Raw genomic sequence first — 56,593 nt, 5'->3', positions numbered from 1 at the left:
TTCCGAAAACCGGCATCCGCTTTTCGGCATCATTGTCCGCCCGCGGCCGCTGGGATTCTTCAGCCACCGAAAGCTCGGCGTTTGCCGCGTCGATAGGCGATGAACAGGGGAACGCCGACAAGCAGCGACAACAAAAGCATGCTGGCGACGGTCTGTCGCTGCTCCTTTGCCGGATCGCTGAGCTGCACATCGGCAGGCGGCTCTTCATAGGTAAAATCGTACTGCCACCGAATTTCGTCTGCGACGTCATCGACGGTTTTCAGATAGTCGGCAATCGCCTTGGCCGGCACTTCGGTTGCCAGCGTCTGAAAGTTCCATTCAACTTGAAATTCGGTGGGCGTGTTGGACCAGGACGCCTTGAGAGACAGATAGGGCGTCACGACGTTTTTCATCGACTCGCCGGAAAACCTCGCCTTGAGGTTGCGCACGGTCACCTTGTGACGCCGGTAGAACTGGGGGCCGAGGGAGACGGGCCCGGTTCGGTCGACGATTGTCGGGGTTGGAAGAGAGTTGTTGCCGAGATCGGCCGCGCGGATCGGGAAATTCTTTGCCAGATCGTTGGCCGCCAGCGCCTCCGCCGGCAAGCGATAACTTTCCTTCACGCTCACTATGTTGCCGTCGCGGCGATCCACGATTTCCGGCTTGGCGCCGGTTTGGATGCCCGGATATTGCTTGTTGTAATATTTCAGGTAGGCGTCCGACACCTCGCTCAGCGACCGGCTGGCCAAGTTGCCGCGCATCCAATCGGCATCGGCGTCCTCATATGTCGAGAAGACCGTCAGCACGAGGGGATCGCCCGGTTTCCGCGGAAAGTCGAAGTCCTCGACGATCTGGATCGATGGGCTGGTAAGCACAGGACTCGGCATCTTCTCCAACCCCCCGGTGCTGGAAAGCGGCAGCGCGAAGCCGTAGTCCGGCTGTGCGAGATTGTGCGCCTTGCCGCCCTGAAGATAGTTCGTGGCGTCCAGCCAATATGTCTTTGCTCCGATCCTTGCCTTGACGATGGCATGGTCGAAATCGCGAAGCGCCGGCAGATGCTGGTCCAGGGCCCGTCCCTCGTCGAGATCGGCCAAGGCGACCTCTGCAGCAATGCCAAGCCGCACAAGCGACGAAACCAGCAGCAGTGCCTTGTCCTTGCAGTCACCAAACCCGCTCAGGATGACCGTCGCGGGATCACGCGGAACGTAGGAACCGGCACCCATCGACAGGCTTACATAGCGGATCTGGTCCTGCACCAACCGCATTGCCTCGACCATCCGGTCTTCGGGCACCGGATGCCGCAGAGCGATGTCGTCGAGCTTTGCGGCAAAAGCCGAGGGAAAAACGGTCGCTGGCTTGTAATAGGGCGCAACGGCCTCGACCACACTTTGCCAATTCGCGGTAGACGCGACATCGATGGAGCCCCAGCCTGGATAGGTCACGGGCAGGTTATCCTCGACATTGACCGGTTTCGGGTTTGGAATTTCCCACAGATAGGTGGTGTCCGGCCCAGTCGGGGAGATCGAGGGCCTGAGTCGGGTTCCCCTGGTCTTGATCTCGAGCGGCTGGCCCGAAGGCCAAATGATGCTTGTGCGGATAAGCGCTACCGGCTCTTCCCATTCGGTGGAGAAATTCTTGAAGAAGAGATCCTTGCCGACCAGCGGTGTTATTTCATAGGTCGACCCGTAATCGACGATGTCGCCGGTACGCACATCATCGATGTTGACATGTGCTGTCAGCCAGCCGTCGAAGACGCCTTTCTCGGCATCTCTTTCCCTGCGGAAGATGTCGAATTCGACGCCTTCCAGCCGGTCCAAAACGGCGCCATCGCGGATGATGTGAAGATGGTTGAGCGTGACCTTGTGCCGGGACGGATCGAACTGCAGATCGATACTCGCGCCACGATCCAGGCCGGGACGGTCGACGATCTTATAGACGGTGCGCGAGTACTCGACATAGCCGCCGGCGCGATGCTTGATCTGGTCGTCCGAGAGCAGCCATGAAACGCCATTCTTGATTTGATCCGATCGGGTGGGATCGGCAGCCGGAATATCAAGCTGCTTTACCCAGCTTTCTGCCGGACCCTTGAGAACCATGTCGTCGGACATGGCGGGAGAACTCAGGCCGATCAATAAGATGAAAAGTACCAAGCGGGGCCAGAAGGACTTCATCCCATGAAAACTGTAACAGGCAGACATCTACGCTCGCCCAACTTGGAAGAACTCCTTTTTCAGAGGCTTTCCCACCAAAGTAAAGGCCAGTCTCGCGGATTTCTGCGGTCACTGCGGCAAAGACCAGAAATAGATGAAGCGCCTCAGTTCCCGTACCGCTTCTTCAGATGGTCGGTGAAATGCACGGCATTGAGCTTTTCGCCGGTGGCGCGTTCGAGCAGTTCAGGCGTCGACCAGCGCGAGCCTTGCGACCAGATCCTTTTGCGGCGCCAGTCGTTGATCGCGGCGAAATCTCCCTTGGCGAGGTCTTCGTCGGCTGACGGATGATCCCTGGTCAGCGCCGCCCATTGCTGCGCCGCCATCATGGCGCCGAGCGTGTAGGAGGGGAAATAGCCGAAGGCGGCACCCGGCCAGTGGACGTCCTGCATCGGACCATCAGCCGGATTGTCTGATGTCGACAGGCCGAGATAATCGCGCATCTTGGCATCCCAGGCTTCGGGCAGGTCGGCTGCCTCAAGCCGTCCCGAGACAAGCTCCTGCTCCAACTCGTAGCGCAGGATGACATGCAGCGGATAGGTGACCTCGTCGGCATCGACGCGGATCAGGCCACGCTCGACCCGGTGCACATGCGGCAGGATGTCGTCGATCGTCCAGCTCTCGCCGAGGTGCCTTTCGACCACCGGCAGCGCCCAGCGCCAGAATTCTGGATTGCGGCCGATCTGCTTTTCGACGAACAGGCTCTGGCTTTCATGCACCGCCATGCCGCGCGCTTTGCCGAGCGGCCAGTGCGCCCACGCCTTCGGCAGGTTCTGCTCGTACAGCGCATGGCCGGTCTCGTGCAGCACGCCCATCAGCGCCGACAGGAAATCCGAGGTCTTGTAGCGGGTGGTGATGCGCACGTCGCTCGGCACGCCGCCGCAGAACGGATGGTGCGAAACCGACAGCGAGCCGTGGGTGAGGTCGAAGCCGACTGCCGCCATCATGGCGAGGCCAAGCTCGCGCTGCTTGTCCAAGGGGTAGCTGCCGGAAAGCGGCTTCAGCGGATGTTTCGCCAGCCGCTCTTCCTGCACGGCCAGTGCCTCCGGCACGAAGCCTTTCAGGAAGGCCTTCAACTCGTCAAACACAGGCGTGATGTCGGCGGTGCGATTACCCGGGTCATATTGCTCCATCAGCGCGTCGTAAGGCTCGAGCCCGAGCACCTCGGCGCGAAGTGCCGCCTCCTCGCGGACCAGCGCCACGACGCCTTCCAGCGCCGGCAGGAAGCCGGCCCAGTCGTTCTTGGCGCGCAGGTCGCGCCAGAGCTGCTCGGAGCGCATGCGCGCGGTCGTCTGACGCTCGACGAACTCGACCGGCAGGCAGGTCAGGTTGGTGTATTGCCGGCGGGATTCCCTGACCGCGGCCTGCTGCTCTTCGTTCAGCGTTTCCTGCTCGGCCGCCGCGATCCAGTCGGCAATCTCCGGCGCAGTCGCCCGGGCATGGTGCATGCCGGCAAGCGCCGACATTGCCTCCGCGCGCTTCTCGCCGCCGCCGACCGCCATATGGGTCGCCTCGTCGGCGCCGAGGATGGCGAGCGCATGTTCCAGCGCTTCGAGCTTGTGGCCGAGGTCGTCGAGTTTTTGAAAGGACATTGTGGGTTCCGCTGATTTGACGGCGGGAAAAGATACCAATGCAAAACTGTTGGCAACCCCTGAAGCCCTCCGCGACCGATGCATTGACTGCCGGCCGCAACGGCCGAAAGGCATCTTGCGGAAGCGGTGGCGTGCGCCGGTTTCTAGTTCAAAGTCTTCTTCCTGATCTGCGTCGCCGGCCCGGCCCATTCGGGCGGGGCTACGGCGGACCGTAAAATCCTGTTCATCCAGACAGTGCCGGCAGTGCTGGCGCTGATTGCGCTGGCGTTGGGCTAGCGCATGATCCCTGAACCGAAAGCTGGAAAAGGATCATGCGCAAAATCAATTGCTACAGCGCCGGGCGCTGCGGCCGATTTCAGCCGCCCGGATAGTTTGGGCCGTAGCCGTTGGGATAGTATCCGCCATCGCCGCCGTTGCCGATGAGGAAGGCACTGCCGGTAGCAGCGCGCAGCTTTTGGCTGACATCGTCGAGCTGCGCCAGCAACCCCTGATATTGCGTGCTCGGCATCGTTCCATCGCGCGCGGCCCTCTGGGCGGCCCGATCGAGTTGAGCGACCTGCGTGCGCAAGTCACGTGCCTCGCCCGGCTCGAGCTTGTTCGCCCGGATGGCGCCCTGGATACCCGTCTCCACGCTCTGGATCTGATTGATCAAGGCCGTCTCACGCGGGCCGGCGTAAGCGCCAGCAAACGGAACGGCGAGGAGAAGTGTGGCGAGCGTAGCAGTCCTGAGATTCCTGGGAGCGAAGAAGCGCATGGTTGCGTCTCCTTTACTGGGGAAGGCGGTGGTTGGGAGGGCCCTGCCTTCCGGCCGCGGGCCGTCAGGTTCCGTCGCGTCGCGATGAGGGAGGCATCGCCGGCGGTTCCCGGCCCCTTGCCAACAGCTAGTGACGCGTCGCGGCAAATTGTAATCAAAAAAAGGTAATTTCTTCGGGCCTTGCCGGCGCCGCGCCGGTGCCCTAGATGGCCCCGCCGCTCCGGCCGGCCCCGATCCGGAGCATGGCGCAAGCCAAAGGCTTGCGGATCACCGCTCGGTCAGCTTCAACTCGATGCGGCGGTTCTTGTTGCGCGCCTCTTCGGTATCGGCGGGGTCGAGCGGCTGGAATTCGCCGAAGCCGGCCGCGACCAGCCGGTTGGCCGGCACGCCGTTCTCGATCAGGAACTTGACCACCGATGTCGAGCGCGCCGTCGACAATTCCCAATTGTCGCGGTAGCGGCCGGTGCCGGAGAGCGGCTTGTTGTCGGTGTGGCCGTCGACGCGCAGCACCCAGTTGATCTCCGGCGGGATCTCCTTTTGCAATTCGATGATGGCATCGGCGAGCTTCTTCATCTCGACCTTGCCGGCATCGTTGATCACTTCGGAGCCGGTCGGGAAAAGCACTTCCGACTGGAAGACGAAGCGGTCGCCGACGATGCGGATGTTCTCGCGGTCGGCGAGAATTTCACGCAAGCGGCCGAAGAAATCGGAGCGGTAACGGTTCAGCTCCTGCACGCGTTGCGCCAGTGCGACGTTGAGGCGGCGGCCGAGATCGGCGATCTTGGTGTTGGATTCGCGGTCGCGCGTTTCGGACACGTCGAGCGCTTGTTCGAGCGCTGCGATCTGCTTGCGCAGCGCCGAAATCTGCTGGTTGAGGATCTCGACCTGGCTCAGCGCCTGCTGGCTGATCTGGCGCTGGCTGTCGAGCTCGCCGGAAAGGGCCGTTGCGCGCTGGTTGGCGGCATCGCCGGCACCGGCGCCTTGCGCCAGCAATTGCTCGAGCCGGCTCTTTTCCGCCTCCGACGCAGACAGCGATGCCTGCAAATTGGCAAGGGTGTCTTCCTTGTCCTGCGTCGTCGAGCGCTCCAGCGCCAGAAGCTGGGTCAACTCGTTGATCTGCGAGTTGAGGCGGTTGAGCACCGTGTCCTTGCCGGAGATCTCGCGGCCGAGCAGGAACTGCGCCAGCACGAAAACCGTGAGCAGGAACATGATCGACAACAGCAGCGTCGACAGCGCATCGACGAAGCCCGGCCAGTAATCGATGCGGCGGTCGGAGCGCCGGCCTCGTGCCAACGCCACGTCAATGCACTCCAGTCTTCTTCAAGGCGTCGGCGATCTTCTCCAAGGTGTTGCGCATCGCCCTCTGCTCGTCGGACTGGGCCTCGACCCAGTCGCGCATGATCTGCTGTTCCGAGCGCATGTTCTTGACCAGGCCGGAAATGCCGTCGGCGAGATTGGCCATGGCGGTGGCGACGCGCGGATTGGAGCCGCCGCCATTCTCCTGCAGGGTGCGCAGCTTTTCCGACAACAGCCGGATTTCCTCGGAGGGTTCGGTCTTGGCCGCGTCGGCAACGACGATGTCGGAGGACAGGTCGGTGACCGAGGACAGCCAGTTTTCGAGTTCGGTATAGAAGCGCGTCTGGGCGCGGCCGGCCTGCAGGTCGAGGAAGCCGAGCACCAGCGAGCCGGACAGGCCGAACAGCGAGGACGAGAAGGCGGTGCCCATGCCGGCCAACGGAGCGGAAAGCCCCTGCTTCAGGGATTCGAGCACGGCGGCGGCATCGCCGGTGCCGGGATCGAGCGACTCGATGGTTTCGCGGATCGAGCCGATCGTGTTGAGCAGGCCCCAGAAGGTGCCGAGCAGGCCCAGGAACACCAGCAGTCCGACAAGGTAGCGCGACGTGTCGCGGCTTTCGTCGAGGCGGGTGGCGATCGAATCCAGCATCGTGCGCATCGAACTGGTCGAGAAGGCAATCGTCGACGAGCGACCGATCATCGCCTTCATCGGCGCCAGCAGCACCGGTTCGGTGGTTTCGGAACCGGCGCGGAACGAGTTGACCCAGCGCACCTCGCGGAACAGCCGGCCGACCTGGACGAAGGCCAACAGGATGCCGACCGCCAGCACGCCGATGATCAGGCCGTTGAGGCCGGGATTGGTGATGAAGGCCGTCGAGATCTGGCGGGTCAGGATGGCGGCGATAAAGGCCACGATGAATAGAAAGATCACCATGGTCAGCAGAAACACCTGCGGGCTCGACAATTTGTGCGGATCGTAGATCAGAACGTCGGAGCGCCTGCCCATGCCGAAGGATCTGAGAAGAGTCATCCGTGCCCCGTTTCCGATGCCGTCGCCGCCGATCAATTTGTGTTTGCGACTCTAAACGGAATTGTGACGAAATTGAATGGCGCTTGGCAATATTGCCACTGTCCGCGACCGGAGGTCAAAGCCGGTTGATGACCAGGCAGTCGACCATGGCGGCCAGATGCAGGCCGGCGCCGGTGACGACAAAGCCATGCCACAGCGCATTGTGGAAGCGCAGGCCCTTCCAGGCGAAGAAGATCACGCCGCAGGAATAGACGATGCCGCCGGCAACGATGAGCGCGATCGATGTCGCCGGCAGCGTCCGCACGAGCGGCTCCACCAGAACGATGCCGCTCCAGCCGATAGCTAGATAGAAGACGATCGCCAGTCGGTCGAAACGGCCGGGAAGAAAGACCTTGATGGCGATGCCGACCGCCGCGGCGATCCAGACCAGGACGATCATCGAAACGGCCAGCGGCGAGCCGCCGAGCTGGGCCAGGAAAGGCGTGTAGGTCGCCGCGATCAGCAGGTAGATCGCCGCATGGTCGAAGCGCCGCAATATCCATTTCGCCGGCGACGATACCGGCCAGAGATTATAGGCCAGCGAAATCGACAGCACGGTGAGCAGCGAGACCACATAGAATGCGGCGGCGACATATTCGCCGGGGCCGGTTCGATAGGCGGCCAGTGCCAGCAGCGTCGAGCCGGCAGCGATCGCCAGCACGATGCCCACGGCGTGGACGATACCGTCGGCGATGATCTCGGCGCGCGAGTAATGCCAGCGCCCCATGAAGGGGATGTCGAACTGGGGTAATTCGCTCTGGGACGTGGGCCGGCTGTTCGTCATCGATGATCCTGCGTCGCCTTATCTGGGCGGCCGCGGGATAGTATTTCAAGCTTTGGTTGCGGTTTTGCGACTGCGGCGCTTCAGCGCGGCGCGACTACATCAGCGCACTGGGAGTGGCTTCTTCACCGTCTTCAACAGCGCGCGCTGCATGAGTTCGTTGCCGGCAACGACCGAACCGGCGGTCAGCATCTCCTGGCCGCCGGCGAAATCGGAGACGAAGCCGCCCGCCTCGCGGATCAGCAAAATGCCGGCGGCAATGTCCCAGGCCGACAGGCCGATTTCCCAAAAGCCGTCCATGCGGCCGGCAGCGACGTAGGCGAGATCGAGCGAGGCGGAGCCGAGGCTGCGCACGCCCGAGACCTCGGCCATGACATTGCGCAACTCGACAAGGAAATTGCCGTGCTGGCCACGCCCGAGATGCGGCATGCCGCAGCCGATCACCGCGTCGACCAGCTTGGTGCGGCCGGCAACGCGCAGCCGGCGGTCGTTCATGAAAGCGCCGCCGCCGCGCTCGGCGGTATAGAGTTCATCCATCGCCGGATTGTAGACGACGCCGGCGACGATCTGGCCTTGGCGCTCCAGCGCGATCGAAACGGCAAAGAGCGGAATGCCGTGCAGGAAATTGGTGGTGCCGTCGAGCGGGTCGACGATCCAGCGGTGCTGGCCGTCGTCGCCCTCGATCACGCCGCGTTCCTCCATCAGGAACGCGTAGCCGGGCCGCGCCTTGGACAGTTCGGCAAAGACGATGTCTTCGGCCTTGCGGTCGGCCTGGCTGACATAGTCGCCCGGCCCTTTCATCGAGACCTGCAGGTTCTGCACTTCGCCGAAGTCACGCGACAGCGAGCGGCCGGCCTTCATTGCGGCCTGGACCATGACATTGAGGATCGCGGAACGCGCCATTGCTGTTCTTCCTGTCGCTGCGCCTATTTGCCTTGACCCATGATCTTATCCAAAAAGTCTGCCACTCTTTGGGATCATGCCTTAGTCGGCGCGGCGTACGTAAGTGATTTCGTTGGTATCGACGATGATGCGCTCGCCCGAGCCGATGAACGGCGGCACCAGCACGCGGATGCCGTTTTCGAGTATCGCCGGCTTGTAGGACGAGGCTGCCGTCTGGCCCTTCACCACCGGGTCGGCCTCGGTGATGGTCAGCGTCACCTGGTCGGGCAGCGAAATGCCGATCGGCCTTTCATCATAGAGCTGGACCGTCACCATCATGCCGTCCTGCAGGAAGGCGGCGCGATCGCCGACGAACTCCTTTTGCAATTCGAGCTGCTCGTAGCTTTCGGTGTCCATGAACACCAGCGCGTCGCCCTGCTCGTAGAGGAAGGAAAAATCCTTCAGATCGAGTCGGATCTGCTCGACCGTCTCGGCCGAACGGAAGCGCTCGTTGAGCTTGGTGCCGTTGATCAGGTTCTTGAGTTCGACCTGGTTGTAGGCGCCGCCCTTGCCGGGCTTGACGGTGTTGGTCCTGACCGCCACCCAAAGGCCGCCATCATGCTCGATGACGTTGCCGGGACGGATTTCGTTGCCATTGATCTTGGCCATGGTGAGGTGATCCGGAAATGAGATGATCGCCGCAAAGGGCAATTTGGCGCCTCCAAGACCACAAATCGCCAGCAGAGGCAAGGAGCGCCTTCCGATGAAGCGGGAACGAAGCTGGCCCGGCAGCGCGGCGCGGCAGCTTTAGTCCGTCCTGACAGTCGCGGTGACGGCCTCGGTCACTGCGTCGGCGACCTCTGTCAAAAGATGCAGGTGCGGCGAACGCAGGACGACAATTCGCAGCGCCAGCTCGAGGCCGGGAGCGTCGACCAGGGCAATGCCCTCCGGCAGCTTTTCCCGCAGCAGCCGCGTGGGTAGCAGACCAAGGCCTTGGCCTCGACGAACCCAGTCGATCTGCAGCGCGCTGTCCTGAATCTCGGCCCCCACCATCAACCTGTGGCCGCCCTCGGCAAGGGCAGCCGCCAGCCGCCCGCGCGCGTCGCAAGGCTCAGGGCTGAGGACCCAGGGCATGGTCTTGACGTCGGCTTGCCGGCCGGTGTTTTCGGCAGCGATGATGCCGAGGGGCTCGGTTCCGACAACGCCGTCGCCAGTTTTGGAATTGCCTCCGTCCAGGATGAAGGCGAGGTCGAGCTGTCCGCGCTTGTGCTGGTCGGCCAGCTCAAGACTCCAGCCGCTCTTCAGACGTAGCGAGATCTTCGGAAACCGCGCCACGGCATCAGCAATAGCGGCGGCCACGGCTTTGTCGCAAAGTCCATGCGCGAGGCCGAGCCGCAGCAGGCCCTCCGGCTCGTCGCCCTTGGCGAATGATTTCAGCGCGTCGACGGCGGCGAGAATGTCCTTGCCGCGTGCCAGCACCTCTACGCCGGCCGGGGTCAGTCGCGACGGCTTTAGCCGGCGGTCGAGCAATTCCGTGCCGAGCATCTCCTCCAGCCGCTGAATCTGGCGGGTGACGGCCGGCTGCGTCAACGGCAGGCGTTGCGCCACCTTCTGAATCGAACCCTCCTCGGCAAAGAGGGCCAGTGTTTTCAATTCTTCAAGCACGACACCCCCGAACATGTCATAGAAGCATAATTATCCTGAACATTATGAATTTGAAATTCGGTGGATGGCAAGCGATTTTCCTCCGGCAGGACCCAGCCGGAAAGGAACGACGATGAAAGCGATCGAATTGCAGAGCCCGGGCGGCCTCGAGAACCTCAGAATGGTCGAGCGGCCGATGCCTGAACCAGGGCGCCAGGAGATGATTGTGAAGGTCAAGGCGACGGCGCTGAACTACCGCGATGCCGAGATCGTCCGCGGCAGCTATCACACGAAGTTTGCATTCCCGCTGGTGCCGCTGTCGGACGGCGTCGGCGAAGTCATTGCCATCGGCGCCGAGGTCAGCCGGTTCAAGATCGGCGACCGGGTCTGCGGCACGTTCTGGCAGCGCTGGGTCGGTGGCAGTTTCGCCATGGCCGAGCCCTCCTATCAACGTGGCGGCCCGATCGACGGGCTGCTCAGCGAATTTGCCCGGCTTGACGAACAGGCGGCGGTGCTGGCGCCGGCCAATCTGAGCGACCTCGAGGCGGCGACCCTGCCATGCGCCGGCGTGACGGCATGGCACGCGCTGTTTACTGAGGGCAGCGTCAAACCCGGCGACACCGTGCTTTGCCTCGGCACCGGCGGCGTTTCACTGTTTGCGGTGCAGTTCGCCGCCGCTGCCGGGGCGCGCGTCATCGTGACGTCGAGCAGCGACGAGAAGCTCGCGCGGGCAAAGCAACTTGGCGCGCAGGATGGCGTGAACTATCGCAGCGTCCCCGATTGGGCATCGGCCGTGCTGGGATTGACGGATGGCCGCGGCGCCGACCATATCATCGAGGTTGGCGGACCGCAGAGTTTTGCACAATCGCTGGGGGCAGCGGCTCGCGGCGCCCAGATCAACGTCATCGGCTATCTCGGCGGCAGTGACGGCGCCATCAACCCGCTCGACATCTTCCGCCGGCAGGTTAGGGCGCGAGGCATACCGGTGGGCTCACGCGAATCCTTCGAGGCGATGAACCGCGCCATTGTCGTCAACCGATTGAGACCGGTGATCGACCGGGTCGTGCCGTGGAGCCAGGCCGCCGAAGCCTTTCGGTACCTTGAGCACGGCTCGCCCTTCGGCAAGGTCGTGCTCGATCATACGCAATGAGCCCGTCTGACGAGCCCGGGGCGCAATGAATCGCGAGATCGCGATCAGGGCAGGCGGTTGGCCCGTTGCAGCGCCTGCTGCGTCTGCTCGTCGGTCAGGCCCTGCAGGAAATCGTCCATCTCTTGGTCGATGAGCCCGGCGCGGCGGGCGACAACATACCAGGCGCCGGCGAGGATCAGATCCGGATCGGTGCCGATGCCGTTCATGTAGAGCTTGGCGAGACGGTTCTGGGCGGCGACATTGCCGCCTTCTGCGGCCTGTTTCATCCAGTTGAAGCCGGATTTCAGGTCGCGGACGCCGCCGCGTCCCTCGATCATCCAGGTGGCGAGATCGATCTGTGCCGTGTCGTAGTTCTGCCGCGCGGCCTGTGCCAGCAGGCCGCGGGCGCGGACATCGTCGCGCGGCTTGCCGCCGGCGCCATTGGCGTAGACCTGTGCCATCGCATATTGTGCGTCGGCAAGCCCGGTCGCGGCAGCGCGCTCGTAATAGGATACGGCTTTGGCAATACCGGCATCGCCGGGCTCCTGTTCGACCATCAGCTGCGCAAAATTGAACTGCGCCAGGCGGTTGCCGGCCTCGGCGGCGGCCTGCATCAGCGCATAGGCTTCCTTCTCGTCCTTTTTGACGTAGCGGCCGTCGAGCAGCATCAGCGCATACTGGAATTGCGATTCCGGGACGCCCTGCTCGGCGGCAAGCGCATACCACTTCGCCGCCCCTGCCGCGTCGACCGGCACGCCGAGGCCGCGCGACAGTATCTCGGCCACCAGCGTCTGTGCCGCCGGATCGCCGTTTTGAGCGCGGGAAAGCGCAAGATTGTAGGCCGTCTTGTAGAGCCCGCGCTGAAAGGCGCCGTAGGCGGCGTCGGACGGCTTTGCGCCGAAGCGGTCGGGGTTGATGGTGTCGGCCGACGGCAACGGGGCGGTGGTGGCGGGCTGCGGCAATTGTGCGGCGATCGGCTTATCGGCAGGTTCGCTGGAATCCGGCCTGGGCTGCGGCAGCGGAACGGGTTCCGCCGCTATCGCCTGCGTCACGGCCGTTGCAAGAAAGGCGCTGAAAAGGATTGTCCGCGAGTGCACGTCAGTCCTCGAAGCGCGGCGCGGTTTCGTCGAGCAGCGCGTTGGCGGCGGCGACCGCCATCTTCGGATCGGCGCCGTCGGCGAAGACGGCGCTGGACAGCGCCACGAATTCGGCGCCGGTGGCGGCGACCGCTTCCACCGAGGCAAGATCGGATCCGGCCATGACGATGCAAGGGATCTGGATCACGTCCGCCCACCATTGCCCGAGCGACAGGTTGCGGGGGTGCGGCTCAGGCTTGTTGTCGTAACCGAAGCGGCCGAAGAAAATGTAATCAGGCCTGACCTCGCCGAGTTCCAGCGCATCGTCGCGGGTCTTGGCGCCGCCGGTGCCGACCATCATCCTGGCCTGGAAGTGTTCGATCGTTTCAGCGAGCTCGTCCTTGCCGACCTCGACATGGATGCCATCGGCCTGGACGCGGCCGGCGATGCGGGTGTCGCCAGCAATGATGACGGCAATGCCGGCCGCTTGCGCCACCGGCACGATCTGTTCGGCAAAGGCCTGGAAGGCGGCCTCGTCCATACCGTTTTCCGGCAGGATGAGCGAGGCGACGTCACCGCCGTCGAAGGCCGCGGCGATGCGCTCGGCAGGCACGTTCGGCGGCGCGATCAGCACGATACGGCAGCGGTTGGGCGGCGTTGCGTCATTCATTGAATTCGATCCCGGTTATCGCCTATGCCGGGCGAAGATGGTTGCATTGCGGCATAGAGCAAAGTGCGGGGATTGAACAGGCGGCAGGGGGATCACGATTGCCGTCAACATTCTATCGGGGCTCGGCGTATGGCTGCCGCTGGCCGAAATTCTCCTCGCCTGGCCGCTTGCGGCCCTACGCAGGCACCTTCGATTTCCACAGCGACCAGCCGAGATTCATGCCGGCAGCGGCGACCAGGATCGCGGCGCCGCCGACGATCTGCGCCGGATGCAGCCGATGGCCGAAGGCGACGACGTCGACGAGGATGGCGACGACGGGGTAGATGAAGGACAGCGATCCCTGCAGATGCGTCGGCAGCTTCTGGATGGCGCCGTACATGAGGATGTACATCAGACCGGTATGGACGATGCCGAGCGTCGCCAGCATTACCCAGCTCCGCGCATCGACGGGAAGGTGGGTGAGATTGGCGAAGGGTGCCAGCATGACGACGCCGATGCAGACCTGGATCAGGGCGATCAGGTGCGGCGGCGTGCCTTTGAGTTTCTTGGTGACGATAGCCGCAACGGCCCAGAAGAAAGCCGCGGCCAGCGCCATCGCAATGCCGGTAAAGTAATCCGTACCATGATCGCCTGCATCGGGCGCGGCCTGCACGATCAGCAGCATGCCGGCGAAGGCGATGCCGAGCCAGGTCAGCTTGGTCATCGTCAGCCGTTCGGAGAAGAAGAGCGCGCCAAACCCGACCAGCATGAAGGGCTGCGTGTTGTAGACAGCCGTGGCGATCGAGATCGAGGCACGCGAAAACGCGCTGAACAGCAGCAGCCAGTTGATAACGATGGCAGCACCGCCGAGAGCCGCGATCGCGACGATGCGAAGCGACAGCCTGCCGCGCAGCAGTCCCAGCGCCGTGCAGATGACCAGCAGCGTTACCGCACCGAAGGCGCAGCGCCAGAACACCACGTCCATGATGGGCTGGCCGGAAAGGACGACGAACCAGCCGATCGTGCCGAGGATCGCCATCGCCGCCGTCATTTCGATCGTGCCGCGTACCGTATTGTCCATGGATGCTCCCGAAACTCTGTTGAGATTTTATAATCCCATGGCGGATCGGGCCTTTCCATGACTTGTTGCCGGTGATATGCAGAACCAACCTCATTAAATTAGGTAAACATCGGCTTTTTCTTGGAATTGTAAAATGCTGGACGAGCTCGACAGAAAGCTCCTCGATATCCTGGTCAAGGATTCACGGACTTCGCTGAAGGAACTGGCGCTGCAGGTCGGGTTGTCGTCGCCAAGCGTTTCGGAGCGGCTTCGGCGGCTTGAGGATCGCGGCGTCATCCGCGCTTTCACCATCGATATCGATCCGCAAGCGCTCGGCTACGCCTTGCAGGCGATCGTTCGCATCCGGCCATTGCCGGGCAAGCTGCACATCGTCCAGAAGCTGATCGAGGAAATCCCGGAATTCGGCGAATGCGACAAGGTGACGGGCGATGACTGCTTCGTTGCCCGGCTGTTCGTCCGCTCGATCGGCGAGCTCGACGGGGTTCTCGACCGCATCGCCGACAAGGCCGAAACCAGCACCGCCATCATCAAGGCGCAGCCGATCCGGAGACGCCCGCCGCCGCTCGACATGCCAAACATGTGACGGGTTTCGGTGGCCTGGCCCACATATTTGCGGTCGCGGTCTGGCCATTTCTGGTCTATTCCAGAGTTCAGCTTTCCCTCCAGCGTCCCTTCCCCATGTCAGGTCTGCTCGTCGATCCCTGGTTCTATGCCGCGGCCATTCCGGCCGTCATCCTCGTCGGCCTGTCGAAAGGCGGCTTCGGCGGCGCCGTCGGCTTTGTCGGCGTGCCATTGATGGCGCTGACCATGCCGCCGGTTCAGGCTGCCGCAATCCTTTTGCCAATTCTGTGCCTGATGGACATTGTCTCGGTGTGGACATGGTGGGGCATCTTCGACCGCAAGATGCTGGCCGACATGATGCCGGGTGCCGTGATCGGCATTGCCCTTGGCTGGCTGACGGCGGCACTTGTAACCGAAGAGATGGTGCGGCTGATCGTCGGCGCGGTTGCCTTGATCTTCGTGCTGCGCTGGCTCTATTTGCAACTCCGCCACGGTGCCGGCCACGCGGCGGAGCCCAACCGCGTCGCCGCCGGCTGCTGGGGTACTGTTGCCGGGTTCACCAGCTTCGTCGCCCATGTCGGCGGACCGCCTTTTCAGGTCTACGCCTTGCCGATCAGGCTCGATCCGAAGGTGCTGTCGGGCACCGCGGCGATCTTTTTCGCCGTTACCAATGCGCTGAAGCTCATCCCTTATTTCGCGCTCGGCCAGTTCGACACCACCAATTTGACCGCGTCGGCGGTGCTGATGCCACTGGCGCCGCTGTCGACAATCGCCGGCGCCTGGCTGGTGCGGCGGATGCGGCCGGAGCTGTTCTATCCCTTTACCTATGCGACCGTGGCGGTCGTCGCGGTCAAGCTTCTGTGGGACGGCATAGCCGGCCTTCTGTAAGACGGCGGCCCCTGTCGGCCGCCGCCGGATCCCTTAAGCCTCAGGCGGCACTCGGCAGCAGCGGCCGCGTCCTGCCAAGCGCGAGCGCGGCGCCGGTAGCCAGCACGAACGCCATGCAGCCAAGAATGGTGATGTCGTGCAGCGTCGGCTTCAGCACCATGTCCGCGATGATCACCAGCATCACCGAATAGTCGAAGCGCGCGGCATTGAGGACGCGCTGGCCCTGGGCAAGCACTGCCGGCGTCACGCCATCCTTGGCGATCATGCCCGCCATGCGGTCGGCCGTCGGCTTGAATACGAACATGCCGATGCAGAAGGTCGTCGCATAACCGGCAAGGCCGATCAGCACCCACAGATCGGAAAAGCCGACCCAGAAGCCGCACATGATGAGACCGAAGAGCAATGTCAGCATCGACATCGGCGCGAAGAACCGGTTGCCGAGCTCGCCGGTGGCGCGCATCGCCTGCAGCATGCCTTCGACGTTTCCAGCGCGGTCGGCGCGTACCGCGAGCAGCATCAGCGTGAAGCCGCCGCCGACCCAGAGGATCGCCGAGACGATGTGCAGAAATTTAACGGCCGAGTACCAGTCCATTGTTCGCTCCTTGAGAGATTTTGATGATTGCCGGAGCGCAAGGTTTTGCTCCGCCTCGTTGCGAGGAACGGGCGTTTAGCGCGGCGCCTGTTTCGGAACGATGTCGCTCGCAGGGCCGTTTTGTTTCGGTATCTCGGTCACCATCTGGAGGAAACCATTGCGCAAGCGCGTCGCTCCCACTTTCCAGCCGGTGGTGTGAACGGCGCCGTAGCCAGTCAGCTGTGCTGTTACGGCACAGATGCTGGGCGCTTGATCGAAAAATATGCCCTGCGTTAAGGGTTCGTTAAGCTTTACAGGCGTTTACTATGTCCATCCAGTGATCTGGATTCTTACCGAGTGGTTGGAGCCACTTTGTTTGACGCCTCCCTGTTAAACTCCTGAGAGCCGCCTTATCCGCGGCTCTTTTTTTGTGCGCCGGCATGGGCGTCCTTCCGGCTAAATGCGGCCGTTAACCGTTTGTTAAACATGTGCTTGCCTTCGCTGGCAGCGAAGCGCATTTTCAAGCTTCAGTCGTTTAGGCTGCCGAATGTGGCAGCCACGAGCCGAATCGGCCGGCTGTCAGGCAAGTGCAGGGGCGTAGCGATGAACGAGCCTTCGAAGGCGAGCGCGAAAACCATCAAGCTGGCGGAGCGCCGGGTTTTCTCCCAATCCTTCAAGCCGCTCTATCAGGAAGGCATGGGCCTGGTCGAGCAGGCGGCCGAATATCTCGACGGCAAGGGCCGCGCCGAGGCCAAGAAGCTGTCGAGGCTGGCGGCGACGCTTTATGCGGCCGAATCGATGCGGCTGACCACCAGGCTGATGCAGGTCGCCTCGTGGCTGCTTTTGCAGCGGGCGGCGAATTCCGGCGAGATGACCCGCGATCAGGTGGCTTCCGAAAAATCCAAGGTGCGTCTCGACACCGCCTCCGCGCACGAGGAGGCGCCCGGCTGGGCCGAGCTGCCGACGGATTTCGTCGACCTCGTCAACCGCTCGCTGCGCCTTCAGGCGCTGGTGCGCCGCATGGACGAGGAGATCTATGGCGGCCTCGCCGAGGTGCCGCCGTCGAGCCGTCGCGTCAATCCGGTCTCAGACCAGATCACGCTGCTGAACACGGCTTTCGCCCGCGGCTGACAGGCCGCTTGATAATTCTACTCTGACGGACACCTGGCGCGGTTCTCTGCGCTTACCTGCAGCGCCGCGCGTCCTTTGGACGCGCAAAGGACGCTGCAGCACTTTGATTACGCATGATCTTAACCGGAAAATCGAACCCGATTTTCGGGATCATGCGTGGGCTCACGGACCAAATGTCCGCTCCGCTTCGGTTCCCGAAAACCACGCCATCTGTCTCGTCAGAGCGAACTCTCAAACAGCCTGCGGGACGTAGCCAGACCTCGTTTCTGGTTTGTTCACATTTCGCTGGCATCGCTGTCCGCCGAAGGTAGACTTGGCGGATGGGGGAAGCGATTCGCATCATCGGCATCGATCCGGGGCTGAGGCGCACCGGCTGGGGCATCGTCGAGAGCCTCGGCAATTCGCTGCGCTTCGTCGCCTCCGGCACGGTACGGTCCGATGACAAGGCCGCGCTGGCGGTGCGTCTTTGCCAGTTGCATGACGGGCTCGCCGAGATCCTGCATGCCGCGATGCCGCACGAGGCGGCGGTCGAGCAAACTTTCGTCAACAAGGACGCCGCTGCGACGCTGAAACTCGGCCAGGCACGCGGCATCGCCATGCTGGTGCCGGCGCGTGCCGGCCTTGTCGTTGCCGAATATGCGCCAAACGCCGTCAAAAAGGCGGTGATCGGCGTCGGCCATGGCGACAAGAAGCAGATCCACATGATGGTCAAGGTGCTGATGCCGAAGGCGACTTTCGACAGCGATGACGCCGCCGACGCGCTGGCTATCGCCATCTGTCACGCGCATCACCGGCAGAGCATCGCCTACAGGATGGCGGCGCTGGCCGGATAAGTTTGTTCTTGACTTGTTCTCCGGCTGATAATAAGTAATACCGACGAGGTATTACCATGCGCGTTACCACCAAGGGCCAAGTGACCATCCCGAAGGAAATACGGGATCATCTGGGTATCGGCCCGGGCTCGGAGGTGGAGTTCGTCCCCACCGAGGACGGGGCTCGTGTCATAGCCGTCGACGAAAACATGTCGGAGGAGGAAGCCGCGCGCAGATTCAGCCAGATGCTCGGCCGTATGGCCGGTACGCTGGATCTGGGGGGCATGACGACGGACGAATATATGGAATGGCTGAGGGGCCCACGTGAAGACCTCGACATTGATTGACACAGATGTCCTGATCGACGTTTGGGGTCCTGCCGGACGGGAGAAGAAGTGGTCGGCGTCGGCAATCACCGCATGCCGGCGCGACGGCGCGCTTGTCATCAACACAATCGTCTGGTCCGAACTCGCGCCGCTGATTGCAACGGAGCAGGCCCTTCGCCAAGCAGCCGACATGCTCAAGATCGAGCGTGAATTCCTGCCGTGGGAAGCAGCCTTCCTCGCTGGTGTCACGCACTCGCGCTATCGCCGCGCCGGCGGCATTCGCGAACGAACCTTGCCGGATTTCTTTATCGGCGCCCACGCAGTCATTGCGGGACATCGGCTACTGACGCGCGATGCCGCGCGCTATCGCAGCTACTTCCCGGACCTCGATATCATCTCTCCGGAAACCCACCCGGCATGATCGGCAAGCTCAAATGATCGGCAAGCTAAAAGGCACGCTGGACGAGATCGACGAGGATTTCTGCATCGTCGACGTGCATGGCGTCGGCTACGTCGCCTATTGCTCGGCGCGCACGCTTGCCGCATTGCCGCCGCCCGGCGAGGCGGTGGTGTTGTTCATCGAGACCTATGTGCGCGAGGATATGCTGCGGCTCTATGGGTTCCAGTCGGTGCTGGAGCGCGAGTGGTTCCGGCTGTTGATGAACAATGTGCAAGGCGTCGGCGCCAAGGTGGCGCTGGCTATCCTGTCGACGCTGGCGCCGGCCGATCTCGCCAATGCGATTGCGCTGCGCGACATCGCCATGGTCAGCCGCGCGCCCGGCGTCGGCAAGAAGGTGGCCGAGCGCATCGTCACCGAGCTGAAGAACAAGGCGCCGGCCTATGCGGGCACTGCCTCGGGCACCATCGGCCTGAAGCAGGAGCTCGGCGAAGGCGTTGCCTCGGCGCCGATCACCGATGCCGTCTCGGCGCTGGTCAATCTCGGCTATTCGCGCGACACCGCCGCCAATGCGGTGGCGGCGGCGCTGAAGACGGCAGGCGAGGAGGCGGACGCATCGAAGCTGATCCGCTTCGGGCTGAAGGAGCTGGCACGGTGAGACGTTGCCCGACAAATAAATTCCGACTAGGAACAAGAGCATGGTCGGATATGCGGGCTTGACCTCCAGGGGGCAGCTTACGATTCCAAAGAAAGTCCGGTACGAGTTGTCGCTCAAGTCAGGCGATATTATTGCCTGGACGGTCGTGGATGGTCTCCTGATAGGAACGCCGCGCAATCTCGAATTTGCCGACCTCGCTGGATTTCTAGGTGATCCACCTGACGGGCCCGTTACGCTGGAACAGATCGACGCGGTGGTAAGAGATGCAGTAGGCCGCCATGTTGTTGGCGAGCAGCAAGACGCCGAACGAGAGGGTGCCGTGTGACCTTGATCCGTGTCGATACGAACTTTTTCCTTCGAGCGGTATGCGCATGAGTCTTTCGCCACGCCTCATTGCTCCCGACAAACGCGGCGAGGACGCCGAGCAGACCTTGCGGCCGCAGACGCTCGGCGACTTCGTCGGCCAGGCGGCGGTGCGGGCCAATCTCAAAGTGTTCATCGAAGCCGCCAAGGGGCGCAGCGAAGCGCTCGACCATGTGCTGTTCGTTGGCCCGCCCGGCCTCGGCAAGACGACGCTGGCGCAAATCATGGCGCGCGAGCTCGGCGTCAATTTCCGCTCGACCTCGGGCCCGGTCATCGCCAAGGCCGGCGATCTCGCAGCGCTGCTCACCAACCTCGAAGACCGCGACGTGCTGTTCATCGACGAGATCCACCGGCTCAACCCGGCGGTCGAGGAAATCCTCTATCCGGCGATGGAGGATTTCCAGCTCGACCTGATCATCGGCGAGGGGCCGGCGGCGCGTTCGGTCAAGATCGACCTGGCCCGCTTCACCCTCGTCGCCGCCACCACCCGGCTCGGCCTGTTGACCAACCCGCTGCGCGACCGCTTCGGCATCCCGGTCAGGCTCAATTTCTACTCGGTCGAGGAATTGGAACAGATCGTGCGGCGCGGCGCCCGCATCCTTGCCATGCCGCTCGGCGACGACGGTGCTTTGGAGATCGCCCGGCGGGCGCGCGGCACGCCGCGCATCGCCGGCCGGCTGTTGCGCCGGGTGCGCGACTTTGCCAGCGTTGCCGGCGACGGCCATGTCGACCGCAAGATCGCCGACGAGGCGCTGACGCGGCTCGAGGTCGACGGGCTCGGCCTCGACGCACTCGACCGCCGCTATCTGTCGATGATCGCCCGGAATTTCGGCGGCGGGCCGGTCGGCATCGAAACCATCGCCGCCGGGCTTTCCGAACCACGCGATGCCATCGAGGACATCATCGAGCCCTTTCTGATCCAGCAAGGCTTCATCATGCGCACCCCGCGCGGCCGCGTGCTGGCGGCCAATGCCTGGCGGCATCTCGGCCTCGACGCGCCGAAGGACCTGGCGCAGCAGCAGATCAGCCTGTTCCAGGAAGAGCCGTAAGTTCCGCTGCTTATGGCTTCGGTGCTGGCAGTTCCCGGCCCCGCCCTCCAGGTCTTGATCATCGCCGGTCTATGCGCAAAACAGGTGTTGCTTAAAACAGGGCCCGTCGGGCCAAAAGGACAGCAATGGACGATCATGGTGAATCGGCCTTGTCCGCCGGGCTTTCCGGCGCGCTGACGGAATTCGGCCATCGATTGATGGCGCGGGTCTATTATGCAGACACCGATTTTTCCGGCGTCGTCTACCACGCGCGCTATCTCGAATTCTTCGAGCGCGGCCGTTCCGACTATCTGCGGCTGGCCGGCGTCCACCACACCGAGCTTGCCGACGGCAAGCATGGCGAGAGAATAGTCTGGGTGGTGCGGCGCATGGAGATCGACTTCCGCGGTTCGGCCCGCATGGACGACATCCTGACCATCGATACGCGCACCGACGAGATTTCCGGTGCGCGCATCGTCATGGCGCAGCAGTTGAAACGCGGCAGCGAGGTGCTGGTCGAGGCGCGGGTCGAAGCGGCGATCGTTGGCGAGAACGGCCGGCCGCGGCGCTTTCCCAAGGATTGGGTGGCAGCCTTCATGCCCAGAACGCGCAAATAAAGGTTCAGAGGCAACGATCCCGAGCTCCCGGTCGGGGCCAGGATCGCCGGGCGGCTCGTCGGGGCGCGGCAATGCGCCGCGCTGTACGTCCTAACCCATCCTTAACCATAACGGTCCATGAAGGGATTGGTTAAGATTGGGAGAATCCAAGCGCCTTCCTTTCACCAATATTTGCCCCGAAAAGGCCGCCAACGGTGCATTTGGGGTTATTCCGCCAGCCTAACGCGAACGGATCACAAGGGATGCCCATGGGCCAGCCGCCAGCCACGCCCGGAAAATCTTTAAGGACGTAACATGGAAAACATCGCTCTCGCCGACCCGGGCGCGCATTTATCGATTTGGGCCTTGTTCATGCAGGCCGGTTGGGTGGTCAAGCTGGTCATGATAGGGCTGCTCTGCGCCTCGATCTGGACCTGGGCGATCATCGTCGACAAGCTCGTCGCCTATGCCCGCATGCGGCTGGCGCTCAATCGCTTCGAACAGGTGTTCTGGTCGGGACAGTCGCTGGAAGAACTTTACCGCACGCTCGCCGACCGCAAGACGACCGGCATGAGCGCGATCTTCGTCGCCGCCATGCGCGAATGGAAGAAGAGCTTCGAGAAGGGCGCGAAATCGCCGCTCGGCCTGCAGACCCGCATCGACAAGGCGATGGATCTGGCGTTGACCCGCGAGATGGAAAAGCTTGAAGGGCGGCTCGGCTTCCTCGCCACCACCGGCTCGGCGGCGCCGTTCATCGGCCTGTTCGGCACCGTGATCGGCATCATGACCTCGTTCCAGGCGATCGCCGCCTCGAAGAATACCAGCCTGTCGGTGGTCGCGCCCGGCATCGCCGAAGCGCTGCTGGCGACGGCCATCGGCCTGCTCGCCGCCATCCCGGCCGTCATCGCCTATAACAAGCTGTCGTCGGACGCGAGCAAGATCGCGGTGCGCATGGAAGGGTTCGCGGATGAGTTCTCCGCCATACTCTCGCGCCAAATCGATGAAAAAGTCGCGCAGAAGGCCTGAGGAACGATCATGGGAATGTCCGTAAGCGCAGGTGGCGGAGGACGCGGCGGGCGCGGCCACAGGCGGCGCGGCCGCCATCACGCCTTGATATCGGAGATCAACGTCACGCCGATGGTCGACGTCATGCTGGTGCTGCTGATCATCTTCATGGTCGCGGCGCCGTTGCTGACGGTCGGCGTGCCGATCGACCTGCCGGATACCCAGGCCAAAGCGATGAACGCCGATACGCAGCCTATAACCGTGTCCATCAACTCGGCCGGTCAGATCTACCTCCAGGAAACCGAGATCCCGATCGAGGAGCTGGTGGCAAAGCTGCAGGCGATCTCGAAGACCGGCTATGACGAGCGCATTTTCATCAGAGGTGACAAATCTACCGACTACGGCATGGCCATGAAGGTGATGGCTCGTATCTCGGCCGCCGGCTACAAGAATATCGGCCTGGTTTCACTGCAGGAACAGGATCAATAGACGCAAGATGAGGACCGGCCTCACCACATCGGTGATCTTGCATACGGTGGCGATTGCCTTCGGGCTGTTCACGTTGTCCTCGCCGCCCGCGATGCCTGCGTCCGATGCGGAATCGGTGTCGGTCGAGATCGTGCCGATGGAAGCGACGGCACAGGTCCTGCAAGGCGACAAGAAGGCTGTGATGCACGACAAGCCGGCGCCGCTACCGACGCAGCGTCCCGACATCGTTCCAGACGCCCAGAAAATCGGCGATAACAGCGTCGACACCGACAAGCCGCCGACACCGGAGCCCAAGCCCCAGCCGGTCGATATGACGGCGGCTCCGCCACCCGCGCCGACGCCGGTCGAAAAGCCCAAGCCCGAGGACGTGCCGAAGCCGAAGGAAGAGCCGAAGCCTATTCCCGCTACGGAGGTAGCGCCGGTGCCGCAGCCGAAGGAAGAGGTCAAGCCCGAGCCTGTCAAGCAGACCGAGCCCAAGCCGACGCTGGCCAAGGAGCCGACGCCCACGCCGCCGCAGGACAAGACTGCAGCGATCGAGCCGCAGCCCGAGGTCAAGCCGGATGCCGTCGCCGAGGCGATTGCCAAGCAACCGCCAACCGAGGAGGCGCAGCTTCCGGACTCGGCCCCGGCACCTGAGGCTCGGCCGAAGCCGCAGCCGGTCCAGGCAGAAAGCGCCAAGGCACCGGAGCGCAAGGACGCCGACAAGCCGGTCAAGGAAGCCTCCTCCAAGCCGAAATCGGACGACAAGCAATTCAACGCCGACGAGATTTCGGCTCTGCTCGACAAGCGGAAGCCGGCCGGGGGCGGCGCCAAGCGCTCGACCCAGCAGGCATCGCTCGGCGGCGAGAAGGATCAGGGCCAGAAGCTTTCGAAATCGGAGCAGGGGGCATTGGAGGCCCAGCTTGGTGGTTGCTGGACACTTCCGGCAGGGCTCGAGGGTTCGGAGAATTTCGTCGTCGTGGTCCGGTTCAATCTGGACGCCTCCGGCAAGTTGGATGGCCGGCCGAGCGTTGAAAAGTCGAGCGGAAACCGCCCGTTTGACGAAAGTGCAGTGCGCGCGGTTCAGAAATGCGATGTGGCCGGCTTGCAAGTTCCCGCGGGCAAGCAAGACATCTGGTCCGACGTTCGGGTCACTTTCGACCCCAGGGAGATGCTCGGCCTTTAGGCCCGGCGCCCACAGAGTCAGCGAAGAGAAGCGAGAAGACATGAAATCCATCCTCAAGCCGCTCCTGATGATCGTAGCGATGGCGCTGGGCATGACTGCCGCCGCCACCCTGCCGGCGCGGGCGCTCGTTGAGCTCAACGTCAACAAGGGCAATGTCGAGCCGTTGCCGATCGCCATCACCGACTTCCAGGGCGGCGATGCGCTCGGCGCCGAGATTTCCGGCATCGTCAGTGCCGACCTGAAACGCTCCGGCCTGTTCGCGCCGATCGACAAAAGCGCTTTCATTGAAAAGATCTCGAACCCGGATGCCACGCCGCGCTTCGAAGACTGGAAGGTGATCAATGCGCAGGCGCTGGTCACCGGCAGTGTCGGAAAGGAGGCTGACGGCCGTGTCCGCGCCCAGTACCGGCTGTGGGACACCTTTGCCGGCCAGCAGATGTCGGGGGAACAGTTCTTCGCCAACGACGCCAATACCAGGCGCGTCGCCCATATCATCGCCGACGCCATCTATGAGCGGCTGACCGGCGAGAAGGGCTATTTCGACACGCGCGTCGTCTTCATCGACGAGTCCGGTGCCAAGAATGCGCGCAAGAAGCGGCTTGCCATCATGGACCAGGACGGCGCCAACGTCCGCTATCTCTCGAACGGCAAATCGATCGTGCTGACGCCGCGCTTCTCGCCGAACCGGCAGGAAATCACCTACATGTCCTATGAGAGCGGTCAGCCGCGGGTGTACCTTTTGCAGATCGAGACGGGGCAGCGCGAGCTGGTCGGCAATTTCCCCGGCATGACCTTTGCGCCGCGCTTTTCGCCGGACGGCCAGAAAGTAATCATGAGCCTGCTGCGCGATGACGGCAATTCCAACATCTTCGCCATGGACCTGAGAAGCCGCTCGACGACCAGGCTTACCAATTCGACCGCCATCGACACCTCACCGTCCTACTCGCCTGACGGCAGCAAGGTGGTGTTCACCTCGGATCGCGGCGGCCGCGCGCAGATCTATGTAATGGGCGCCGACGGCTCGGGCCAGACCCGCATCTCGTTCGGCGACGGCGTCTATTCGACGCCGGTGTGGTCGCCGCGCGGCGATCTCATCGCCTTCACCAAGCAGACCGGCGGCGAATTCCAGATCGGCGTCATGCGCACCGACGGTTCGGGTGAGCGCATCCTGTCCACCGGCTTTCAGCAGGAGGGGCCGACCTGGGCGCCCAACGGCCGGGTGCTGATGTTCTTCCGCGATTCCAATGGCGGACCAAAACTTGTTTCGGTCGATCTCACCGGCCGCAACGAACAGTCGATCCCGACGGCGAACTTCGCCTCGGATCCGGCCTGGTCGCCGCTGCTCGAATAGTTCCGGGCAAGGATGTTCAATTCGAGCATCCTTTGCTCCCAGTTGCACGTCGGCAACGGTGGCCGAAAAGCGCCGTTTCCGGCCTTGTTTTCACCCGATGGTCGCGTTTTGGCCGCATTTCCGCCTACGGTCCGCGCTCATTGTGTAGCCTTGGATGACCCGTCGGGGCGCCCCCTGCAACGAAGGCTGCGGACGGCAGCCGAAACCAAATTTTAACCGTGTTTCTTGAGCGTCGGTTAACCCAAACGTGGTTACTGGACGATCAATGAAATCACTCGAATTGCGAAGGAGAGGCGGCATGGGCCGTATCGCAGCACTTACCACAAACCCGGTCATGATCGCGCTCGTCGCGATGCTCGCGATCACCGGTTGCGCCTCGAAGAAGACGCCGAACAGCGCCGCCGATCTCGGCCTAAACGGCGCTGGCGCGGCAACGCCCGGGTCGGCCCAGGACTTTACCGTCAACATCGGCGACCGCATCTTCTTCGATACCGATTCGTCCTCGATCCGCGCCGATGCGCAGACGACGCTGTCGCGCCAGGCGCAGTGGCTGAACCAGTACAAGCAGTATGCCATCGTCATCGAAGGCCATGCCGACGAGCGCGGCACGCGCGAATACAATCTGGCGCTCGGCGCCCGCCGTGCTGCTGCCACCCGAGACTTCCTGGTCGCCAAGGGCGTTTCGGCGCAGCGCCTGAAGACCATTTCTTACGGCAAGGAGCGTCCGGTCGCGGTTTGCGACGACATCTCCTGCTGGTCGCAGAACCGCCGCGCCGTAACCACGCTGGGCGGCGCCGGTTCTTGATCGGCATTAATGCAACACTTGGTGCGAAAGGCGGCCAAAGGGCCGCCTTTTTCATATCTGCTCGCTCCAAACAAAATTTGGCCGAAGTCTCACGTCCTGTTAAGAGCCGAGAGCGTCTGGCTAGTCCCCAGTTGGCTGGTCTACTTCGAGTGAGAGGCGCGCAACAATGGTTTCACGGCGAGAGGCACATGCATTTCAGATCGGTCTTGAGCGGCACGCTTGCGCTGCTGCTCGTATCAAGTATCTCGGCAGTTGCTGACGGGGCAAGCGGCACCGGGCAGTCATCGGAAAGCGGTTTTTCCTTCCATCTGCCGACGATCAAACTGCCCGGCATTTTCGGCGAAAAGAAAAAGCCGGATCAGGTTCAATTCGCGCAACAGGATGGCACCGGCACTCCGGCGCTGGAGGAACAGCTCCGGCAGATGAACGGCAAGATCGAGGAACTCAATTTCCAGGTCCTGCAGATGCAGGAGCAGATCCGCAAGCAGCAGGAAGACAACGAATTCCGCTTCCAGCAGCTGGAAGGCGGTCAAGGCGCGCAGCAGCCGGCCGAGCAGAAGAAGTCCGAGGCCGGACCCAGCAGCGACAGCCCCAACAGCGACAGCAACGTGGCAGAGGCGCCGGCAACGCAGGCTCCGGCTGCTGCGGACACGCCGCCAGCCGGCGACAAGAGCGTCGAGGACGTCATCATCGAATCGCCGAGCGGCGATCCCGGCAAGCTGATCCCCGGCGCGCCGCCCAAGACGTTCGGCACGATCACCGTCGACAAAAACGGCAATGTCGTCGAAGCCGGCGGCAATGCGCAGGCGAACGCGCCGGACCAGAATACGGCCCCAGCCAACGGCGCCAGCGCAGCCGGCAACAAGGCCGGTAAATCCGATGATACGGTGGTCGCGGCACTCCCCTCGACCAACGATCCGGAGGAGCTTTACCGAAACTCCTACCAGTTCATCCTGTCGGGCGACTACAGCACCGCCGAACAGGGTTTCCGCGACCATATCGCTCGTTTTCCCCGGGACGCCAAGGCGGCGGACGCGCATTACTGGCTTGGTGAATCGCTGCTCGGCCAGCAGAAATACCGCGATGCGGCCGAGATTTTCCTCGCTGCCAGCAAGGACTATCCCAAGGCCAAGAAGGCGCCCGACATGCTGTTGAAGCTCGGCGTTTCACTGGTCGGGCTGAAACAGCGCGACGTGGCCTGTGCCACCTTCAGCGAGATCGGCAAGCGCTACCCCGATATTTCCGGCGCGCTCAAGGAGCGGGTCAAGCAGGAAAGGGCGCTCGCGGCGTGCTAGTTTTTCCGTTGCATGTCGTTGCCCCAAAACCGGGCCCACTTTTGGGCGACATGCATGACGCTCGACACCGAGCCTGACCTTTCGGATTTTTCGCGGATCGACTTTTCCAACGGCGCTGTTGCGGCCGTGTCCGGCGGCAGCGACTCGACCGCCCTTCTCCTCCTCCTCAAAGCCCATCTCGACCGTACCGCGCCGGCAACGAAATTGCTGGCGGTGACGATCGATCACCAATTGCGACCGCAAGCGGCAGCGGAAGCGCAAGCCGTGGCCAGGCTGTGCGCAGCACGCGGCATTGCCCATCGCATCCTCGCCTGGTCGGGGCACAAACCATCGACCGGCCTGCCCGCCGCCGCGCGCGAGGCGCGCTACCGGCTGCTCGCCGAGGCCGCCGAAGCGGCAGGCATCGGCCTGATCCTGACGGGGCACACCGCCGACGACCAGGCCGAGACCGTGCTGATGCGGCAAGCGCGTAACGAGTGGGCACGTGACGAGTGGGCACGTGACGAGCGGGCAAGTGATGGAGGGCCAAGTGAAGAAGGGCGAGGCGACGACGGGCCGCGCGATGAAGGGCGGGGCCTTGCCGGCATGGCGCCGGCAACCCTCTACGAGTGGCGGCACTGGATCGTGCGGCCGCTGCTCGGCATAAGGCGTGCTGAGCTGCGCGAATTCCTGCGGCGTGAACAGGTCGCCTGGATCGAAGATCCGACCAATGCCGACACCGCTTTCGAGCGGCCGCGCGTCCGCGCAGCACTTGTTGAAGGCGACGATGCGCCTCGCATGGCTGAAACGATGGCGCTGGCCAGAAAGGCGGCGGTCGAGCGTGAGCAGCTGGGACACCGCGCGGCCATGCTGATCCGCAGCTTGGCCTCCAGGCCGGCCGCCGGCCTCGTCCGCCTCGATCGGGATTTTGCGATGGAAGGCGACAGCCGGGCGGCCATTTATGCGCTGCGCATTCTGCTGGCGGCGATCGGCGGCACCGCCTTCCTTCCCGACCAGGCCCGCAGCGAAGCCCTTTTCGGCCGGCTCCGCACCGGGCCGCTTTGTGCCACATTGTCGCGGACCGTGATCGATGCCCGGCGTACCGGTACCTTTCTGCATCGCGAATTGCGCGATCTGCCGCCCACTGTTGCGCTTTCCGACAATGCCCTTTGGGACGGCCGCAGACGGATCACATTGGGCGACAGTTCAGGTGCATTGTTGATCGCACCGCTGTTGGTGGCACCGCTCGGGGCGGCTCTTGCCGCAAAGCGGGCAATTGCCGGGCGTGGCACGCCGGCAAGCCTTGTACGTGCCGCCTTGGCCGCTGAGCCGGCGCTATGGCGGGATGGCGAATGCCTTGGTTTGCCTGGCGAAGGTCCGATGCCGGCGGCTGTCGCCGCATATCCGGCAGTCGCGCCCTTCGCCCGTTTCCTGCCGTCTTTCGATCTGGCGCCGGCCGATGCCGTCGCCGCCTTGCTTGGCGCGGCGCCGGTTCCAGCCTCGCCATTCGGCGGCCACAGTGCCGGCCTACCACGGGCGAAAGCTTAACCGAGACCTGCTGTTATGCTTGGCAAGGGGAGACGCTCTCCCTATGTTAGGGCCAAGTTTCCTCTCACGACGCGTGTCCGCCCAGCGGCGCCAACGGGACAATTGATGAATCCGAATTATCGCAACCTCGCGCTCTGGGCGATCATAGCGGTCCTGCTCATCGCTCTCTTCAATCTTTTCCAGACGCCGCAGACGCGTGGAGCCTCGAGCGATGTCCCCTATTCGCAGTTCCTGCAGGAAGTCGCGGCGGGACGGATCAAGTCGGTGACCATTGCCGGCGCTCGTATCTCCGGCAACTACACTGACAGTTCCAACGGCTTCCAGACCTATTCTCCTGGGGACCCGTCGCTGGTTTCGCGGCTGCAAGACAAGAACGTCACCATCAATGCGCGTCCTGAATCCGACGGCTCCAATTCGCTGTTCGGCACCCTGATCTCCTGGCTGCCGATGATCCTCATCCTCGGCGTCTGGATATTCTTCATGCGCCAGATGCAGTCCGGTTCCGGCCGCGCCATGGGCTTCGGCAAGTCGAAGGCCAAGCTTTTGACCGAAGCGCACGGCCGCGTCACCTTCCAGGACGTCGCCGGCGTCGACGAAGCCAAGGAAGATCTGGAAGAGATCGTCGAGTTCCTGCGCGACCCGCAGAAATTCCAGCGGCTCGGCGGCAAGATCCCGCGCGGCGTGCTGCTCGTCGGTCCTCCCGGAACCGGCAAGACGCTGCTCGCCCGCTCGGTCGCCGGTGAAGCCAACGTGCCGTTCTTCACCATTTCGGGCTCGGACTTTGTCGAGATGTTCGTCGGCGTCGGCGCAAGCCGCGTTCGCGACATGTTCGACCAGGCCAAGAAGAACGCGCCTTGCATCATCTTCATCGACGAAATCGACGCGGTCGGCCGCCATCGCGGTGCCGGCCTCGGCGGCGGCAATGACGAGCGCGAGCAGACGCTGAACCAGCTGCTGGTCGAGATGGATGGCTTCGAATCCAACGAAAGCATCATCCTGATCGCCGCTACCAACCGGCCCGACGTGCTCGATCCGGCGCTGCTGAGGCCGGGCCGCTTCGACCGCCAGGTGGTGGTGCCGAACCCCGACATCGTCGGCCGCGAGAAGATCCTGAAAGTGCATGTGCGCAACGTGCCGCTGGCGCCCAATGTCGACCTCAAGGTGATCGCGCGCGGCACGCCGGGCTTTTCCGGCGCCGACCTGATGAACCTGGTCAACGAGTCCGCACTGATGGCGGCGCGGCGCAACAAGCGCCTCGTCACCATGGCCGAATTCGAGGACGCCAAGGACAAGATCATGATGGGCGCCGAGCGCCGCTCGTCGGCGATGACGCAGGCCGAGAAGGAGCTGACCGCCTATCACGAGGCCGGTCACGCCATCCTGGCGCTCAACGTGCCGTCGGCCGATCCGCTGCACAAGGCGACCATCATCCCGCGCGGCCGGGCACTCGGCATGGTCATGCAGCTGCCGGAAGGCGACCGCTATTCGATGAGCTACAAATACATGATCTCGCGCCTCGCCATCATGATGGGCGGCCGTGTCGCCGAGGAGTTCAAATTCGGCAAGGAGAACATCACCTCCGGCGCCTCCTCCGATATCGAGCAGGCGACCAAGCTGGCGCGCGCCATGGTGACGCGCTGGGGCTTCTCCGACAAGCTCGGCCATGTCGCCTATGGCGACAACCAGGAGGAGGTGTTCCTCGGCCATTCGGTGGCGCGCACGCAGAACATCTCGGAAGAGACGGCGCAGATCATCGACGCCGAAGTGCGCCGGCTGATCGACGAGGCCTATTCGACGGCAAGGTCCGTCCTGACCAAGAAAAAGAAGGAATGGATCGCGCTGGCGCAAGGCCTACTCGAATACGAGACGCTGTCCGGCGAGGAGATCAAGCAGTTGATCGCCGGCAATAAGCCCGCACGCGACCTTGGCGACGACACACCGCCGAGCCGCGGCTCGGCCGTGCCGAAGTCCGGCCGCCGCAAGAAAGGCCCCGAGCCCGAAGGCGGCATGGAACCCCAGCCGTCAAGCTAGGCTCCGGCCCAGGACAGATCGACTTCGAAGCGCCGCGGCTCTAACCGCGGCGTTTTCTTTTGGGGAATGCGACACGACAATCGCATTTGGATTGTTGCGAAGATGGACCCCCACCCTAAACCTCCCCACAAGGGGGAGGGAATGCTGCCGCGCGCCTTTCCTTCCTCTTTGGCGCCGAAAGGCAGGCAATCTGCCCGAGGTTAGCGCCAACGGAAGTCTCCCTCCCCCTTGTGGGGAGGGGTTAGGGGTGGGGGTCCATCGTAGAGTGAAAGCCTCGGCTTTCCAACCCGCGATAGCCCGCCCCTCGTGGGGAGATGCCAGGTGGTTCGCCCAGAGAGGGGCGCGAAGGAATGGGCCTTCTATCGTCCTCGTTGACAATTTCGGGAAGATCGACAAAGCGCGCTGGAGGATGAAGTTCGTATTTTTGCCGACGGCGCCACATTTTGTTCTTGCTTTGTGCCGGCAGCTGTGCTACTAATTTGGCTATGGTGTCAATTGGCGCCGCCGACCCGCCCGCCGAGGCGGGTTTTTTGTTTCCGGCTGTGAGGGGTTCCGGTGTTGCCGAGATCGATGCCGGCGAGACAGAGGGAGCGAAGGAACGCGACCTGACAGTTGGTTCGACCTCGGAAGGCCCTTGCACTTGTTCGGCAATAAAAAAAAGCCCGCGAACCTTGCGGCTCGCGGGCTCCTATCGTCGAATGATGCCGCGGTCAGCTCTTCAGCTTGGCGTTGCAGAGGCTGTAGAAGCCGCCGCCTTTCTGGATCCACCTGAGGCCGCCCAGCGTGTTGGCGTCCTTGTTGGCGTAATAGAGGTCGAGGCAGGTGTGCATGCGGCCCTTGGCCGGGGTCTCGGTTGCGTACTTCTTGGAGATCGCCGTCGGGAATTTCACGCCCTGGGGGGCGGTGATGGTCGGCGGTTGCGGATCGCCGGTGTACTTGGCATCGGGAGCCGGCAGGGTGTTGTCGTCGGCTGCGCCGGCGCCGCATTGGCTCTTGCGGAAGTCGTTCCACTTCATGCCGTTCAGCGTGTTGCCGGCCTTGGCAGCCTGATATTTGGCGCTGCAATCCGCCATGCTGAGGCCTTTGCCGGTATCGGTCGCGGCAGCTGTCGTCGCCTTGGCAGGTGCCGCGGCAGGTTGTGCCGCTGCAGTTGCACCGGCGGCGCATTCACTCTTGCGGAAATCGTTCCATTTCATGCCGTTGAGCGTGCCGGCAGCCTTGGCGGCCTGGTATTTGGTGCTGCATTCCTTGGCCGTCAGCCCAGGCGCAGCGTCGTCGGCGGCGGCTGCCGCAGCCTTGGTCGCGGCGGCGGGTTGTGCGGCTGCAGTGGCGCCGGCGGCGCATTCGGTCTTGCGGAAATCGTTCCACTTCATGCCGTTCAGCGTGCCGGCGGCTTTTGCCGCCTGGTATTTGGTGCTGCACTCCTTCGCCGTCAGGCCAGGCGCCGCATCGTCGCCGGCGGCTGCCTTGGTGGTGTCGGCGGCCTTGGCCGTGGCTTTGGCTGGGGCGGGATCGGTCGTAGCGGCGGTGGCATCGGTGCCGCATTGGGCCTTGCGGAACTGGTTCCAGTTCTGCCCGCCAAGCGTTCCCGCATCCTTGGCCGCGTTATACTTGGTGCTGCACTCGGCCATGGTCAGCGCATTGGCAGGCGCCGCCAGGAATAAGGTCGCGACGGCAAGACCCGTCAAAGTGGCAAGTCGGTGGATGAGCATGCGTTTTCTCCCTATGGCGGTTCATGATATGTCCCAGTGCAGCAATAGCGCTCAACGGCTGGTTGCGCCAGATGCTAAGTAGCGTAGAGACAATTTAGAGGTGCATTCTTTTCTTTAAGGTGATGAATTCGTTGCCGGGACTGTCTCCCAGCCAAGTTCGTCCGGGTGCATTGCACGGAGAGCGCGCATTTGGCTGGTTCCCAGCGAAGACACTGCGTCGCATGACAGCCAGTCAAATCGGCGGGTGCGGCGGACCTGAGCCTACCTCTGTCTGGAGCAGCACGATGCGGATTCGGGTTCAAGGCCACACTGCCACTAACCAAAGGATCCAGATGAGGTTTTAGGTTGACGTTTCTGATGCTGCTGCCGCAACAAGGGCTCGAAACTTGAAAATCAACACACTAGCGTGACGCAAAACACACAAAACAACAATTTTCTAAGGATTGGTCGTCCATAATCATACAATGTGATGACGGGGCTTGGGCCATTTTATGGCATGAGATGCTCGGAAAGAACCATCGGGAAGCTGGCGAACATGGCAGGACATTATTTCGGTACGGACGGCATTCGTGGGCGCGCCAACAAGTTTCCAATGACGGCGGAGGTCGCCATGCGGGTCGGCATGGCCGCCGGCCTCTCGTTCCAGCGCGGCAGCCACCGCCACCGCGTCGTGCTCGGCAAGGATACCAGGCTTTCCGGCTACATGATCGAGAACGCGATGGTATCCGGCCTGTGCGCCGCCGGCATGGATGTCTTCCTGCTCGGCCCGATCCCGACGCCCGCAGTTGCCATGCTGGTGCGCTCGCTGCGCGCCGATATCGGCGTGATGATTTCTGCCTCGCACAACCCCTATTACGACAACGGCATCAAGCTGTTCGGCCCCGATGGCTACAAGCTGTCCGATGAGATCGAGGAGCGTATCGAGGGGATGCTCGACAAGGATATCGAACTGGCGCTCGCCGATTCCGATGGGCTCGGCCGCGCCAAACGCGTCGACGGCGTGCATGACCGCTATATCGAATTCGCCAAGCGCACGCTGCCGCGCTCAATGTCGCTGTCGGGGCTGCGCATCGTCGTCGATTGCGCCAATGGCGCCGCCTACAAGGTGGCGCCTGACGCGCTATGGGAACTCGGCGCCGAGGTCGTTGCCATCAATGTCGAGCCCAACGGCTTCAACATCAACAAGGAATGCGGCTCGACCCATCCGGCCGGCCTGCAAAAGAAGGTGCACGAGGTGCGCGCCGACATCGGCATTGCGCTCGACGGCGATGCCGACCGCGTCGTCATCGTCGACGAGAACGGCGCGATCGTCGATGGCGACCAGATCATGGCGCTGATCGCCGAGTCGTGGCACCAGAGCGGACGGCTGGCCGGCGGCGGCGTCGTCTCGACGGTGATGTCCAATCTCGGCCTCGAACGCTTCCTCGGCGACATGAACCTGCAGTTGCATCGCACCAAGGTCGGCGACCGCTATGTCGTCGAGCACATGCGTGCCCATGGGCTCAATGTCGGCGGCGAACAGTCGGGCCACATCGTACTGTCCGATTTCTCGACCACCGGCGACGGCCTCGTCTCGGCGCTCCAGGTGCTCGCCTGCATCAAGCGGCAGAACCGGCCGGTCAGCGAATTGTCGAAGAAATTCGAGCCGGTGCCGCAGCTTTTGAAGAATGTGCATATTTCCGGCGGCAAGCCTCTGGAAGAGGCGCCGGTCAAGGCAGCGATCGAAGATGCGCGCAATCGCCTCGGCAAGGCCGGGCGCCTGGTCATCCGGCCATCCGGCACGGAGCCGCTCATCCGCGTCATGGCGGAGGGCGATGACCCGCAGCTTGTCGAGTCCGTCGTCAACGACATCGTCGAGGTCATTTCAGAAACGCGCAGCGCCGCCTGATCTCCTTCCAACGTCAGTTCAAAAAGCCCGCCTTTCCGGCGGGCTTTTTGTTGGATCGCCTGTCAGTCCTGCTACAGCAACGGTCGCCAGATTCCTTGGACTTTAGAGATTCGTGGTTAATCGATACGGTTAAACGCCTTTTAACCTTTCCGATTCATTATCCACAACTGAGATCAATCACATTTCGGGCGCGTTCGCCGTTCGAGGGTTCTCAGGGGTGATAAGCATGTTCAACACAGCAAGAATGGCTCTCCTGGCCGCGCTGTTTGCCGGCGCCGGACCGGCATTCGCCGCCGATTTCGCCGAGCCGCCCGTGGTCGAGGAGGCACCGCCACCGGTCGTCTACGAGCCGCCGGCCGAGTATGGCGGCTGGTATATCCGCGGCGACATCGACTATCACTGGTCGAAGTTTCGCGGCGCCGACTACATCACCTACGGACCGCCTCCCGGGACAGGTACTTTTGACAGCGGCAAGCTGAAGAGTGCCTTCTCGGCCGGTGCCGGCGTCGGCTATCAAATCGACCGGCACTTCCGCACCGACTTGACCGCGGACTGGATGAGCAAATCCACTTTCCGCGGCTCGACCAGCGGCATCTGTCTCGATGGAGATCCCTGTACTTCGGTCGACACCTCGTCCTATACGGCGCTGCTGCTGCTCGCCAACGCCTATGTCGATATCGGCACATGGCACGGTATCACGCCCTATGTCGGTGCCGGCATCGGCGGTGCCTGGGTTAAGTGGGATACACTCCACAACAGTGATGAAGACGGTGAATTCTTCCACCACGGCGGCAAGGGCTGGCGTTTTGCCTATGCTGCCATGGTTGGTGCATCCTACTGTTTGACCGATCGCGTCAAGCTCGACGTCGGCTACCGCTACAGCCATATAAACGGTGGGAAGATGTTCGACTTCGGCAGCGGCGTCGGCCCCGGCTATGACGACGGCATCAATGTTCATGAGGTGCGCGGCGGCCTGCGCTATCAGTTCGGCAGATCGGACTGCGTCGAACCGGAACCCTATGTTCCGGAGCCGGAGCCGGTCTACACCAAGTAAGCGCTTCGAAATCGAGGAATTTGTCGATCGCCCGGCTGATGCCGGGCGGTTTCGTTTGGCTGCCTGAAGATGCTGCGACGCTCTGTGACACCGTCCAGCTCGAGGGGCGCAAACGGATCAAATCAATTGCTAACGCCTTGTTATCCTTAACCCGCACTTAACCACTATGGTTAACAATGCTCCCTGAAACGGCGCGCGATCGCGAATGCGCCAAGTTCGGGAGCCGAGGACCATGACATTCAAATCGCCTGTAGCACTGGCGCTTGCAGCAGTCGTCCTGATGCCGCTGACGCCGGCGCTTGGCGCCGATTACGATCCGCCGGTCTATGTCGACCAGGCGCCGGATTATGTGCCGGTCGAGGTTGGCTCGGGATGGTATCTGCGCGGCGATGTCTCCTATCTGGTGCAGAAGAGCTTCAAGGATGAGGATTTCGCCTTCACGCCCGCGAGCTTCGACGAAAAGGAAGATCCCATCTTCGCCAGCATTGGCTTCGGCTACCATTTCAACGACTATCTGCGCGCCGATCTCAATGTCGGTTATCTGCCCGGCAACAAGATCGACATCGGTTACGACGATACAGGGATTGTGGTGCTACCGGCAACGGCGACGGTGGCATCAGCATCCCTGAAGAACTATGCCTTCTCGGGCATACTCAATGGCTACGTCGATCTTGGCACGTATGTCGGAATCACGCCCTATCTCGGCGCTGGTATCGGTATCCTGCAGAGCAAGCGTCGCCTCTCGGCGAGCTACTTCACCGACAACGCCGACCCCACCGACGATTTCGTCCGGCATGACAACAAGACCCAGTACTCCTTCGCCTACACGCTGAATGCCGGCTTTGCCTACCAGGTGTCCAAGAATGTCTCAGTCGATCTGGGCTATCAGTATTTTTCCGCGCCAGACGCCGAATATGTGACTGCCGAGAGCCTGACTTCTTTTCCGATCCGCAAAGGAATCAACAATCATCAAGTCAAAGTCGGACTGCGCTACGATCTCTGGTAGGCTCGATCGAAGCCGAGGCGTTAACAATGGCGGGTCGTAGGCCCGCCGTTTGCGTTTCGCCGCCGGCAATATCCCGACAGCGACAAAAACTTTCCCCTTGACGCCGAAAGCCTGAACGCATATCGCCGTCCGTGGGCCACCCCTCCCCAACGAGGGGCCACTATCTGGAAGGATAGACCACGATGACGACGCATACGAAGCCCGGACTCCGTCCGGCAAATCCCAATTTTTCCTCAGGTCCTTGTGCAAAACGCCCCGGCTGGTCGGTCGAGGCGCTCAAAAATGCCGCGCTCGGGCGCTCGCACCGTGCCAAGATCGGCAAGACCAAGCTCGAACAAGCGATCGAGCTGACGCGGGAAATCCTCCAGGTTCCGGCGGATTACCGCATCGGCATCGTGCCGGCCTCGGATACCGGTGCGGTCGAAATGGCGCTGTGGTCGCTGCTCGGCGAACGCGGCGTCGACATGGTCGCCTGGGAGAGCTTCGGCTCCGGCTGGGTCACCGATGTGGTCAAGCAGCTGAGGCTCGCCGATGTGCGCAGGTTAGAGGCCGACTACGGCGCACTGCCCGACCTGACCAAAATCGACTTCGACCGCGACGTGGTCTTCACCTGGAACGGCACGACGTCGGGCGTGCGCGTGCCGAACGGCGATTTCATCCCGGCCACCCGCAAGGGGCTGACCATTTGCGACGCCACTTCGGCGGCTTTTGCGCAAAAGCTCGATTTTCAGAAACTCGACGTCGTCACCTTCTCCTGGCAGAAGGTGCTGGGCGGTGAGGGCGCGCACGGCATGCTGATCCTCAGCCCGCGCGCCGTCGAGCGTCTGGAAAGCTACAAGCCGGCCTGGCCACTGCCGAAGATCTTCCGCCTCACTTCGGGCGGCAAGCTGATCGAAGGCATCTTCAAGGGCGAGACCATCAACACCCCGTCGATGCTGTGCGTCGAGGACTATCTCGACGCGCTGCGTTGGGCGAAGTCGATCGGCGGCCTCGACGCGCTGGTCACCAGAGCGGATGCCAATGCCGCTGTTCTCGATCGCTTTGTCCGGAAATCTTCCTGGCTCGGCCATCTTGCCGTCGACCCGGCGACGCGTTCGAACACATCGGTCTGCCTTTCCTTCACCGATCCGGATGTCGCTGCACTCGACGCCGACGGACAGGCTGCGTTCGCCAAAGCAATTGTCTCGGCGCTCGACAAGGAAGGCGTCGCCTATGACATCGGCGCCTACCGCGATGCACCGCCCGGCCTGCGCATCTGGTGTGGGGCGACAGTCGAGACTTCCGACCTCGAAGCGCTGCTGCCTTGGCTCGACTGGGCCTTTGCCGCGCAAAAGGCGTCGCTGAAGGCAGCGGCCTGATCCCTCCCCTCGAGGGAGGGTGGCCCGAAGGGCCGGGTGGGGTCGCCTCCGCCCAGCTCACCGATCCACCATCCAGAAAGATTTGGCCACGTCCGGCCGCACCGATCCCACCCCGGCGCTTCGCGCCGACCCTCCCCTCAAGGGGGAGGGGCGCCAATCGCAAAGGAACAAGCAATGCCCCGTGTTCTCGTCTCAGACAAACTTTCCACCACCGCCGTGCAGATCTTCAGGGATCGCGGCATCGAGGTCGACTATTTGCCGGATCTCGGCAAGGACAAGGAAAAACTGCTCGAAGTGATCGGCCAGTATGATGGGCTGGCCATCCGCTCGGCGACAAAGGTCACGGAGAAGTTGATCAACGCCGCGACCAGGCTGAAGGTCGTGGGCCGCGCCGGCATCGGCGTCGACAATGTCGACATTCCGGCGGCGAGCCGCAAGGGCATCATCGTGATGAACACGCCCTTCGGCAATTCGATCACCACCGCCGAGCATGCGATCGCCATGATCTTCGCGCTGGCCCGCCAGATACCGGAGGCCAACGCCTCGACCCATGCCGGCAAATGGGAAAAGAACCGCTTCATGGGTGTCGAGATCACCGGCAAGACGCTGGGCATCATCGGCTGCGGCAATATTGGCTCGATCGTCGCTACGCGCGGCGTCGGCCTGAAGATGCATGTCATCGCCTTCGATCCGTTCCTGTCGGACAGCCGCGCCGAGGAGCTCGGCGTCGAAAAGGTCGAGCTCGACGAGCTGTTCGCCCGCGCCGACTTCATCACGCTGCACACACCGCTTACCGACAAGACGCGCAACATCATCGACGCCGCGGCGATCGCCAAAATGAAGACCGGTGTGCGCATCATCAATTGTGCGCGTGGCGGGCTGGTCGTCGAGGCCGACCTGATCGCGGCACTGAAAAGCGGCAAGGTGGCCGGCGCCGGCATCGACGTGTTCGAGGTCGAACCGGCGGAGTATAATGAACTGTTCGGCCTGGAGAATGTCGTGGCGACGCCGCATCTCGGCGCGTCGACCACCGAAGCGCAGGAGAATGTCGCCCTGCATGTCGCCGAGCAGATGTCCGACTATCTGATCAAGGGCGCCGTTTCCAACGCCATCAACATGCCGTCGATCACCGCCGAAGAGGCGCCGCGGCTGAAACCTTTCGTCAAGCTTGCCGAAGTGCTCGGCGCCTTTGTCGGACAGGTCACCGAGGATCCGATCAAGGAGGTCGAGATACTGTTCGACGGCTCGACCGCGACGATGAACACGCGCGCGCTGATCAGCGCCACCCTTGCCGGGCTGATCCGGCCGCAGGTCTCCGACGTCAACATGGTGTCGGCGCCGATCATGGTGAAGGAGCGCGGCATCATCGTCGCCGAGGTCAAGCGCGACAAATCCGGCGTGTTCGACGGCTATATCAAGCTCACGGTCAAGACCGAGCACAGGACGCGCTCGATCGCCGGCACCTGCTTCTCGGATGGCAAACCGCGCTTCATCCAGATCAAGGGCATTAATCTCGACGCCGAGGTCGGCCAGCACATGCTCTACACGACCAATGCCGATGCGCCCGGCATCATCGGCCTGCTCGGCACGGTCTGCGGCGAGAACGGCGTCAACATCGCCAATTTCCAGCTCGGCCGCAACCGGCCGGGCGGCGATGCCATTGCATTGCTCTATCTCGATGCGCCATTCCCGGAAAACGTGTTGGCGCAGGTGCGCTCGCACAAGTCGATCGACTCCGCCAAGCGGCTGCATTTCGATGTCGGCGTAGCCTGAAACTCGGTCGCCCCGTGTGCAGCAGCACGCGGGGCGCTTCCACGGTCGTTGATGGATCCGTAGTGGAACGTCGCGGCAAGCGACTTCATTCAGCGGCGGATGCCGCCATCTTCCGTCCGCTGTATTCGGCGAGGCTGATGCCGCCGAGCACCAGCGCGAGAGCAAGCGTCTGATAGAGCTGGAATGTCTCACCGACAATCAGCACCGACAGCAGCGTACCGAAGATCGGCACCAGATTGATGAACAGGCCGGCCCGGTTGGCGCCGATCAGCTCGTTGCCCCTGATATAGAAGATCTGCGAGATGACCGAAGCACCGATGGCGGTATAGAACGCGACCGCCCAGCCGCGGGTATCGGGAACGATGACCTTGCCGGCGGCAATCTCCCACAGGAAGAAAGGCAGCGATGTGATGAGTGCGGCAACCGACAGCGCCAGCATCAGGCTCTGCCAGCGGATGACCGGCTTCAGCCGCAACCCCACCGAATAGAAGGAGTAGCAAAGCACGGCGACCAGCATGATCGCGTCGCCGAAATTGAGATCCAGCCTGAGAAGCTGGCGTGGATCGCCATGGCTCGCCGTCACCGCGACACCGGCGATGGTCAGCACGACGCCGATGACCTGCACGCCATTGACGCGCAGGCGAAAGAACACAAAATTGGCGATGATGATGACGATCGGGATCGCCGCCTGCTCGATCGAGACGTTGATCGCCGTCGTGTAGTTGAGCGCCGTGTAGAAGATCGTGTTGAAGAAGGCGAAGCCGCAAGCGCCGAGCCCGCCAAGCAGCAACCAGTGCCTGCGCACCACTGGCCAGTCTTGGCGCAGCGTTCCCCAGCCGATCGGCAGCAGGATCAGAACCGCCAGCAGCCAACGCAGGAAGACGAGCGTCATCGGCGAGATATGACCGACCGCCAGCTTTCCGGCCACGGAGTTGCCGCCCCACAGCAAGGTGGTGAACAGCAGGAATAGGTAGGCGGCTCGATGCATCGTGACATTCCGGCCAGGCAGAGAGAAATGCGCGGTCGTTGCGGGCCTATTGCGGCAGCTCGCGCAAGTAAATGATGTCAAAGGCGAAAATTGTTGTGCCTCGGAGCGTTTTCGGCGGCAAAGAATGGTCGCGCTCGCCGGGTCTTGACGCTATAGAGCGACGTGCGTGCAATTGGACGCTACGCGTCGGAAGGCTTTAATCCTCGCGTCGTGCTTTCCCAAAATCGATTCCGTTTTTGGGGGCCGATGCGATAGAGGCCTATCGGTTCGAACTATTTCAAGCTGCTCGTGCGGCGTCTCAAGGGAAAAGAAATATGGCCAATGTGGTGGTCGTCGGCTCGCAATGGGGCGATGAGGGCAAAGGCAAGATCGTAGACTGGCTGTCGGAGCGCGCCGATGTTGTCGTGCGCTTCCAGGGCGGCCACAATGCCGGCCACACGCTGGTCGTCGACGGCAAGGTCTACAAGCTGTCGCTGCTGCCGTCCGGCGTGGTGCGGCAAGGCAAGCTGTCCATCATCGGCAATGGCGTCGTCTTCGATCCGCACGCTTTCGTCGCGGAGGTTGCGAAATTGAAAGCGCAGGGCGTCGAGGTGACGCCGGACCGCCTGAAAATAGCCGAAAACACCGCGCTTATCCTGTCCTTGCACCGGGAGCTGGACGGATTCCGCGAGGACGCCGCTTCCAATTCTGGAACGAAGATCGGCACGACCCGTCGCGGCATCGGTCCCGCCTATGAAGACAAGGTGGGCCGGCGCGCGGTCAGGGTGATGGATTTGGCGGATTTGGAAACGCTGCCCTTGAAGGTCGACAGGCTGCTGACGCACCACAATGCGCTGCGGCGCGGGCTCGGCCATGCCGAGGTTACGCATGAGGCGATCATGAGCGAGCTGATTTCGGTCGCCGACGAGATCCTGCCCTATATGGACCGCGTCTGGAAAATCCTCGACGACAAGCGCCGCGCCGGCGAGCGCATCCTGTTCGAGGGCGCGCAAGGCACGCTGCTCGATATCGACCACGGCACCTACCCGTTCGTCACCTCCTCCAACACCGTTGCCGGCCAGGCCGCTGCCGGGTCCGGTGTCGGCCCGGGCGCCATCGGCTATGTGCTCGGCATCACCAAGGCCTATACGACGCGTGTTGGCGAAGGCCCGTTTCCGACCGAGCAGAAGAACGAGATCGGCGAGTTCCTGGGCACGCGCGGCCATGAATTCGGCGTCGTCACCGGCCGTAAGCGCCGCTGCGGCTGGTTCGACGCCGTGCTGGTCCGCCAGGCTGTCGCCGTCAACGGCATCAAGGGCATTGCGCTGACCAAGCTCGATGTGCTCGATGGGCTGGACGAAATCAAGGTCTGTACCGGCTACCGCCTCGACGGCGAGGCGATCGATTACCTGCCGGCCAGCCAAGGCGCGCAGGCGCGCGTCGAACCGGTTTACGAGACGCTGGAAGGGTGGAAAGGCACCACCGCCGGCGCGCGCAGCTGGAACGACCTGCCGGCCCAGGCGGTAAAGTACGTCCGCTACATCGAAGAGCTGATCGGCGCGCCGGTCGCACTCCTTTCCACCAGCCCTGAACGGGACGACACGATACTTGTGACCGATCCGTTTCAAGACTAGTTTCTCAGCCTTTCCGGGCATTGCGGCTGATTTGCGGGGGCCGGCCCAGAAACAAATGCAGGTCGACTGACGTATGGTAGATTTTGTTCCTATTCTGAAAAAGGCGCTCGATAAACTCGGTGAGCCGTCGGCGGAAGTGCGCGCCAGGGTCTATGACAAGGCCCGTTCGTCAATCGCGAAACAACTCGCAGAGAAGGCCACGATGACGCCTTCCGATGTCGACCGGCAGATGCGTGTGCTGGAAGACGCCATCGCCAAAGTCGAGCGGGACTTCGCCAAGCCTGCGCCGCCACCCGACCCGCTGGCGGAACTGGAGGACATCTTCTCCTCCATCGACCGCAACAAGAACCAGTCCAGCCATGTCCGGCAGCCGGCAAAGACCGAGCCGCCATGGCAGCCGGCAAGGACTGAGCCGGCAAAGACGGAGCCTGCAAAGACTGGGCCAGCATGGCAGCCTACGCCCGCTAAGGCGGCACCGAACTGGCAAAAGCCGCAGCCCGTCGCTCTTTCTCAGGAGCGCGCTGGTCCGCCGCCGCCCAATATGGATATTCCGACGGCCGATGACCAAGACGGCGTTTTTCAGGGCGATGACTTTTCCAACGACGGCGGCCCCGCGGAGGACCGGTTCCAGCGGCTCCATCCCGCCGAGCGCAGGCGCAGCTATGGCGGCGTGATCGCCGCCGCTATTGCCTTGCTGGTCATTGCCGGCGGCGGCTATGGCATCTGGCTGAACAAGGATGCGTTCGGCAGCATGCTCGGCCTCGACGAGACCAAAGCCGTCGTCACCGAACCGCTGGTAAAGCCAGCCCCGGCCAAGCCGGTGGCCGATGCGGCCGTACCGGCCGCCGCGCCTCCGACGGAGGCCGGCGAAGGCGCGAAGTTCACGCAGCGCCTGACGCCCGAGGGCCACGAAGTCGATCCTGGCCCCGCGGCCGGGCAGGCGGGCATCGGCGAAGGCGAATCCGTCGCCGCACTGACCACGCCGCCGTCGGCCGCCCAAGCGCCGACCACCCCGGCACCCGCCGCGCCGGCACCGGCCGCACCTGCCGATGCGCAAGCCACGGCCAATCCTCCAGCGGTCGATGGCTCCGCTGCACCAACTCCCGCAACGCCGCCCGCCAACGGGGCAGCAGCGCCGGCCGATGCCGCAGCAGCGCCTGCAGCGGCCGCCCCGCCGCCCGCACCGGCGGCGGCACCAATGGCAGTTCCGCCGCAGGCCACGTTGGCCGTCGGCCAGAAGGCGATCTTCTACGAGGAGCGCACCAGCACCGCTCAAGGCTCGGCCGAGCCCGGCAACATCGTCTGGTCACTGGTGCAGGAATCGCCCGGCGGCGACTTGCCACCCGAGCCGGCGATCCGCGCCGAGGCGACCATTCCAGGCAAGGATATCCAGTTGCGCATGACGATCCGTCGCAACACCGACCAGACGCTGCCGGCCAGCCATATTATCGAGATGATCTTCCTGACGCCTGACGGCTTCGAGGGCGGCGGCGTCGACAACATCCTGCGTGTCGCCATGAAGGGGTCCGAGCAGGATGCCGGCAGCCCGCTGATCGGCATCCCGGCCAAGATCGCCGACGGTTTCTTCCTGGTTGCGCTCAACGACACCAAGGCGGACGAAGACGCCAATCTGACCTTGCTCAGGGGCCAGGACTGGATCGACGTGCCGGTCGTCTACAAGACCGGGCGGCGGGCGCTGCTCACCATGGAAAAGGGCATTCCCGGCGAGAAGGTGTTCGATGAGGCGCTGAAGGCCTGGCAGACAAAGACAGCGGGCTGAAGCCGGCTCGCCAGCCCAACGCTTCTCTGGCTCAGAAGCCTTGGAACAGCATGTCGAGTGCGCTCACGATGTCTTCGTGATGCTTTGACAGGTTCATCCGGCTTTCGCCTAATTCGTCCGCCGGAACCGTTGCGATCAGATGGGTGGCCATAACCATTTTTCGCCCGCTGATCTCAAGGAGAGGGTGGAGTTTGCGCATCGGCGGCGGCGTTGTTGCCATCGGGAGAAGCGGAACGACGACCCTTGTCTTGAAGTGATCAAGCATGTCGGACTGGACGTCGAGTAGATAGCTGCCTTCGATACTGCCGGCGAAGACATCGTAGAGCGCCATCAGAATTGCCGATGTTCTTTCAGCGGAATACCGTGTTTCTCGGCATAGTCGTTCCACGCTTCCATGGTGGCGCGGTTCTCGAGCTTCCATAGCCGGGTCTTTTCCGCAGCGACAGCCTCCGCAATGCCGGCTTCCGCCGCGCGTGAGACATTCACGTCCAGCCCTTTGGCTTCTTTCATGAGTTTGGAATCTATCGACAGGTTTGCCGGTTGGCGAATTGCATTCAATGCCAATTTGCGCACGGCAGCCTCCGCAATATGCGCATAATCTATGCGCATTTCCGAGCTGCAGCAACGAGGAAGTGGACTACCCCTCCATTTCTTCCCGTAGCATCTCGAGTTCCAGCCATTCCTCCTCGAGCGCTGCCAGTGTGACGCGCTCCTTGTCGAGCGCGGCAATCGTCTTCTGGAACGAGGCCGGGTCGCGCTCGTAATAGGCCGGATCGGCGATGTTGTTCTCCAGCCGCGAGATCGAGGCCGACACCGCCTCGATCTTTTTGGGCAAGGTTTCCAGCGCGAATTTCTGCTTGAACGACAGTTTCTTTGCCGGGCCCTTGGGAGCGGCCGCGTTGGTCCTGCTTGCAGCCATCGCCTCGCTGGTCTCTACCTTCGGCCGCGCCTTGCGGTCATCCAGCCTGGTGCCGCCGCGCTGCGCCAGCATGTCGGAATAGCCGCCGGCATATTCGATCCAGCGGCCGTCGCCATCCGGCGCGATGATGCTGGTCACGGTGCGGTCGAGGAAATCGCGATCGTGGCTGACCAGGATCACCGTGCCGGCAAAGCCGGCGACCAGTTCCTGCAGCAGTTCCAGCGTCTCCATGTCGAGGTCGTTGGTCGGCTCGTCGAGCACAAGCAGGTTTGCCGGCCGCGCCAAGACGCGTGCGAGAATCAGCCGTGCCCGCTCGCCGCCCGAAAGCTCGCGCACCGGCGTCCGCGCCTGTTCCGGCTTGAACAGGAAGTCCTTCATGTAAGAGACGACGTGGCGCTGCTCGCCATTGATGACGAGGTTCTCGCCGCGACCGTCGGTAAGATACTGCGCCAATGTCTCCTGCGGGTCGACGGCTTCGCGCTTCTGGTCGAGCGTGGCGATCTCCAGATTGGTGCCGAGCCGCACCGTGCCCGCGTCCGGCTTCAATTCGCCGGTCAGCATCTTCAACAGCGTCGTCTTGCCGGCGCCGTTTGGCCCGACCAGGCCGACGCGATCGCCGCGCTGGATGCGTGTCGAAAATCCCTTGACCACCGTCAGATCGCCAAAGCTCTTCTCAATGTTCTTGGCTTCGATCACCAGCTTGCCGGATTCGGCGGCGTCGCTGGCTGTCATTGTCGCCGCACCCTCGGCGCCGCGATGGCCGCGAAAGCGCTGTCGCATGGTCTGCAACTCACCGAGCCGGCGCATGTTGCGCTTGCGCCTTGCCGTCACGCCATAGCGCAGCCAGTGCTCCTCGCGCACGATCTGGCGGCCGAGCTTGTGCTGCTCGCGCTCTTCCTCCTCCAGCACCGTGTCGCGCCATTCCTCGAAATAAGCAAAGCCCTTGTCGAGGCGGCGGGTCTGGCCGCGGTCGAGCCAGATTGTGGCGCGCGACACGCGTTCGAGAAAACGGCGGTCATGCGAGATGACGACCAGCGCCGAGGAGGTGCGGGCAAGCTCCTCCTCCAGCCATTCGATGACCGAAAGGTCGAGATGATTGGTCGGCTCATCGAGGAGGAGAATGTCGGGCTCCGGCGCCATGACGCGGGCGAGGGCCGCGCGCCGCGCCTCGCCGCCGGAGAGGTCGTTCGGCCGTTCCTCGCCGGACAGGCCGAGATGCTCCATCAGATAGGTGGCGCGGTAGGGATCGTCGGCGGGTCCGAGCCCCGCCTCGACATAGGCGCGAATGGTCGCAAAACCGTCCATGTCGGGCATTTGCGGCAAATAGCGCACAGTCGCCGAGGGCTGGCGGAAGACTTCGCCGTCCTGCGGTTCGATCAGCCCGGCAGCGATCTTGAGGAGCGTCGACTTGCCCGAGCCGTTGCGGCCAACCAGGGCGATCTTGTCGCCAGCCGAAGCCGTCAGGGCGGCACCGTCGAGCAGCGGCGTGCCGCCAAAGGTCAGCTTTATCCCGTCGAGATTGAGAAGCGGCGGCGCCATATCAGCTTTCAGGTAGGGGAAAAGGATGCGCGAGCAGCAGCGCGCGGCCGCTGGCCAGCGCGATTTCCAGCCGGCCCTTGACCTCATTGGAAATGGTCAGCGACGACCCGAAGGCAACCTCGACATGGGCGAGCGGCCATTTGGCGCCGGTGACTGTCAGGCCGGCAAGATCCGAAAAGCCGAGCACCGAAAACAGTGTGCCGTCGGCATAGTCGAAGCCAACCTTTCCGGGCAGCAAGGGAATGCCTTCCTGTGCGCCGCTGGTCAAAAGCACTTCCGTTCCGCCTTCCGCCAGCCGGACGCTCAGCGCCAGATGCAGGAAGATGTGGTCGGTGCGTTTGCCGCCGAAGGCGCCTGCGAGCACAAGGCTGGTAGCACCGCGTTCGAGCGCGGCGGCGATAGCGAGTTCACCGTCGGTCTTGTCCTTTTCGGCGGGAAACACCTGCCGTGGCACGGCGGCCAGATCCTCCGGCAAATCGGCAGGCACGGAATCGAAATCGCCGACCCAGAGTTCCGGCCTCAGGCCCAGCATGCGGGCATGGCCGATGCCGGCATCGGCGGCGATAACGCGGGAGCCTTCGACCTGGCGGTCGAGCAGCGGCGTGCGGATGAGATCGCCGCCAAGCAGGATGGTGAATGTGCTCATATCTCGTGGCCCTTACCAGCCCTGCCCCGGAAACGGAAGATGAAACGGCAGACGAAACGGAAGGCTGGGCTTTGGATGCCCGGCAAACTTCCGCTTGCGCAGCACTTCGGCCGGGCCTATGTGTCGCAACGCTCTAACGGGGTGCCGGACGCGATCTTCGCGGACCGGCTGAGAGGCAAGACTGCCAACCCGCTGAACCTGATCCGGTTTGTACCGGCGGAGGGATTAGACGTTTCGGACAGCCCGACGCCTCAATTCCTTTCAACGCGAACGAAGGAGGCGCCGATGCGCAGTTTTTTCCACTCTCTTGTCTCGATTATCCTGCTTGCAGCATCCGCGCTGGCCTTGCCAGGGCAGGCATCGGCACAGGATAAGCTGACCGTCTATACCTATGAAAGCTTTACCGCCGATTGGGGTCCGGGACCGGCGGTGAAGAAGGCCTTCGAGGCCGAATGCAACTGCGTCGTCGAATTCGTCTCGGCCGCCGACGGCGTCGCGCTGCTCAACCGTGTGAAGCTGGAAGGCGCCGCGACCAAGGCCGATATCGTGCTTGGCCTCGATACCAATTTGACTGCGGACGCCAAGGCAACCGGCCTGTTTTCGCCGCACGGCGCTGTGTCGGGCGTCAGCGTCCCGGGAGCCTGGAGCGACGATATTTTCGTGCCGTTCGACTATGGCTATTTCGCCGTCGTCTACGATACGGAAAAACTGAAGAGCCCGCCGAAGAGCCTCAGGGAATTGGTCGAGGGCGATGCCGGCGACAAGATCGTCATCCAGGATCCGCGCACCTCGACGCCGGGCCTTGGCCTGCTGTTGTGGGTCAAGTCGGTCTATGGCGACAAGGCGCCGGAAGCCTGGGCCAAGCTCAAGTCAAAGGTGCTGACGGTGACGCCGGGCTGGAGCGAGGCCTACAGCCTGTTCACCAAGGGCGAGGCGCCGATGGTGCTGTCCTACACCACCTCGCCGGCCTACCATATGGTCGCCGAAAACACCGAGCGCTACCAGGCGGCGTCCTTCGAGGAGGGCGAATATCTGCAGATCGAGGTTGCGGGGATCACCACCAAGGGTGCGAAGAACCCGCTGGCGGAAAAGTTCGTTGCCTTCATGACCGGACCGAAATTCCAGGATGTCATTCCCGAAACCAACTGGATGTTCCCAGCCGGCAAGACCGACAAGCCGCTCAATCCGGCGTTCGACAAGCTTGTCAAACCGACCAAGACGTTGCTGTTCAGCCCGGAAGAGGTCGCGGCAAATCGTAAGGCTTGGGTCGATGAGTGGCTTGCGGCGATGAGCAAGTAGGATTCCATATGGTGTTCGTTCCCGCCCACCCCCCTCTGGCCTACCGGCCATCTCCCCCGCAAGGGGGGAGATTGAGCTCTCAGCCGCTTTCGCCAATCTCCACTGCGGCAGGAATGAGCGGGGCAACGAAGCTGCCGATCTCCCCCCTTGCGGGGGAGATGGCCGGTAGGCCAGAGGGGGGTGGGCGGGAACACGACCTCAGCCAAGTTCCTCCTCTCAGCACCCATCGTTAAGCTGGGTAGCGCGAAATGCAGGCTCGCCGTCCTGACTCCCGCGTCACTGCCGGCATCGTCGCGCTCGCCGCCATCGCGCTGCTGATCGGGGGGGCATTCGCCGGGCTCGTCGTCGAAGCCACACGCGACCTGTCCGGCGCCGCCTCCGCTTTCGATTCCTATCTCTTGCGCGTCGCCCGTTTCACGCTCTGGCAGGCGGTCCTTTCGACGCTGCTCTCCGTCGCGCCGGCGCTGTTCGTCGCGCGTGCCCTGTCGCGGCATCCACAGTTTTTCGGGCGAGGCTTCATCCTGCAGCTTTTCGCCGTGCCGCTGGCGCTGCCGGCCATTGTTGCCGCACTCGGTGTCCTGGCGCTCTATGGCCGCGCCGGCTATTTTGCCGGCACGCTCGGCGCGCTAGGCGGCCAGAGCTGGCCCGGCATCTACGGCCTGTCGGGCATTCTCGTGGCCCATGTTTTTTTCAATCTGCCGCTGGCAACGCGGCTGTTCCTTGAAGCGTTGCAGACCGTGCCGGCCAACCAATGGCGGCTGGCGAGCCAGCTTGGCATGGGCGCTGCGCCGGCCTTTCGGCTGATCGAATGGCCGCCGCTGCGTGCGGCCTTGCCGGGCGTTGCCGGGCTCGTTTTCATGCTGTGCATCACCTCCTTCACCATCGTGCTTACACTCGGCGGCGGACCCAGCGCGACGACGCTGGAGGTTGCCATCTACCAGGCGCTGCGTTTCGACTTCGACCCGGCGCGGGCGGTGACGCTCACCCTGCTGCAGATTGCCCTGACCTTCGTCGTCGTGCTGGCCTTGACGCGGCTCGGCGCCAATATGGTCGGGGACGCCAATCTACCGGTGGCGCCGCGCCGGTATTTTTCAGCCGGTGCGGCCGAGACCGGGCTGAACGCGCTGGTGATCGGGCTGGCATTGCTGTTTGTCGCCGGGCCGATGGCGGCGACGCTGGCAGCCGGGCTTGGCGCCGATCTCGGCCGCCTGGCCGGCGACAGCGCGGTGCGGCAAGCGACGGCGACCAGTGGCGTGCTCTCCCTTCTATCGGCGCTGCTCTCTGTTGCGTTGTCGCTGTCGCTGGTCATGGCGCGCCGGGCGCTGGCGCTCACCCGGCGAACAGGCCGGCGGACACTGCTCGAACATCTGGCCGACACCGGTGCGGGGTTCGTCCTGGTGGTGCCGCCCATCGTCATCGGCGCCGGCTGGTTCCTGCTCCTGCGCACCGTCAGCGATGTCTTTGCGATCGCCCCCGTCATGGTCGTTGCGGTCAATGCGGTGATGGCGATGCCATTCGCCATCCGCGCCATCCGCCCTGCCTTTGACGCGGCGAGCGAACGCCACGAACGGCTCTGCGCACAGCTTGGCATCTCGGGCTGGAACCGGTTGCGGCTGGTCGACTGGCCGTCGCTGCGGCGGCCGCTCGCCACCGGCTTCGCTTTCGCCATGGCGCTGTCGCTCGGCGATCTTGGCGTCATTGCGCTGTTCGGCAGCGATTCCGTGCAGACCTTGCCCTACCTGCTGCTGGCGCGCATGGGCAGTTACCGCACCGAGGATGCGGCCGGGCTGGCGCTGCTGCTCGGCCTTGTCTGCCTGGCGCTGGTGCTGACCGCGGACTTGCTGGGAAGGAGGGAGAAATCATGATGCCGATCAGCCCGGAACGGTCCATTTCGGTGGAAAAAGGCGCGGCGGTGCGGCTCGACAATGTCTCGTTCAGCTATGGTGAAACGCCGCTTACATTCGATGTCGATTTCCCGGCGTCGGAGATCACCGCCATCATGGGGCCGAGCGGTTCGGGAAAGTCGACGCTGCTCAATCTGGTGGCCGGTTTCGAGGCGCCGCGGTCGGGCCGGGTGCTGATCGGTGGCGCCGATGTCAGCACTGCGCCGCCTTCAGCGCGGCCGGTATCGATGGTGTTCCAGGAAAACAACCTGTTTGCCCATCTTTCCGTCGAGCAGAATGTCGGGCTCGGCCGCTCGCCTTCGCTCAGGCTGAGCGAGGCCGATCGCGCCGCAATCGCCGCAGCGCTGAAGCGCGTCGGCCTTGCCGGCAAGGAAAGCCGGCTGCCGCGCGAACTCTCCGGCGGCGAGCGGCAGCGCGTCGCGCTCGCCCGGGTCCTGGTGCGCGACCGACCGGTGCTGTTGCTCGACGAGCCGTTCGCTTCGCTCGGACCGGCACTGCGCGACGACATGCTCGACCTGGTGACCGACGTCCATTCGGAGCAGCGCATGACGGTGCTATTCGTCACGCACCAGCCGGACGATGCGCGCCGTATCGGCCAAAACATGGTTTTCCTGGATGGTGGCACAGTTGCCGCGACGGGCACCGCCGCTGATTTTTTCGTCGGGGCTGGACCGGAGGCATTCCGACGCTATATCGGCTCGGGTCCGTTTGCGGCCGGATCACGAGATGTTGCCCGGAAGCGGACATAATTTATGGTCAAACCGGCGGAAGGCGAAGCGGCGCTTGCTTGCCATGGTCGAGGTAGTGTGGCTAGGTCCGCCAGGAGCTGGTCCGGCCTAGACCGTGATTTGCCCTTGCTGCCTCGTATCTGTCGGACGCACGAAGGACGCCGTAGCACTTGATTTTGCGCGTGATGCTTTCCGGAAATCGCGCCCGATTTTCGCGGTCACGTCCCAGGACTTGAAAGGAAGCCGATCTGCCGACCGGCATCGACAATCGGAGGGTGAAACCGCTGGCGCGCTTTCTGGCGCTGGCCGGTCTTGCCGTGGCGCTGGCAAGCTGCCAGATGTTCACGCCTCCCGACGTGCAGGAATCGGGCTTCCAGCCCTCAGACAAGCCGATCACGGTCGACAATGTCGCCGCCAACAGCAAGCTCGCCCAACTGGCGAAGGCGCAGCACCCGCGCATCCTTGCCACCTATGGCGGTGAGTATTCCGACCCCAAGCTCGAGCGTATGGTGGCCAAGGTCGTCGGCAGACTGACCGTGGTGTCGGCCAACCCGACCCAGACCTACCGCATCACCATCCTCAACTCGCCCAACGTCAATGCCTTCGCGCTGCCGGGCGGCTATCTCTACATCACCCGCGGCCTGCTGGCATTGGCCAACGATTCGGCCGAGCTTGCCGCCGTCATTGCGCATGAGATGGGCCACGTTACGGCCAATCATGGTCTGCAGCGCCAGCAGCTGGAAGCGGAAGAGGGGTTGGCGACCAAGGTCGTTTCGGATGTGCTCGGCGACAACCCGACGGCCAAGGCGGCGCTGGTCCGCGGCAAGCTTAGGCTGGCGCAGTTCTCGCGCAATCAGGAGCTGGAGGCCGATGCCATCGGCATCAAGTCGATCGGCGAGGCCGGTTTCGATCCCTACGCCGCCGGCCGCTTCTTGCAGTCGATGTCGGCCTATACCGATTTCCGTTCCATCAGCGGCGCCACCGACGCCAGCCTCGACTTCCTGGCGACGCACCCCAACACGCCGCAGCGTATCGATCTCGCACAGCGCCACGCCCGCCAGTTCGGCGCGCCCGGTGTCGGGTCGCGCGACCGCGATTCATTCCTTGCTGGCATAGACGGGCTGCTTTACGGCGACACGCCGGAGGAAGGCTATGTGCGCGGCGAAACCTTCCTGCACCCTGGCCTCGGCGTGTCGTTCTCGGTGCCCAACGGCTTCATCATCGACAATTCGGCGGCGGCGGTGACGGCGACAGGCCCGGGCGACATCGCGATCCGCTTCGACGGCGTCTCGATCGACAAGGACCGCTCGCTGACCGACTACATCCGCAGCGGCTGGGTTGCCGGCCTCGACGACAGCAGCGTGCGCCAGGAGACGATCAATGGCAACGAAGCGGCAACCGCGCATGCCGGCGCCGATGGCTGGCAATTCGACATTGCGGTGATCCGCGCCGGCGGCCAGGTCTACCGCTTGCTGACAGCGGCGCCTTCGGCCAGCACCTCGCTGAGCACGGTGGCGCGCTCGGTCAGCGGCTCGTTCCGCATCCTGAGTGCTGCCGAGAAGGCGGCGCTGAAGCCGCTGCGTATCCGCATCGTCACGGTGCAGCCCGGCCAGACAATGGGCTCCCTGGCCGCACAGATGGTCGGCGTCGACCGCAAGCTGGATCTGTTCAGAGTGCTCAACGCGTTGTCGCCGGGTGCCGCCGTTTCGGCCGGCGACAAGGTCAAGATCGTCACCGACAAATAGCTGCCGACGCGATTCAGGCTGCGAGAAATTCCGGATTCTGCTTTACCAGCGCCGCCTTGAGCTTTTCCATGGCGCGCGCCTCGATCTGGCGGACACGTTCCTTGGAGATGCCGAGTGTTTCCCCGAGCGCTTCGAGCGTCGCGCCCTCGTCGCTCAGCCGGCGCTCCTCGATAATCCTGAGTTCTCGCGCATTGAGCGCGCCGAGCGCCGTCTTCAGCCACACCGAGCGGCGTTCGACGTCGATCGTATCGCCGACGATCTCGTCGGGTAGTGGATCATCCGAAACCAGGAACTCCATCCGCTCGGTTGCGCCCGCATCGTCGGCTAGCGGCGTGTTGAGCGAGCTGTCCGGCGCCGAAAGCCGGGAATCCATCATCGCCACATCGGCCTCGGAAACCCCGAGAGCCGCCGACACTTCGCGGTAGAGCGTGGCATTCGACGTCTGCTCGGCGCCGTTTGCCAGGCGGGCGCGCAGGCGCCGCAGGTTGAAGAACAGCGCCTTTTGCGCCGAGCTGGTGCCGCCGCGCACGATCGACCAGTTGCGCAGGATATAGTCCTGCATCGAGGCGCGAATCCACCAGGTCGCATAGGTCGAGAACCGCACCTCGCGCTCGGGCTCGAAACGGGCCGCTGCCTCCAGCAGTCCGACATGGCCTTCCTGGATCAGGTCGCCCAGCGGAAGGCCGTAGTGGCGAAACCGCGACGCCATGGAAATGACCAGCCGCATATGCGCGACGGTGATGCGGTGCAGCGCGTGCTGGTCATTGTTTTCCTTCCAGCGCAGCGCCAGGAGATGCTCTTCGTCACGTTCCAGATAAGGGGCTTTCATCGCCGCGCGAACCATGGTCCGTCCTGCACTGTCTTGCATCATGCCGCGCTCCTGCTTCAGGCGTTGCGGTGCGATCGAATCGTGAGTTGGCGCCGATGGTTGAAATGGCGGCACCGCGCCCTACAACAGCCAAGAACGTGCCATGCGGGGGAATGTTCCCCCGGACTGTCATGTCGATTGCGCTGTTCCAGGCGATTCACCACCGGCCTTGACTCAGCCGGATGGCGCCGGGAGATGCTGGTCGAGAATGGGATTTCAAGGGCGCGAGATTTTTGAAATTTAGTTTCTTATTCTGGCATCGCGCATCTGTCATTTTCCGGCACTCGCAATGACGCCGGACATCGGCCAAGGACGGGATCACAGAAAAATGAAATGGCTCAAGTCGCTCATTATCGCCGGAACGCTCCAGCTTCTGGCCATCGCCGCAAGTCATGCCGGCGCCAATCTCGACCAGATCAAGCAGTCCGGCGTCTTCAAGGTTGGCACGGAAGGAACCTATGCGCCCTTCACCTATCATGATGCTTCCGGCGCGCTGGTCGGCTTCGATGTCGAGATCGCGCGGGCAATCGCCGAGCGCCTCGGCGTCAAAGCCCAGTTCCTCGAAGGCAAATGGGACGGACTGATCGCCGGTCTCGACGCCAACCGCTACGATGCCGTCATCAACGAGGTAGGCATCACCGAGGCGCGCAAGGCCAAATATGACTTTTCCGAACCCTACATCGCCTCCAAGGCGGTGTTGATCGTGCGCGGCGACAACACCGATATCAAGAGCTTCGCCGACCTCAAGGGCAAGAAGGCGGCGCAGTCGCTGACTTCGAACTTCGGCAAGCTGGCTGAAACCAAGGGCGCCGAACTCGTCGGCACCGACGGCTTCGACCAGTCGATCCAGCTGCTTCTAACCGGCCGCGCCGACGCCACCATCAACGACAGCCTGTCCTTCCTCGATTTCAAGAAGCACAAGCCAGACGCCAATGTGAAGATTGCCGCCCAGGAAGAAAACGCCGACTATTCCGGCGTCATCGTGCGCAAGGGCGATCCGGAACTGGTGGCCGCCATCAATAAGGCGCTGGCCGACATCAAGGCCGACGGCACCTACCAGAAAATCGCCGACACCTATTTCGGCCAGGACGTTTCGAAGTAAAACGGCTTTCTCGTGTGGGCCGAACGCCGGCCCGCGTCGTTCGTATCGCGGCGAGCTGTCTTTTGACGGCCCGCCGCTTTCGCGTGATATGAGCGACGGCAATCTGGCAAGGAGGAGCCTTCGTGCCGCACTGGCTGCAATTGATGCTGGAATCCCTGCCTACGCTGCTGTGGGCTGCACTGATCTTCACCGTGCCGTTGACGCTGCTGTCGTTTGCATTCGGTCTTGTTCTCGGCCTGGTCGTGGCGCTTGTCCGGCTGTTCGGTCCCAAACCGCTGGTCGCCGTGGTCCGCTTCTACGTCTGGATATTCCGCGGCACGCCGCTTCTCGTGCAACTGTTCCTTATCTTCTACGGCCTGCCATCGATCGGCATCCTGCTCGACGCCTTTCCGGCAGCACTGATCGGCTTCACCTTGAACATCGGTGCCTATTCGTCGGAAATCATCCGCGCCGTCATCGGTTCGGTGCCCAAGGGCCAGTGGGAAGCGGCCTATTCGATCGGCATGACCTTGGCCCAGGCAATGCGGCGCACCATTCTTCCACAGGCGGGGCGCGTCGCGGTGCCGCCGCTGTCCAACACCTTCATCTCGCTGGTTAAGGACACTTCGCTCGCCGCTGCCATCACCGTGCCGGAGATGTTCCAGGCAGCGCAGCGCATCGTCGCCACCACCTATGAGCCGCTGATCCTCTATGTCGAGGCGGCGGCGCTCTATCTGGTCATGAGCTCCGTGCTGTCGGCCTTGCAGGCGCGGCTGGAAACGCGGCTCAACCGTTATGGCGGCTTCCTGGAGGCGCGCGCATGATCGGCCTCACCAACATCGAAAAGCGTTTCGGCGACAATTTGGTGCTGAAGGGTGTGACCGTCACAATCGAGGAAGGCAGCGTCACGGCGCTGGTCGGGCCATCGGGCGGCGGGAAGAGCACGCTTTTGCGCTGTATCAACCTGCTCGAGCTGCCGACGTCAGGCACGGTGCGGATCGGCGACGATGCACTCGAATTCCACCCCGGCGGCAGGGTCTCGACCAGGGATATCCAGCGGCTGCGGCTTCAGACCGGCATGGTGTTCCAGAATTTTCAGTTGTTTCCGCATCGCACTGCGATCGAGAACATCATGGAGGGGCTGGTGACCGTGCTGAAATGGCCCAAGGAAAGGGCGCGCGAACGGGCGCTCGCCCTGCTCGAAAAGGTCGGCATGGCGCACAAGGCCGATGCCTGGCCGGCGACGCTGTCAGGTGGCCAGCAGCAGCGCGTGGCGATTGCCCGGGCGCTGGCGCCTTCGCCGAAAGTCCTGCTCTGCGACGAGCCGACCTCGGCGCTCGATCCGGAACTGGCGCAGGAGGTGGTCGATGTGCTCGGCAAGCTCGCCAGCGAGGGCACGACCATGGTGATGGCGACGCATGATCTGCGGCTCGCCTCGAAGATCGCGCGGGAAGTGGTGTTCCTCGATGCGTAAGCGCGAATTTCCCCGCACCTTTTGCTGTTGAGTGCTCTGATGCATGAGGTGTCCACCAAAATAGGTGGACACCTTGTGAT

53 protein-coding genes, 1 pseudogene and 1 riboswitch are annotated in these 56,593 nt (G+C 63.2%); of the genes and pseudogenes, 34 read left to right on the top strand and 20 right to left on the bottom strand.

Annotated features, from left to right (window positions below):
* Positions 1 to 59: 59 nt before the first annotated feature.
* Together NKH70_RS18605 and NKH70_RS18600 are read right to left on the bottom strand one after the other, a co-directional pair.
* Complete coding sequence (locus NKH70_RS18605) at positions 60 to 2,087, bottom strand: DUF3857 domain-containing protein (protein ID WP_352978953.1); 2,028 nt, start codon at positions 2,085 to 2,087, stop codon at positions 60 to 62.
* A gap of 206 nt (positions 2,088 to 2,293) precedes the next feature.
* Entirely contained in the window at positions 2,294 to 3,778 is a 1,485-nt protein-coding gene (locus NKH70_RS18600) for a carboxypeptidase M32 (protein ID WP_352909872.1), read from the bottom strand.
* Between the two features lie 162 nt (positions 3,779 to 3,940).
* Here NKH70_RS18600 and NKH70_RS18595 point away from each other — a divergent pair, with 162 nt between their 5' ends.
* Positions 3,941 to 4,054, top strand: a complete 114-nt coding sequence (locus NKH70_RS18595; protein WP_353025832.1) for a DUF1304 family protein — start codon at positions 3,941 to 3,943, stop codon at positions 4,052 to 4,054.
* Between the two features lie 79 nt (positions 4,055 to 4,133).
* On the opposite strand, the gene NKH70_RS18590 is transcribed toward NKH70_RS18595, so the two are convergent.
* From NKH70_RS18590 to NKH70_RS18560, 7 genes are all read right to left on the bottom strand, one after another.
* A complete protein-coding gene (locus NKH70_RS18590; RefSeq protein WP_352909874.1) occupies positions 4,134 to 4,532 on the bottom strand; it encodes a hypothetical protein in 399 nt (132 codons plus the stop codon).
* Between the two features lie 267 nt (positions 4,533 to 4,799).
* Positions 4,800 to 5,831, bottom strand: coding sequence for a peptidoglycan -binding protein (locus tag NKH70_RS18585; protein ID WP_352909876.1), 1,032 nt, complete (start codon positions 5,829 to 5,831; stop codon positions 4,800 to 4,802).
* Between the two features lies 1 nt (position 5,832).
* Positions 5,833 to 6,858, bottom strand: coding sequence for a MotA/TolQ/ExbB proton channel family protein (locus NKH70_RS18580; protein ID WP_352909878.1), 1,026 nt, complete (start codon positions 6,856 to 6,858; stop codon positions 5,833 to 5,835).
* A 115-nt stretch (positions 6,859 to 6,973) separates the two neighbouring features.
* Positions 6,974 to 7,681: a PAQR family membrane homeostasis protein TrhA gene (gene trhA / locus NKH70_RS18575; RefSeq protein ID WP_352909881.1), complete on the bottom strand. Its 708-nt coding sequence runs from the start codon at positions 7,679 to 7,681 to the stop codon at positions 6,974 to 6,976.
* Between the two features lie 99 nt (positions 7,682 to 7,780).
* The gene (locus NKH70_RS18570; RefSeq protein WP_352909884.1) at positions 7,781 to 8,581 is read right to left on the bottom strand and encodes an inositol monophosphatase family protein; all 801 of its coding nucleotides are present in this window, start codon (positions 8,579 to 8,581) and stop codon (positions 7,781 to 7,783) included.
* An 81-nt stretch (positions 8,582 to 8,662) separates the two neighbouring features.
* Entirely contained in the window at positions 8,663 to 9,229 is a 567-nt protein-coding gene (efp, locus tag NKH70_RS18565) for an elongation factor P (RefSeq protein WP_292664037.1), read from the bottom strand.
* Between the two features lie 138 nt (positions 9,230 to 9,367).
* Positions 9,368 to 10,225, bottom strand: coding sequence for a LysR family transcriptional regulator (locus NKH70_RS18560; RefSeq protein WP_352909887.1), 858 nt, complete (start codon positions 10,223 to 10,225; stop codon positions 9,368 to 9,370).
* Between the two features lie 112 nt (positions 10,226 to 10,337).
* Here NKH70_RS18560 and NKH70_RS18555 point away from each other — a divergent pair, with 112 nt between their 5' ends.
* A complete protein-coding gene (locus NKH70_RS18555; protein ID WP_352909888.1) occupies positions 10,338 to 11,354 on the top strand; it encodes a zinc-dependent alcohol dehydrogenase family protein in 1,017 nt (338 codons plus the stop codon).
* A 44-nt stretch (positions 11,355 to 11,398) separates the two neighbouring features.
* On the opposite strand, the gene NKH70_RS18550 is transcribed toward NKH70_RS18555, so the two are convergent.
* The 3 genes from NKH70_RS18550 to NKH70_RS18540 all read right to left on the bottom strand — a co-directional run bounded on the left by NKH70_RS18550 (position 11,399) and on the right by NKH70_RS18540 (position 14,139).
* Positions 11,399 to 12,430, bottom strand: coding sequence for a tetratricopeptide repeat protein (locus NKH70_RS18550; protein ID WP_352979185.1), 1,032 nt, complete (start codon positions 12,428 to 12,430; stop codon positions 11,399 to 11,401).
* Position 12,431: 1 nt separating this feature from the next.
* The gene (locus tag NKH70_RS18545) at positions 12,432 to 13,079 is read right to left on the bottom strand and encodes a thiamine phosphate synthase (RefSeq protein WP_352909893.1); all 648 of its coding nucleotides are present in this window, start codon (positions 13,077 to 13,079) and stop codon (positions 12,432 to 12,434) included.
* Between the two features lie 175 nt (positions 13,080 to 13,254).
* Complete coding sequence (locus NKH70_RS18540; protein ID WP_352909895.1) at positions 13,255 to 14,139, bottom strand: DMT family transporter; 885 nt, start codon at positions 14,137 to 14,139, stop codon at positions 13,255 to 13,257.
* 133 nt (positions 14,140 to 14,272) lie between these two features.
* Between NKH70_RS18540 and NKH70_RS18535 the strand changes: the two genes are divergently transcribed.
* Positions 14,273 to 14,722, top strand: coding sequence for an Lrp/AsnC family transcriptional regulator (locus NKH70_RS18535; RefSeq protein WP_352909896.1), 450 nt, complete (start codon positions 14,273 to 14,275; stop codon positions 14,720 to 14,722).
* A 95-nt stretch (positions 14,723 to 14,817) separates the two neighbouring features.
* The gene (locus NKH70_RS18530; RefSeq protein WP_352909898.1) at positions 14,818 to 15,588 is read left to right on the top strand and encodes a sulfite exporter TauE/SafE family protein; all 771 of its coding nucleotides are present in this window, start codon (positions 14,818 to 14,820) and stop codon (positions 15,586 to 15,588) included.
* 40 nt (positions 15,589 to 15,628) lie between these two features.
* On the opposite strand, the gene NKH70_RS18525 is transcribed toward NKH70_RS18530, so the two are convergent.
* On the bottom strand, positions 15,629 to 16,180 hold the full coding sequence (locus NKH70_RS18525) for a DUF2269 family protein (RefSeq protein WP_352465696.1): 552 nt from the start codon (positions 16,178 to 16,180) through the stop codon (positions 15,629 to 15,631).
* A gap of 582 nt (positions 16,181 to 16,762) precedes the next feature.
* Here NKH70_RS18525 and rcdA point away from each other — a divergent pair.
* From rcdA to ftsH, 16 genes are all read left to right on the top strand, one after another.
* Positions 16,763 to 17,290 carry a protease adaptor protein RcdA gene (rcdA, locus tag NKH70_RS18520; protein ID WP_352909901.1) on the top strand — a complete coding sequence of 176 codons (528 nt, stop codon included), beginning with the start codon at positions 16,763 to 16,765 and terminating at the stop codon, positions 17,288 to 17,290.
* A 320-nt stretch (positions 17,291 to 17,610) separates the two neighbouring features.
* A complete protein-coding gene (gene ruvC / locus NKH70_RS18515; protein ID WP_023678004.1) occupies positions 17,611 to 18,123 on the top strand; it encodes a crossover junction endodeoxyribonuclease RuvC in 513 nt (170 codons plus the stop codon).
* A 56-nt stretch (positions 18,124 to 18,179) separates the two neighbouring features.
* Positions 18,180 to 18,449, top strand: a complete 270-nt coding sequence (locus tag NKH70_RS18510; protein ID WP_352909903.1) for an AbrB/MazE/SpoVT family DNA-binding domain-containing protein — start codon at positions 18,180 to 18,182, stop codon at positions 18,447 to 18,449.
* Complete coding sequence (locus tag NKH70_RS18505) at positions 18,427 to 18,849, top strand: type II toxin-antitoxin system VapC family toxin (RefSeq protein ID WP_352909905.1); 423 nt, start codon at positions 18,427 to 18,429, stop codon at positions 18,847 to 18,849. The genes NKH70_RS18510 and NKH70_RS18505 overlap by 23 nt, the downstream gene beginning before the upstream one ends.
* 13 nt (positions 18,850 to 18,862) lie before the next feature.
* A complete protein-coding gene (gene ruvA, locus NKH70_RS18500; protein ID WP_352522865.1) occupies positions 18,863 to 19,483 on the top strand; it encodes a Holliday junction branch migration protein RuvA in 621 nt (206 codons plus the stop codon).
* 40 nt (positions 19,484 to 19,523) lie between these two features.
* A complete protein-coding gene (locus tag NKH70_RS18495; RefSeq protein WP_352909906.1) occupies positions 19,524 to 19,808 on the top strand; it encodes an AbrB/MazE/SpoVT family DNA-binding domain-containing protein in 285 nt (94 codons plus the stop codon).
* A gap of 46 nt (positions 19,809 to 19,854) precedes the next feature.
* On the top strand, positions 19,855 to 20,895 hold the full coding sequence (gene ruvB, locus NKH70_RS18490) for a Holliday junction branch migration DNA helicase RuvB (RefSeq protein ID WP_023719611.1): 1,041 nt from the start codon (positions 19,855 to 19,857) through the stop codon (positions 20,893 to 20,895).
* Between the two features lie 125 nt (positions 20,896 to 21,020).
* The gene (gene ybgC, locus NKH70_RS18485; protein WP_352909908.1) at positions 21,021 to 21,491 is read left to right on the top strand and encodes a tol-pal system-associated acyl-CoA thioesterase; all 471 of its coding nucleotides are present in this window, start codon (positions 21,021 to 21,023) and stop codon (positions 21,489 to 21,491) included.
* A 294-nt stretch (positions 21,492 to 21,785) separates the two neighbouring features.
* Entirely contained in the window at positions 21,786 to 22,496 is a 711-nt protein-coding gene (tolQ, locus tag NKH70_RS18480) for a protein TolQ (protein WP_352489260.1), read from the top strand.
* 9 nt (positions 22,497 to 22,505) lie between these two features.
* Positions 22,506 to 22,964 (top strand): protein TolR, encoded by a 459-nt coding sequence (tolR, locus tag NKH70_RS18475; protein ID WP_352909911.1) that lies wholly within the window; start codon positions 22,506 to 22,508, stop codon positions 22,962 to 22,964.
* Positions 22,965 to 22,971: 7 nt separating this feature from the next.
* A complete protein-coding gene (gene tolA, locus NKH70_RS18470; protein WP_352909914.1) occupies positions 22,972 to 24,129 on the top strand; it encodes a cell envelope integrity protein TolA in 1,158 nt (385 codons plus the stop codon).
* 67 nt (positions 24,130 to 24,196) lie between these two features.
* Positions 24,197 to 25,480 carry a Tol-Pal system beta propeller repeat protein TolB gene (tolB, locus tag NKH70_RS18465; RefSeq protein ID WP_502895839.1) on the top strand — a complete coding sequence of 428 codons (1,284 nt, stop codon included), beginning with the start codon at positions 24,197 to 24,199 and terminating at the stop codon, positions 25,478 to 25,480.
* Positions 25,481 to 25,778: 298 nt separating this feature from the next.
* Entirely contained in the window at positions 25,779 to 26,285 is a 507-nt protein-coding gene (gene pal, locus NKH70_RS18460) for a peptidoglycan-associated lipoprotein Pal (protein ID WP_023677992.1), read from the top strand.
* A gap of 188 nt (positions 26,286 to 26,473) precedes the next feature.
* A complete protein-coding gene (gene ybgF / locus NKH70_RS18455; RefSeq protein WP_352909917.1) occupies positions 26,474 to 27,580 on the top strand; it encodes a tol-pal system protein YbgF in 1,107 nt (368 codons plus the stop codon).
* A 54-nt stretch (positions 27,581 to 27,634) separates the two neighbouring features.
* A complete protein-coding gene (gene tilS, locus NKH70_RS18450; RefSeq protein WP_352909919.1) occupies positions 27,635 to 29,107 on the top strand; it encodes a tRNA lysidine(34) synthetase TilS in 1,473 nt (490 codons plus the stop codon).
* Positions 29,108 to 29,212: 105 nt separating this feature from the next.
* The gene (ftsH, locus tag NKH70_RS18445) at positions 29,213 to 31,138 is read left to right on the top strand and encodes an ATP-dependent zinc metalloprotease FtsH (RefSeq protein ID WP_352517047.1); all 1,926 of its coding nucleotides are present in this window, start codon (positions 29,213 to 29,215) and stop codon (positions 31,136 to 31,138) included.
* Between the two features lie 710 nt (positions 31,139 to 31,848).
* Here ftsH and NKH70_RS18440 read toward each other — a convergent pair.
* Positions 31,849 to 32,511 carry a hypothetical protein gene (locus NKH70_RS18440; protein ID WP_502908375.1) on the bottom strand — a complete coding sequence of 221 codons (663 nt, stop codon included), beginning with the start codon at positions 32,509 to 32,511 and terminating at the stop codon, positions 31,849 to 31,851.
* Between the two features lie 874 nt (positions 32,512 to 33,385).
* Between NKH70_RS18440 and glmM the strand changes: the two genes are divergently transcribed.
* The 5 genes from glmM (at position 33,386) to serA (ending at position 39,929) form a co-directional block, all read left to right on the top strand.
* On the top strand, positions 33,386 to 34,738 hold the full coding sequence (glmM, locus tag NKH70_RS18435) for a phosphoglucosamine mutase (protein WP_292664754.1): 1,353 nt from the start codon (positions 33,386 to 33,388) through the stop codon (positions 34,736 to 34,738).
* 226 nt (positions 34,739 to 34,964) lie between these two features.
* Positions 34,965 to 35,792, top strand: a complete 828-nt coding sequence (locus NKH70_RS18430; protein ID WP_352909924.1) for an outer membrane protein — start codon at positions 34,965 to 34,967, stop codon at positions 35,790 to 35,792.
* 232 nt (positions 35,793 to 36,024) lie between these two features.
* Positions 36,025 to 36,798, top strand: coding sequence for an outer membrane protein (locus NKH70_RS18425; protein ID WP_352979193.1), 774 nt, complete (start codon positions 36,025 to 36,027; stop codon positions 36,796 to 36,798).
* A 182-nt stretch (positions 36,799 to 36,980) separates the two neighbouring features.
* Positions 36,981 to 38,156 carry a phosphoserine transaminase gene (locus tag NKH70_RS18420; RefSeq protein WP_352909927.1) on the top strand — a complete coding sequence of 392 codons (1,176 nt, stop codon included), beginning with the start codon at positions 36,981 to 36,983 and terminating at the stop codon, positions 38,154 to 38,156.
* A gap of 174 nt (positions 38,157 to 38,330) precedes the next feature.
* A complete protein-coding gene (gene serA / locus NKH70_RS18415) occupies positions 38,331 to 39,929 on the top strand; it encodes a phosphoglycerate dehydrogenase (RefSeq protein WP_352714418.1) in 1,599 nt (532 codons plus the stop codon).
* 85 nt (positions 39,930 to 40,014) lie between these two features.
* Here serA and NKH70_RS18410 read toward each other — a convergent pair whose 3' ends face one another.
* On the bottom strand, positions 40,015 to 40,917 hold the full coding sequence (locus tag NKH70_RS18410; RefSeq protein ID WP_352979195.1) for a DMT family transporter: 903 nt from the start codon (positions 40,915 to 40,917) through the stop codon (positions 40,015 to 40,017).
* 314 nt (positions 40,918 to 41,231) lie between these two features.
* Here NKH70_RS18410 and NKH70_RS18405 point away from each other — a divergent pair, with 314 nt between their 5' ends.
* Entirely contained in the window at positions 41,232 to 42,530 is a 1,299-nt protein-coding gene (locus NKH70_RS18405) for an adenylosuccinate synthase (protein ID WP_023680654.1), read from the top strand.
* 73 nt (positions 42,531 to 42,603) lie between these two features.
* Complete coding sequence (locus tag NKH70_RS18400) at positions 42,604 to 44,310, top strand: hypothetical protein (protein WP_352909931.1); 1,707 nt, start codon at positions 42,604 to 42,606, stop codon at positions 44,308 to 44,310.
* Between the two features lie 31 nt (positions 44,311 to 44,341).
* On the opposite strand, the gene NKH70_RS18395 is transcribed toward NKH70_RS18400, so the two are convergent.
* The 4 genes from NKH70_RS18395 to NKH70_RS18380 all read right to left on the bottom strand — a co-directional run bounded on the left by NKH70_RS18395 (position 44,342) and on the right by NKH70_RS18380 (position 47,414).
* On the bottom strand, positions 44,342 to 44,641 hold the full coding sequence (locus NKH70_RS18395) for a CcdB family protein (protein WP_352714412.1): 300 nt from the start codon (positions 44,639 to 44,641) through the stop codon (positions 44,342 to 44,344).
* The gene (locus NKH70_RS18390; RefSeq protein ID WP_352714411.1) at positions 44,641 to 44,883 is read right to left on the bottom strand and encodes a type II toxin-antitoxin system CcdA family antitoxin; all 243 of its coding nucleotides are present in this window, start codon (positions 44,881 to 44,883) and stop codon (positions 44,641 to 44,643) included. Before NKH70_RS18390 ends, NKH70_RS18395 begins: the two co-directional genes overlap by 1 nt.
* 64 nt (positions 44,884 to 44,947) lie before the next feature.
* The gene (locus NKH70_RS18385) at positions 44,948 to 46,768 is read right to left on the bottom strand and encodes an ABC-F family ATP-binding cassette domain-containing protein (RefSeq protein WP_352909934.1); all 1,821 of its coding nucleotides are present in this window, start codon (positions 46,766 to 46,768) and stop codon (positions 44,948 to 44,950) included.
* 1 nt (position 46,769) lies between these two features.
* The gene (locus NKH70_RS18380) at positions 46,770 to 47,414 is read right to left on the bottom strand and encodes a thiamine diphosphokinase (RefSeq protein ID WP_352714407.1); all 645 of its coding nucleotides are present in this window, start codon (positions 47,412 to 47,414) and stop codon (positions 46,770 to 46,772) included.
* Between the two features lie 127 nt (positions 47,415 to 47,541).
* A riboswitch (TPP riboswitch) is annotated at positions 47,542 to 47,656 on the top strand.
* Positions 47,657 to 47,699: 43 nt separating this feature from the next.
* Here NKH70_RS18380 and thiB point away from each other — a divergent pair.
* From thiB to NKH70_RS18360, 4 genes are all read left to right on the top strand, one after another.
* Entirely contained in the window at positions 47,700 to 48,713 is a 1,014-nt protein-coding gene (thiB, locus tag NKH70_RS18375; RefSeq protein WP_352909937.1) for a thiamine ABC transporter substrate binding subunit, read from the top strand.
* Between the two features lie 248 nt (positions 48,714 to 48,961).
* Complete coding sequence (gene thiP / locus NKH70_RS18370; RefSeq protein ID WP_352979199.1) at positions 48,962 to 50,578, top strand: thiamine/thiamine pyrophosphate ABC transporter permease; 1,617 nt, start codon at positions 48,962 to 48,964, stop codon at positions 50,576 to 50,578.
* The gene (gene thiQ / locus NKH70_RS18365) at positions 50,575 to 51,366 is read left to right on the top strand and encodes a thiamine ABC transporter ATP-binding protein (RefSeq protein ID WP_352714403.1); all 792 of its coding nucleotides are present in this window, start codon (positions 50,575 to 50,577) and stop codon (positions 51,364 to 51,366) included. Before thiP ends, thiQ begins: the two co-directional genes overlap by 4 nt.
* Before the next feature lie 254 nt (positions 51,367 to 51,620).
* Complete coding sequence (locus NKH70_RS18360; protein ID WP_352909942.1) at positions 51,621 to 53,090, top strand: M48 family metalloprotease; 1,470 nt, start codon at positions 51,621 to 51,623, stop codon at positions 53,088 to 53,090.
* Positions 53,091 to 53,103: 13 nt separating this feature from the next.
* Here NKH70_RS18360 and NKH70_RS18355 read toward each other — a convergent pair whose 3' ends face one another.
* On the bottom strand, positions 53,104 to 53,961 hold the full coding sequence (locus NKH70_RS18355) for an RNA polymerase factor sigma-32 (protein WP_352714400.1): 858 nt from the start codon (positions 53,959 to 53,961) through the stop codon (positions 53,104 to 53,106).
* Positions 53,962 to 54,286: 325 nt separating this feature from the next.
* On the opposite strand from NKH70_RS18355, the gene NKH70_RS18350 reads away from it, so the two are divergent.
* From NKH70_RS18350 to NKH70_RS18340, 3 genes and pseudogenes are all read left to right on the top strand, one after another.
* Positions 54,287 to 55,060, top strand: coding sequence for an amino acid ABC transporter substrate-binding protein (locus NKH70_RS18350; protein WP_352979200.1), 774 nt, complete (start codon positions 54,287 to 54,289; stop codon positions 55,058 to 55,060).
* 122 nt (positions 55,061 to 55,182) lie between these two features.
* Positions 55,183 to 55,863, top strand: coding sequence for an ABC transporter permease subunit (locus NKH70_RS18345; RefSeq protein WP_352909945.1), 681 nt, complete (start codon positions 55,183 to 55,185; stop codon positions 55,861 to 55,863).
* Positions 55,860 to 56,510: pseudogene (locus NKH70_RS18340) on the top strand (amino acid ABC transporter ATP-binding protein); the annotation flags it as partial. The gene NKH70_RS18345 and the pseudogene NKH70_RS18340, both read left to right, overlap by 4 nt.
* Positions 56,511 to 56,593: the final 83 nt, after the last annotated feature.

This window comes from Mesorhizobium sp. M0991 (genome assembly GCF_040318915.1).
GTDB lineage: Bacteria > Pseudomonadota > Alphaproteobacteria > Rhizobiales > Rhizobiaceae > Mesorhizobium.
Note: the sequence above shows the minus strand (reverse complement) of the source record. Positions and strands in the feature narration are given on the sequence as shown.

Bases quoted from the DNA above. Each gene is read 5' to 3' on its own strand.
- NKH70_RS18555 (WP_352909888.1), top strand. From the start codon at position 10,338: ATGAAAGCGATCGAATTGCAGAGCCCGGGCGGCCTCGAGAACCTCAGA.
- ruvB (WP_023719611.1), top strand. From the start codon at position 19,855: ATGAGTCTTTCGCCACGCCTCATTGCTCCCGACAAACGCGGCGAGGAC.
- NKH70_RS18590 (WP_352909874.1), bottom strand. From the start codon at position 4,532: ATGCGCTTCTTCGCTCCCAGGAATCTCAGGACTGCTACGCTCGCCACA.
- tilS (WP_352909919.1), top strand. From the start codon at position 27,635: ATGACGCTCGACACCGAGCCTGACCTTTCGGATTTTTCGCGGATCGAC.
- NKH70_RS18605 (WP_352978953.1), bottom strand. From the start codon at position 2,087: ATGTCCGACGACATGGTTCTCAAGGGTCCGGCAGAAAGCTGGGTAAAG.
- NKH70_RS18495 (WP_352909906.1), top strand. From the start codon at position 19,524: ATGGTCGGATATGCGGGCTTGACCTCCAGGGGGCAGCTTACGATTCCA.
- thiB (WP_352909937.1), top strand. From the start codon at position 47,700: ATGCGCAGTTTTTTCCACTCTCTTGTCTCGATTATCCTGCTTGCAGCA.
- efp (WP_292664037.1), bottom strand. From the start codon at position 9,229: ATGGCCAAGATCAATGGCAACGAAATCCGTCCCGGCAACGTCATCGAG.
- ybgC (WP_352909908.1), top strand. From the start codon at position 21,021: ATGGACGATCATGGTGAATCGGCCTTGTCCGCCGGGCTTTCCGGCGCG.
- pal (WP_023677992.1), top strand. From the start codon at position 25,779: ATGGGCCGTATCGCAGCACTTACCACAAACCCGGTCATGATCGCGCTC.
- tolB (WP_502895839.1), top strand. From the start codon at position 24,197: ATGATCGTAGCGATGGCGCTGGGCATGACTGCCGCCGCCACCCTGCCG.
- thiP (WP_352979199.1), top strand. From the start codon at position 48,962: ATGCAGGCTCGCCGTCCTGACTCCCGCGTCACTGCCGGCATCGTCGCG.
- NKH70_RS18395 (WP_352714412.1), bottom strand. From the start codon at position 44,641: ATGGCGCTCTACGATGTCTTCGCCGGCAGTATCGAAGGCAGCTATCTA.
- NKH70_RS18440 (WP_502908375.1), bottom strand. From the start codon at position 32,511: ATGAAGTGGAACGATTTCCGCAAGACCGAATGCGCCGCCGGCGCCACT.
- NKH70_RS18600 (WP_352909872.1), bottom strand. From the start codon at position 3,778: ATGTCCTTTCAAAAACTCGACGACCTCGGCCACAAGCTCGAAGCGCTG.
- NKH70_RS18545 (WP_352909893.1), bottom strand. From the start codon at position 13,079: ATGAATGACGCAACGCCGCCCAACCGCTGCCGTATCGTGCTGATCGCG.
- ruvA (WP_352522865.1), top strand. From the start codon at position 18,863: ATGATCGGCAAGCTAAAAGGCACGCTGGACGAGATCGACGAGGATTTC.
- NKH70_RS18535 (WP_352909896.1), top strand. From the start codon at position 14,273: ATGCTGGACGAGCTCGACAGAAAGCTCCTCGATATCCTGGTCAAGGAT.
- NKH70_RS18350 (WP_352979200.1), top strand. From the start codon at position 54,287: ATGAAATGGCTCAAGTCGCTCATTATCGCCGGAACGCTCCAGCTTCTG.
- NKH70_RS18510 (WP_352909903.1), top strand. From the start codon at position 18,180: ATGCGCGTTACCACCAAGGGCCAAGTGACCATCCCGAAGGAAATACGG.
- NKH70_RS18530 (WP_352909898.1), top strand. From the start codon at position 14,818: ATGTCAGGTCTGCTCGTCGATCCCTGGTTCTATGCCGCGGCCATTCCG.
- NKH70_RS18355 (WP_352714400.1), bottom strand. From the start codon at position 53,961: ATGATGCAAGACAGTGCAGGACGGACCATGGTTCGCGCGGCGATGAAA.
- NKH70_RS18405 (WP_023680654.1), top strand. From the start codon at position 41,232: ATGGCCAATGTGGTGGTCGTCGGCTCGCAATGGGGCGATGAGGGCAAA.
- rcdA (WP_352909901.1), top strand. From the start codon at position 16,763: ATGAACGAGCCTTCGAAGGCGAGCGCGAAAACCATCAAGCTGGCGGAG.
- ybgF (WP_352909917.1), top strand. From the start codon at position 26,474: ATGCATTTCAGATCGGTCTTGAGCGGCACGCTTGCGCTGCTGCTCGTA.
- tolQ (WP_352489260.1), top strand. From the start codon at position 21,786: ATGGAAAACATCGCTCTCGCCGACCCGGGCGCGCATTTATCGATTTGG.
- NKH70_RS18385 (WP_352909934.1), bottom strand. From the start codon at position 46,768: ATGGCGCCGCCGCTTCTCAATCTCGACGGGATAAAGCTGACCTTTGGC.
- NKH70_RS18425 (WP_352979193.1), top strand. From the start codon at position 36,025: ATGACATTCAAATCGCCTGTAGCACTGGCGCTTGCAGCAGTCGTCCTG.
- tolA (WP_352909914.1), top strand. From the start codon at position 22,972: ATGAGGACCGGCCTCACCACATCGGTGATCTTGCATACGGTGGCGATT.
- NKH70_RS18540 (WP_352909895.1), bottom strand. From the start codon at position 14,139: ATGGACAATACGGTACGCGGCACGATCGAAATGACGGCGGCGATGGCG.
- NKH70_RS18410 (WP_352979195.1), bottom strand. From the start codon at position 40,917: ATGCATCGAGCCGCCTACCTATTCCTGCTGTTCACCACCTTGCTGTGG.
- NKH70_RS18525 (WP_352465696.1), bottom strand. From the start codon at position 16,180: ATGGACTGGTACTCGGCCGTTAAATTTCTGCACATCGTCTCGGCGATC.
- glmM (WP_292664754.1), top strand. From the start codon at position 33,386: ATGGCAGGACATTATTTCGGTACGGACGGCATTCGTGGGCGCGCCAAC.
- NKH70_RS18400 (WP_352909931.1), top strand. From the start codon at position 42,604: ATGGTAGATTTTGTTCCTATTCTGAAAAAGGCGCTCGATAAACTCGGT.
- NKH70_RS18420 (WP_352909927.1), top strand. From the start codon at position 36,981: ATGACGACGCATACGAAGCCCGGACTCCGTCCGGCAAATCCCAATTTT.
- NKH70_RS18380 (WP_352714407.1), bottom strand. From the start codon at position 47,414: ATGAGCACATTCACCATCCTGCTTGGCGGCGATCTCATCCGCACGCCG.
- NKH70_RS18430 (WP_352909924.1), top strand. From the start codon at position 34,965: ATGTTCAACACAGCAAGAATGGCTCTCCTGGCCGCGCTGTTTGCCGGC.
- NKH70_RS18580 (WP_352909878.1), bottom strand. From the start codon at position 6,858: ATGACTCTTCTCAGATCCTTCGGCATGGGCAGGCGCTCCGACGTTCTG.
- ftsH (WP_352517047.1), top strand. From the start codon at position 29,213: ATGAATCCGAATTATCGCAACCTCGCGCTCTGGGCGATCATAGCGGTC.
- serA (WP_352714418.1), top strand. From the start codon at position 38,331: ATGCCCCGTGTTCTCGTCTCAGACAAACTTTCCACCACCGCCGTGCAG.
- NKH70_RS18570 (WP_352909884.1), bottom strand. From the start codon at position 8,581: ATGGCGCGTTCCGCGATCCTCAATGTCATGGTCCAGGCCGCAATGAAG.
- trhA (WP_352909881.1), bottom strand. From the start codon at position 7,681: ATGACGAACAGCCGGCCCACGTCCCAGAGCGAATTACCCCAGTTCGAC.
- ruvC (WP_023678004.1), top strand. From the start codon at position 17,611: ATGGGGGAAGCGATTCGCATCATCGGCATCGATCCGGGGCTGAGGCGC.
- thiQ (WP_352714403.1), top strand. From the start codon at position 50,575: ATGATGCCGATCAGCCCGGAACGGTCCATTTCGGTGGAAAAAGGCGCG.
- tolR (WP_352909911.1), top strand. From the start codon at position 22,506: ATGGGAATGTCCGTAAGCGCAGGTGGCGGAGGACGCGGCGGGCGCGGC.